We start from the raw sequence: 57549 nt of genomic DNA on the forward strand, positions 1-57549 counted from the left end.
GTCTGATAAATTGTTAAAGAGCAGTGCAACGCGGCTTTCGCTCACCGTTGCGAGGTGGCGCATATTACGCTTTCCCGCTTCAGAGTCAAGCGTTTATTTTGCTTTTCTCTGCTGACCCGGCGGCGTGTGTGCCGTTGTTCCGTGTCAGTGGATGCGCATTATAGGGAGTAATTCCGAAGCTGCAAGGATAAAGTGAAAATTATTTACTGACTGCTCACTTTCCAGGCAAAACGCATCCCAGACCTCAATTTTCGCCTGGTTTTTAAACAAAAACGAGCCGCAAGCGGCTCGTTTTTGCGTTTTGTGACTTACTGCACTGCCACAATACGATCGTCGTTGGCTTCCAGACGGATAACTTTGCCCGGAATCAGTTCTCCGGAGAGGATCTGCTGCGCCAGTGGGTTTTCGATCTGCTGCTGAATAGCACGTTTCAGTGGACGCGCACCATAAACCGGATCGTAACCATTCTCGCTCAGCAGCTTCAGCGCATCGTCGGAGATGTGAATTTCATATCCACGCTCTTCCAGACGTTTGTACAGACGCTGCAGCTGGATCTGCGCAATCGACGCTATGTGTTTCTCACCCAAAGGATGGAATACCACCACTTCGTCAATACGGTTAATGAACTCCGGACGGAAGTTATGGCTCACCACACCGAGCACCAGATCCTTCATATGGCTGTAGTCCAGCTCACCGAAACGTTCCTGAATCAAATCGGAACCCAGGTTCGAGGTCATGATGACGACCGTATTACGGAAATCGACCGTTCTCCCCTGCCCGTCCGTCAGACGACCATCATCCAGCACCTGAAGCAGGATGTTGAACACATCCGGATGCGCTTTTTCCACCTCATCCAGCAGGATGACGGAATAAGGACGCCGGCGCACCGCTTCGGTCAGGTAGCCGCCCTCTTCATAACCAACATATCCCGGAGGCGCACCGACCAGACGCGAGACGGAGTGTTTCTCCATGAACTCGGACATGTCGATACGCACCATCGCATCGTCGCTGTCGAACATAAAGTTTGCCAGCGCTTTACACAGTTCGGTTTTACCGACACCGGTCGGCCCCAGGAACAGGAACGAACCGATCGGGCGATTTGGATCGGAAAGCCCAGCACGGCTACGGCGAATAGCGTTGGAGACCGCTTCAACCGCCTCGTCCTGACCAATCACCCGCTGATGCAGATCCTGCTCCATACGCAGCAGCTTATCGCGTTCGCTTTCCATCATGCGCGCCACCGGAATACCGGTCCAGCGAGCGAGCACTTCGGCAATTTCGGCATCCGTCACTTTATTACGTAACAGACGCATGGTTTTGCCTTCAGACTGCGTGGCGATCTCAAGCTGTTTCTCCAGCTCAGGGATTTTGCCGTACTGCAGTTCAGACATACGTGCCAGGTCACCCACACGGCGAGCCTGCTCAATGGCAATTTTGGCCTGTTCGAGTTCCGCTTTAATGGTCTGCGTGCCAGAGAGGGAGGCTTTCTCGGCTTTCCACTCTTCTTCCAGCTCTGAATACTGGCGCTCTTTATCGTCCAGCTCTTCATTGAGCATATCCAGGCGTTTCTTACTGGCTTCATCAGACTCTTTTTTCAGCGCCTGCTGTTCCAGCTTGAGCTGAATGATGCGGCGGTCGAGTCGGTCCAGTTCTTCCGGCTTCGAGTCAATCTGCATACGAATGCTCGACGCCGCTTCATCGATCAGGTCGATTGCTTTATCAGGCAACTGACGATCGGCGATATACCGATGCGAAAGCGTCGCCGCCGCAACGATGGCCGGGTCAGTAATCTGCACATGGTGGTGCAGTTCATAACGCTCTTTCAGACCACGCAGGATCGCGATGGTATCTTCAACGCTTGGCTCAGCAACAAACACTTTCTGGAAGCGACGTTCCAGAGCGGCATCTTTCTCAATGTACTGACGATACTCATCAAGCGTAGTGGCACCGACACAGTGAAGTTCCCCACGCGCCAGCGCAGGTTTCAGCATGTTCCCGGCATCCATCGCACCGTCGGCCTTACCAGCCCCCACCATGGTGTGCAGTTCGTCGATAAACAGAATGACGTTGCCTTCCTGTTTCGCCAGGTCGTTCAGCACGCCTTTCAAACGCTCTTCAAACTCACCGCGGTATTTCGCCCCGGCCACCAGCGCGCCCATATCCAGCGCCAATACGCGGCGGCCTTTCAACCCTTCCGGCACTTCACCGTTTACGATACGCTGCGCAAGCCCTTCAACGATGGCGGTTTTACCGACCCCCGGCTCACCAATCAGTACCGGGTTGTTTTTGGTACGACGCTGCAGTACCTGAATCGTACGGCGGATCTCTTCGTCACGGCCGATAACCGGGTCAAGTTTGCCCTGCTCGGCACGTTCGGTCAGATCGACCGTAAATTTCTTCAAAGCCTGACGTTGGTCTTCGGCTCCCTGATCGTTCACGCTTTCACCTCCGCGCATTTTCTCAATCGCCTGAGTCACATTGGCGGTGGTTGCACCAGCAGATTTCAGCAGGTCGGTCAAGGTACCGCGTGATTCAAGCGCCGCCAGAACAAACAGCTCCGACGAAATAAAGTTGTCCCCACGTTTTTGCGCCAGCTTGTCGCAAAGGTTCAGCACGCGCACCAGATCCTGCGACGGTTGAACGTCGCCGCCGGTACCTTCTACCTGCGGTAAACGGCTCAGCGCCTGATCGATAGCGGTGCGTAACTGGCCAGCATTAATGCCAGCAGACGTTAATAAAGGACGTACCGATCCCCCTTCCTGATTCAGCAAGGCGCTCATTAAATGAAGAGGTTCGATGAATTGGTTGTCGTGCCCCAGTGCAAGGGACTGGGCATCGGCGAGAGCAAGCTGGAATTTATTAGTAAGACGATCCAGACGCATAACTCCTCCCATAACAGGTCAAATTTGCTACTGGAGATTAAATGAGGTCATCCCTCAATTATTCAAGGTTAATGACCTGAATTATGTGAAAAGAAAACGGCACGTGCCGGATCGTCTTGATTCTTTAGGTTATATCAGCCAAATGAAACTTGCCATACGACCCGTCGTCTTGTCGCGGCGATAGGAGAAAAAATCACCCTTTTCGGTGAACGTACAGCGATCGCCGCCGAAGATCTGCGATACGCCAATATTATTCAGACGCTGGCGGGCAAGCTGGTAAATATCCGCCAGATATTTTTCCCCGACAGGCTGGAAGGCCTCAATGGCTTGCGGATCTTTTTCCATGAATGCTTCGCGAACCTCCGGCCCCACTTCAAAAGCACGAGGGCCAATCGCCGGACCTAGCCAGGCCATGATATTGGCGGGATCATCATTGAAGCAGGCGACGGTCTCTTCCAGCACGCCCTCGCATAAGCCACGCCAGCCCGCGTGCGCTGCTGCTACCTCCGTACCGGCACGGTTACAAAACAGAACCGGCAGACAATCGGCGGTCATTACGGCACAAACCGTGCCCGGCGTATTACTGTAAGAAGCATCGGCGCGTTTGGAAGCGTAAGGTTCTCCCGTCAGCTTCAGTACCGCTTTGCCGTGAACCTGCTCCAGCCAAACCGGTTTCGACGGCAGATTTCCCGCAGCAAACAGACGCGTGCGGTTCTCTTCAACGTGTTCCAGGCTGTCGCCGCAGTGCGCGCCGAGGTTTAAAGACTCCCACGCGCCCTGGCTCACGCCGCCAATACGGGTCGAACTACAGGCGGCCACGCCTGCAGGCAGCGGCCACTCCGGGACAATCAGTTTGGTCATAACCAGTCCACTTGATCCTTATGTTCTTCGAAATCGGCACGCATGGCATCAATGAGTTCCACCATATCCTGCGGGATAGGCGCATGCCATTCCATCTGGATACCACTGATCGGGTGATAAAGACGCAGCATGGTCGCGTGCAGCGCCTGACGATCGAATTTACGCAGTACGCTGATGAACTCATCCGACGCGCCTTTTGGCGGACGCGGACGACCGCCGTACACCTGATCCCCCACCAGCGGATGGGTAATGTGCGCCATGTGAACGCGGATCTGGTGAGTACGACCGGTTTCCAGGCGCAGGCGCAGGCGGGTATGAATACGGAAGTGCTCCATAATGCGATAGTGCGTCACCGCCGGTTTACCCATCGGATGCACCGACATATGGGTACGTTTCGTCGGGTGACGGCTGATCGGCTCTTCTACCGTGCCGCCAGCGGTCATGTGTCCAATCGCCACCGCTTCATATTCGCGAGTAATCTCACGCAGCTGCAGCGACTCCACCAGACGGGTCTGAGCGGGAACGGTCTTCGCCACCACCATCAGGCCGGTGGTGTCTTTATCCAGACGGTGAACGATACCTGCACGTGGGACATCCGCAATCGGCGGATAATAATGAAGAAGTGCGTTAAGTACCGTACCGTCTGGATTCCCTGCGCCCGGATGAACAACCAGGTCGCGCGGCTTGTTGATCACCAGAATGTCATCATCTTCATAGACGATGTCCAGTGGGATATCCTGCGGCTCGAAGCGGATTTCCTCTTCGATTTCAGCATTGATGGCAACAGCTTCCCCACCAAACACTTTCTCTTTTGGTTTGTCCCAGATCTTGCCGTTTACCAGCACGCGCTGGTCAAGGATCCATTCTTTTATGCGTGAACGCGAATAATCAGGGAACAATTCGGCCAAAGCCTGATCTAAGCGTTGACCGAGCTGATTTTCGGAGACTGTTGCGGTGAGTTCTACTCGTTGTGCCATAAACTGCTTCTTTGTTTAACGTTGGGTTTTACGGCTTTGCCGTTTAATATAGTGTGCTATTGTAGCTGGTCTTAATCGGGAGCAGGAACAGAGTTTCTCCCGGACAAACATTTGAGGAAAGTCAAAACGTCATGACGCGCATGAAATATCTGGTGGCAGCGGCCACGTTGAGCCTGGCTTTGGTGGGCTGCTCCGGTTCGAATGAACAGGTCCCTGACAATCCGCCGAATGAAATCTATGCGACTGCACAACAAAAGTTGCAGGACGGTAACTGGAAACAGGCGATAACGCAACTGGAAGCGTTGGATAATCGCTATCCATTTGGCCCGTATTCGCAGCAGGTACAGTTAGATCTTATCTACGCCTACTACAAAAATGCCGATCTGCCGCTGGCTCAGGCAACTATCGATCGTTTCATGCGTCTGAACCCGACTCATCCTAACATCGACTACGTCATGTACATGCGCGGCCTTACCAACATGGCGCTGGACGACAGCGCCCTGCAGGGCTTCTTCGGCGTAGATCGCTCCGACCGTGACCCGCAGCATGCGCGCGACGCCTTCAATGACTTCTCCAAGCTGGTGCGCGGCTATCCGAACAGTCAGTACGTCACCGACGCGACCAAACGTCTGGTGTTCCTGAAAGATCGTCTGGCGAAATATGAATACTCCGTTGCGGAATACTATACCCGCCGTGGCGCATGGGTTGCTGTGGTTAACCGCGTAGAAGGTATGCTGCGTGATTACCCGGATACTCAGGCAACGCGTGACGGCCTGAAGCTGATGGAAAATGCTTACCGTCAGATGCAGATGACCGCTCAGGCTGAAAAAGTGGCGAAAATCATCGCCGCGAACAGCAGCAACACGTGATAGCGTTTCAATGCAAAACGGCAGCCCGAAGGCTGCCGTTTTTTTATTCAATTCAGACATCCGCTGAAGCGCTTTAGCCTCAACACATCCCGTCAACTATGACCGCAATTCGTACCTTCCACAAGGTAAATCTCATCTCTTCCTGCCCTGCCTCACAAAAAAGATTCCCTGACAAAAACCGACAAAATAACGTGATCTAAATCACACATTTTGACATTAGGTCGGGTATGCTGGAATCACCAAGACGGAAAGACAAGAGGTAAAATTTATGACAATGAACATTACCAGTAAACAAATGGAAATTACTCCGGCAATTCGCCAGCACGTCGCAGACCGTCTCGCCAAACTGGATAAATGGCAAACACATTTGATTAATCCACATATCATCCTGTCCAAGGAGCCCCAGGGTTTCATCGCTGACGCAACTATCAATACTCCAAACGGCCATCTGGTCGCCAGCGCAAAACATGAGGATATGTACACCGCAATCAACGATTTGATCAACAAGCTGGAACGGCAGCTCAATAAAGTGCAACACAAAGGTGAAGCCCGTCGCGCCGCAACGTCGGTGAAAGACGCCAGCTTCGCGGAAGAAGTTGAAGAAGAGTAATCCTTTAAATTGAGTGTACCGCCAACGCGCCTTCGGGCGCGTTTTTTATTGACAGGGTGAAAACAGTACGGGTACTTTAACGGTATCAATCACAGGATGACTTTATGAAACTTACGCCGTTCTTCTTCGCATTCTTTTTTACCTTCCCCTGAACGGGAGGCGTTTCGTCGTGTGATAAAGAATGCGAAGACGAACAACAAGGCCTCCCACACCGGGGGGCCTTTTTTATTGATAACGATAAAATGAGACAGGCAACACTATGACACCGGAAAACCCGTTACTGGATCTGCGAGTAAAAATCAGCGCGCTGGATGAAAAATTACTGGCGCTGCTGGCCGAACGTCGCGCCCTCGCCGTTGAAGTGGGCAAAGCCAAGCTGGACTCCCATCGTCCGGTCCGTGACATCGACCGCGAGCGGGATCTGCTGGAACGTCTCATCCAGCTCGGCAAAGCGCATCACCTCGATGCCCACTACATCACCCGGCTGTTCCAGCTCATCATCGAAGATTCCGTTCTGACCCAGCAAGCGCTACTCCAGCAGCATCTCAATAAAACCAACCCGCACTCGGCGCGCATCGCCTTCCTTGGGCCTAAAGGCTCCTACTCTCATCTGGCCGCACGCCAGTATGCCGCACGTCATTTTGAAGAGTTTATTGAAAGCGGCTGCGCAAAATTCGCCGATATTTTTAACCAGGTTGAGACCGGCCAGGCGGATTACGCCGTGGTGCCGATTGAAAACACCAGTTCCGGTGCCATCAACGACGTCTACGATCTGCTGCAGCATACCAGCCTGTCGCTGGTCGGCGAGCTGACGATCCCTATCGATCACTGCGTGCTGGTCTCCGGTTCAACGGACCTGAACACGATCGAAACGGTCTACAGCCATCCGCAGCCTTTCCAGCAGTGTAGCCAGTTCCTGAACCGCTATCCGAACTGGAAAATTGAGTACACCGAAAGCACCTCGGCGGCAATGGAAAAAGTAGCGCAAGCCAACTCCCCAACCGTTGCTGCGCTCGGCAGCGAAGCGGGCGGCGCGCTGTATGGCTTACAGGTTCTGGAACGCAATCTTGCTAACCAGACGCAAAACATTACCCGCTTCGTGGTGCTGGCCCGCAAGGCAATCAACGTGTCAGACCAGGTGCCGGCGAAAACCACGCTGCTGATGGCGACCGGCCAGCAGGCGGGCGCGCTGGTAGAAGCCCTGCTGGTGCTGCGCAACCACAATTTGATCATGACCAGGCTGGAATCACGCCCAATCCACGGTAATCCATGGGAAGAGATGTTTTACCTCGATATCCAGGCCAACCTGGAATCTGCATCCATGCAGAAAGCCCTGCGCGAACTGGGTGAAATTACCCGTTCAATGAAAGTGCTGGGCTGCTATCCGAGCGAAAACGTCGTCCCGGTCGATCCAAGCTAGCATTCGATAAAACGGCTTTTCTTCATCCCTGCCACATTAACCGGCAGGGTGAAGACGGCTCCGGAAAGCGGATACTTCGCCACCTCCTCCGCATCCATATTTTCCCGCGTTGTGGTAATGAACAGCGTTTTCATATCATCGCCGCCAAAGCAGACCATCGTCGGGCAACGCACCGGCATGCGGTATTCTTCCAGTTGCTCCCCTTGTGGAGAAAAGCGCGCGATACGCCAGCCGTCAAACAGCGCGCTCCAGTAGCAGCCTTCCACATCCATCGCCGCACCGTCCGGTATCCCCTCGCCCTCTTTAAACTGACGAAACACCTCACGCCTGCCGGGTTCACCCTGTTCATCAAGCGGGGTATGGAAGATCACACCGTTGGGCGTGTCTGAGGTAAACATCCACTGCTTATCCGGGCTAAACGCCAGGCCGTTGTGCCCGTGGATATCGCACTGGATCACCTTCGGCGTCAGGTCGTTGTCGATGCGCATCAGCAGGGCGCCGTTGTAATCTCCCGGCCCCCAGAACGTGCCCGCATAGAAGCGGCCCTGGTGGTCGGTGCCCCCATCATTAAAACGTGCGAGCTGCGGGTTAGAGGGGTTATCACACACCTTGCGGCGCAGCAGTCCGTGTTTATCGGTCAGCCAGATGCCCGTGCGCATCGCAACGATAAAACCACCCTGCTCGCGCAGCGCGAAACAGCCCACCTCTTCATGGAAGGAAAGCACGGTATGTTCCGCCGTCGGCAGGTGGTAGCGGTGGATCTCCCCTTCCAGAATATCCGCCCAGTAAAGCGCATATTCTTCTGCGCTCCACGTCGGGCATTCGGGCAGATGCCCGGTGTAGTTCAACAGCAGCTGCGGTTCAGCCATGACAGTTCCCCAAAATGAAAAAAGCCAGCATTGCTGGCTTTCAGTATATACATCATTGGATTACTGGCGACTGTCATTTGCCTGGCGCAACAGCGTGCGGCTTTCACTCTGGAAACGCGTGGCGTAATCGCCGAACCAGTGCTCCACTTTGCGGAAGCTGTCGATAAACGCCTGCTTGTCTCCGTGCTCCAGCAGCGTAATGGCTTCGCCAAAGCGCTGATAGTAGCGCTTGATGAGCGCCAGGTTATTTTCAGACGACATGATGATGTCGGCGTAAAGCTGGGGATCCTGCGCAAACAGACGCCCGACCATCGCCAGCTCAAGACGATAGATCGGTGAAGAGAGCGCCAGCAGCTGTTCAAGCTGCACGTTCTCTTCAGCCAGATGCAGGCCGTAGGCAAAGGTCGCAAAGTGGCGCAGCGCCTGAATGAACGCCATGTTCTGATCGTGCTCGACCGCGCTGATGCGGTGCAGCCTCGCGCCCCAGACCTGAATCTGTTCCAGGAACCATTGATAGGCTTCCGGCTGACGGCCGTCGCAGTAAACCACCACCTGCTTTGCCAGGCTGCCGCTGTCCGGGCCAAACATCGGGTGCAGCCCGAGCACCGGGCCCGTATGCGCAGCCAGCATCGCCTGCAGAGGACCGTTTTTAACGGAAGCCAGATCCACCAGAATGCAGTCTTTTGGTAAAGGAGGAAGCTTCCCGATGATCTGCTCCGTCACGTGGATCGGCACGCTGACGATAACCATTCCGGCATCTTTCATCAGTTCCGGTGCTTGTGCCCAATCCTCTTTTTCCAGAATGCGCACCTGATAGCCAGAAAGCGTCAGCATTTTCTCGAACAGACGCCCCATCTGCCCTGCTCCGCCAACAATCACCACCGGACGCAGGGACGGACAGAGGGTTTTGAAGCCCTTGTCGTTTTCGCTGGAATAGGATTCCCGCATCACGCGACGCAGAACATCTTCAATCAAATCCGGCGAAACGCCCAGCGCCTGCGCCTCTTTACGACGGGAGGCCAGCATTGAGGCTTCGCGCTCCGGGACGTAAATCGGCAGGCCGTATTTGCTTTTCACCTCACCGACTTCGGCAACAAGCGCCATACGGCGCGCCAGCAGGTCCAGCAGCGCCTTATCCACTTCATCAATTTGATCGCGCAGTGCGGTCAATTCAGCAACCATAACTACCCTCTTAAGCCAGACGCGTCGCCAGCTGGCCGCTTAAATCTTTATGGATCTCACGCAGCAGCGCATCGGTGGTTTCCCAGCTGATGCAGGCATCCGTCACGGAGACGCCGTGCTTCATCGCGCTGCGCGGCTGTTCTGATGACTGATTACCTTCATGAAGGTTGCTCTCAATCATCAGGCCGATAATCGAACGGTTTCCGTCTTTGATCTGTGCGACCACGGATTCCGCAACCGCTGGCTGGCGACGGTAATCTTTATTCGAATTACCATGACTGCAATCTACCATCAGTGCCGGACGCAGTCCCGCCTGTTCCATCTCTTTTTCACACTGCGCCACGTCCGCCGGGCTGTAGTTTGGCGCTTTACCGCCGCGCAGGATCACATGACCGTCCGGGTTGCCCTGCGTTTGCAGCAGGCACACCTGGCCCGCCTGGTTGATACCGACAAAGCGGTGCGGCATGGCGGCGGCGCGCATGGCGTTGATCGCCGTCGCCAGGCTGCCATCGGTACCGTTTTTAAAGCCAACCGGCATCGACAGGCCAGACGCCATCTCACGGTGGGTTTGCGATTCAGTCGTACGCGCACCAATTGCGGACCAGCTAAACAGATCGCCCAGGTATTGCGGGCTGTTTGGATCCAGCGCTTCGGTTGCCAGCGGCAGCCCCATGCTGACCAGTTCCACCAGCAGGCGACGCGCAATCTTCAGGCCTGCTTCCACATCAAACGAGCCATCCATGTGCGGATCGTTGATCAATCCTTTCCAGCCAACCGTCGTGCGTGGCTTTTCAAAATAGACGCGCATCACCAGATAGAGGCTATCGCTGACCTCCTCCGCTAATGCTTTAAATCGACGCGCATACTCAATGGCGGTTTCAGGATCGTGAATAGAGCAAGGACCACAAACCACCAGCAGGCGCGGATCGCGGCCAGCGATAATGTCAGAAATGGTCTGGCGAGAGTGCTCGATCTGAGCCTCCTGCGCGGCGCTCAGCGGAAACTCCGCTTTCAGTTGATCCGGGGTAATCAAAACCTGTTCGTCAGTGATATGTACGTTGTTCAGCGCGTCTTTTTGCATGATAGCGATCCTGTAAAGCTCGTTTGCGATAGTTGTTTTCCTCAGTGAGGTGAAACCACGATACCATAAAAAGTAAACATTTCAATCCAAAATACGTACACATTAGTTTACATTGGCACAATTAAGGCAAAAATAAGCCGCTAAAATCGTAAAGTTTAAATTACAGTCTAAATTTCTCCCTCCAGGCTATGCTGAAGAAAAAGGAGAAGGGTTATGCGATCGATTGCTTTCGTCCTGCTGTCGCTGTTTTTATCGGGCTGTCAGATTAATCCTTACACTTTCCAGCCCAACTGGACGAGCCCGGACTGGTTCAGCGCGGGTAAAGAAGACGCCATAAATGGCCTGCCGGTTAAAGATAACCAGACCCTGGCCGATAGTTTTAACGACCCCCACGTCGATCGTAATGAATATCTTCGCGGCTATGCTGATGGTCAGAAGAAAGTGTGTGAAGAAGGCTTTATTCATGCATGGGGATTAGCGGGCAAATCTTATCCAGCCAGTTGTGATACTGTTGAAAATGCAGCGAAACTGCATGCGTCATGGCAAAAAGGAATGGATGAAAGTATGCGTTCCAGCAGGCTTAATTAAGTCTGCTTTTATTCTTTGGAAAATAAACAACTGTAGGATTTAGCTTAGGTCAGCCATGGGCTATTTCTGACATAATGACGGTTCTGATAAACAATGGTATTCTGCCCGCAACTCTTAAGGACATCTATTTCCGGAGCGGTACGGCGGATTCTGGTGAGAAATTTATACTTGAACTCTTTGTTCCGACTCACTCTGGTGCTAATGCTGTTCCTTATGGTGGGCCCGGCGATGGCAGGCGCGCTCTCGGAGACAGATAAATCGGTACGTTCTATTGTCTCAGGCATAGTGAGCTATACGCGATGGCCGTCGCTTTCCGGTCAGCCTAAACTCTGCATCTATGCCACTTCTCACTATACGCACGCGCTCAGCGAAAACCAGGGGCATAACGAGTTACCTTATACCCCCGTTATTGTACGTAACGATCGGGAAGCCCTGGCCGCGACATGCGATGCTGTTTATTTCGGGACTGAACCACCTGCGAAACAACTTGAATTAATAAGTCAATATCAGGGCAGAGCATTGCTATTAATCTCAGAGCAAAATCCGGAATGTGTTATTGGCAGCGCCTTTTGCCTGATAATCGATCGTGGCCAGGTGCGATTTTCCGTCAATCTGGATGCGTTGACACGCAGTGGCGTCAGGGTTAACCCGGATGTATTGATGCTTGCACGGAATAAGCAGCATGGATAAAGATTTCATCTCGACGCAGCGTCCGACCTTTAAAAGAACGCTGAGGCGAAACAGCATGATAAGCGTCATCATCACAATGACGTTAATATGGCTGTTGCTCTGTTTTGCCTCGGTCGTAACATTAAAACAATACGCGCAAAAAAATCTCGAATTAACCGGCGCCACAATGAGCCACAGCCTTGAAGCCTCTCTGGTTTTCAACGATTCACTGGCGGCCAACGAAACGCTCGCTGCGCTGGGTAAGCAGGGGCAGTTTGCCGTAGCAGAAGTCATCAACGGGCATAAAAAGCGCTTTGCCTACTGGTCCTGGAACCCGAAGGATAATAACGACACGCTGGGGGCGCTGGTCAGCCGCTGGCTTTTCCCCGTTCCGGTTGCGCAGCCCATCCTGCACAACGGCGCGAAGATAGGTGAAATACGTCTTACCGCGCGTGACAGCCTTATCAGCCATTTCATCTGGATGTCGTTTGCCGTCCTCACCGGCTGTATTCTTTTTGCAACCGTCGTCGCGCTCACCATTACCCAGTCTCTGCACCGCGGCATGGTCACTGCGCTGCAAAATATCACCGACGTTGTGCATGACGTCCGCACCAATCGCAACTTTTCCCGTCGGGTGAAAGATGGGCGCATTGAAGAATTCCATCAGTTTGGAGAAGACTTCAACAGCCTGCTGGACGAGATGGAGGAGTGGCAGCTTAAGCTACAGGCGAAAAACGCTCAGCTACTTCGTACCGCCATGCACGACCCGCTCACCGGTCTTGCTAACCGCGCTGCGTTTCGTAACAGTATTGCGGCATTAATGAATGACCCCTCGGCAAAAACAAACTCGGCCCTGCTCTTCCTCGACGGTGATAATTTTAAGTTTATTAACGACACCTGGGGACACGCGGCAGGAGACTGCGTGCTGATTGAAGTCGCCAGCAGGATGGTGGAATTTGGCGATAAACGCCACCAGTCCTACCGCCTTGGCGGTGACGAATTTGCCATGGTGCTGTACGGGGTGCATTCTGAACCAGAGGTTCAACACATTTGTGCTGCGCTAGCGCAGCAGTTTATCCGTCCGTTTGATCTGCATAACGGACAAAAAGCATCGATGTCACTCAGCATTGGCTTTGCTCTGGCGTGGGAAAATGCTTCCGTGGAAGCATTACTGGAGAGGGCTGACCGCAACATGTACCAGGTTAAAAACCAGCGTACGAAAACAATAAGTTAGAAAGGATACACTATGTTAAAACGTTACTTCGCGCCGTTAGTTATGGCCTCACTGGTTCTGGCAGGCTGTCAATCGCCGCCCCAGGGCAAATTTACTCCTGAGCAAATCGCGGCGATGAAGTCATACGGTTTTAACGAACTGAACGGCGACTGGTCGCTTGGTATGTCGGACACCATCCTCTTTGATAAGAATGACGCCAGACTGCGTCCGGAAAGTGAAACACAGATCCAGTCCATGGCCTCTCGTCTGGCGAAAACTGGCCTGAATCACGCGCGAATGGACGGTCATACCGATAATTACGGTGAAGCAAGCTACAACGAAGCCCTGTCGTTAAAACGCGCCAATGCCGTGGCCGACGCCTGGGCGAAAGGCGCGAATATCCCGCGCAGCAATCTCTCCACCCGGGGATTAGGCCAAAAATATCCGATTGCGAGCAACAGCACTGCACAAGGGCGCGCTGAAAACCGCCGGGTGTCAGTGGTTATCAGCGCGCCATAGGATTATTTAGCGGATGATTCGGTGAGCGACACGCCTGTTGCCGCTCGCCAGCGCAGCCAGTCAATCAGAACAAACAGCGCCAGACTCACGCCCATCACCGGCAAAGCCAGCCCCAGCAGTGCGCTGATGACCACGGTAACACCTCTTCCCCACCCTGACAGCGCCAGCCAGCTCTGAGTAAGCGTCTGCACCGGATTCATTGCCGACTGTGCCGGACGACGCATCCACCACATCCGGTATCCCCAGATGATAAGCACGCACAGGGCAAGGCCGAAAGCAACGAGCAGCAGCTGATTCACCAGCCCGAATAAGATCCCCATATGGAAATCCACGCCCCAGCGGGTCAGTTTTGCCATGAGCGGGAAATCCTCGAATCGGGTTCTGTCGAGGATCTGCATCGTACCGGGATCAACCGCAACGGCGTCCACCTGAGTCGGCCAGCTGCGGTCGATCTCCGTCACTGTCCATGCGCGATCCATTGTTTTCGCCGGGCGGATCTCCAGCCTGTTGGCATCAATCCCCGCTTTACGCGCCGCGCTCAACACGCCGTCAAACCGCGTCAGATCCATCGCCATTTCCGGCATCACCATTCCGCCGTGATGGCCACGGTGTTCGGCATGTTCATCCACGACCTCATGTTGGCCGGATAGCGTCGTGTTCACCTGCGGGGTGAGCCAGTTCATCTCTGCACGCAGCTTATCCACGTTCCCGCCCGCCCACTGGGACCAGGTCAGGCCGGTTGCAGAGAAGAGCAGTATGCCCCCCAGTAATATCCATCCGAGCGTCACATGCACCCGACGGCGGTTCTGGAAGCGATTGTTAATCCGGCGTTTTGGTCGGGTATAAAACCACAGGGCAATCCCTCCCAGTGCGGCCACCCACATCCAGGAAGCGGCCAGTTCGCTATAGAGCCGCCCAATATCGCCCAGCATCAGAGAGGTATGCAGATAATCAATGGTCTGACGCAGCGGTAAAATCCCGCTGGTGCCGTACACCGTCATATCCCCCAGCACCGCCAGGCTTACCGGATCGATAAAGATCGCCCGGTTTTCCGAGGGCCCCAGCGTCGGGTCAGCAAACATCACGCGGGTGGTTTCACCTTCAACCAGCCCCGGGCGAACGGCGTGCAAACGCAAATCTGAGCCAACGGCCTTTTCCGCCGTGGCGATTTGTTCCGCCAGCGGCTTCGGTTCGCCCACGGAATTCGTGTGGAGAGCGTCCCGGTAGAGCGCATTCTCGAGCTGCGGGGTCGCCACGTACAGCGTACCGGTCAGCGCGGCGAAGAAGATAAACGGGCCGACAAATAGCCCGACGTAGAAATGGAGGCGACGCAGCAGGTTTCCCCATGCCGCGCGCGGAGTGCAGGTAGTCATACTTTTCCTTTTTAAGGCAAAAAGTTATCGATTGAGTTTTTAAAGGGAAAAAGCAGACTGCCGCGGCGGCGCGCGGGTATCGGGGTAAAGCCAGGGGAAAAAGTGCCAGTGGCTGACCGCCTGACGCGGCGGCTTAACGCGAAGCCTCTGCAGCACGATACTGAGCAGCACTATCAGCGCGAGCATCACGCCAGGGACATGCGCTAACAGCACGCAGTAGCCGCACGCCTCCGCATGGTCAACCGGCATCGTGTGCGGCATATCGCCGTGATGCTCGTCCATCGACATCATGCTCATGTCATGATGCATGCCCGGCATGGCGCTCATGGGGTCTTTCTGCAACGAGACGGAGATAAGGGGTGCCACCACGATCAGCAGGATCGCAAACAGCGCGGTCAATGCCGCTGCGCGTTTCCGGTTAGGCTGATGCAGTACGTTATCCACGTCCCCTCCATTCAAGAGGCAAGCATTGTAAATGATTTATGACGAAAGGGTTAATGCGAGAGGTGCGATGGGATAAAAAAAGGGCCAGCCTTTCGGCCAGCCCTTTCTAACAGGATGTCGCTTAAGCGAATCTTAGTTCAGACGCTCTTTAATACGAGCAGACTTACCAGTACGCTCACGCAGGTAGTACAGTTTAGCTTTACGTACAGCACCACGACGTTTAACAGCAATGCTGTCAACTACCGGAGAGTGAGTCTGGAAGACACGCTCAACGCCTTCGCCGTTGGAAATTTTACGAACAGTGAATGCAGAGTGCAGACCGCGGTTACGAATAGCGATAACCACGCCCTCGAATGCCTGCAGACGTTTTTTGGAACCTTCAACAACCCATACTTTCACTTCCACGGTGTCACCTGGACGGAAGGAAGGTACGTCCTGCTTCATCTGCTCTTGTTCAAGTTGCTTAATAATGTTGCTCATAATTTAATCTCTTATCCTGGGTAAACTGATATTCGGGAGCGTATTACGCCTTCCCATCATGTTCATGCTGCTGGTGCGCGTGTTCAGTTTTGAACTCGGCCAGCAACTTTGCTTGCTCTTCAGTCAGAGCCAGGTTTTCCAGAAGTTCAGGTCTTCTAAGCCAGGTTCGGCCCAGCGACTGCTTCAAACGCCAGCGACGTATCTCGGCATGGTTTCCAGACAGTAACACTGCCGGTACTTCCATCCCTTCTAACACTTCAGGACGAGTATAGTGTGGACAGTCCAGCAATCCATCGGCAAAGGAATCTTCCGTTGCCGAAGCTTCATGGCCCAGTACCCCCGGAATAAACCGGGCGACGGAGTCAATCAGCGTCATTGCCGGTAACTCACCACCGCTGAGAACGTAATCGCCGATAGACCATTCTTCGTCAATCTCGGTTTGAATTACGCGCTCATCTATCCCTTCGTAACGACCACAGACCAGAATCAGCTTTTGATTCGTCGCCAGTTCGCTCACGCCCGCTTGATCAAGCTTGCGTCCCTGAGGTGACAGATAAATCACCTTTGCGCCTTCACCTGCCGCGGCTTTTGCTGTGTGAATGGCGTCCCGTAAGGGTTGCACCATCATTAACATCCCCGGTCCGCCGCCGTAAGGACGATCGTCCACGGTACGGTGCCGGTCATGAGTAAAGTCACGCGGACTCCAGCTCTGGATGCTCAGCAGGCCATTCTTTACTGCCCGGCCAGTTACCCCGTAATCGGTAATCGCGCGGAACATTTCAGGAAACAGGCTAATTATGCCAATCCACATAGCGCCGTCTTTTACCGTTTATCCGGAGAATTTAAAAACCAGGATCCCAATCTACTTCAATGGTTTGAGTAGCGAGATCGACTTTCTTGATAACCTGTCCATCGAGGAACGGGACCAGCCGCTCCTTGATGCCAAATGCATCTTTCAGGTTTGCCTTAATGACGAGAACGTCATTTGACCCGGTTTCCATCATATCGATGACTTTCCCCAGGCTGTAACCTTCAGTGGTGACTACCTGGCAACCCATAAGGTCTTTCCAGTAGTAGTCGCCCTCTTCCAGCTGTGGCAACTGCGACGAATCCACGACAATTTCACAATTAGTCAGCGCATTCGCGGCATCACGATCGTCAATGCCTTTCAGCTTGATGATGATGTCCTGATTGTGGTGACGCCAGCTTTCCAGCTCGACCTCTTCCCACTTACCGGCTTTCTGGATGAACCAGGGCTGGTAATCAAAAATGCTATCAGCGTCTTCAGTGGAGGAAAACACTCTGAGCCAACCACGGATACCGTAGCAAGAACCCATTTTTCCCAATACGATCGGTTCAACAGGTGCTTTATTGCTCATCATGACCACCGTGACAGATTAAGCTGCTTTGTTTGCTGCTTTGATCAGCGTAGCAACGCGATCGGAAACAGTAGCGCCCTGGCCAACCCAGTGAGCGATACGATCCAGATCCAGACGGGTTTCTTCTTCTGCGCCAGAGGCCAGTGGGTTGAAGAAACCAACGCGCTCGATAAAGCGACCGTTGCGTGCATTACGGCTGTCAGTCACAACAACCTGGTAGAACGGACGCTTTTTAGCGCCGTGACGTGCTAAACGAATAGTTACCATAACATCCTCTTGTGTGAATAAAACAACCGGGCCCCATCGAGGAACGGAGCCCGGGTGTCATATTAAAAGCCCGAAAATTTTACTCATTTTCGGGCAAAAAGCAATCTCAAAAGCGATTAACGCCCTGGAAAACCGGGAGGCATCATGCCTTTCATGCCACGCATCATCTTCGCCATGCCGCCTTTCTTCATTTTCTTCATCATGCGCTGCATGTCGTCGAACTGTTTCAGAAGGCGGTTAACGTCCTGCACCTGCATGCCGCAACCGGCAGCGATACGGCGCTTACGGGAACCTTTGATGATTTCTGGCTTGGCTCGTTCTTTCAGCGTCATGGAATTAATGATCGCCTCCATACGCACCAGCACTTTGTCATCCATCTGGGATTTAACGTTGTCAGGGATCTGGCCCATGCCCGGCAGTTTGCCCATCAGGCTTGCCATGCCGCCCATGTTTTTCATCTGACGCAGCTGCTCAAGGAAGTCGGTCAGATCGAAACCGTCGCCTTTTTTCAGCTTGCTGGCGAGCTTTTCAGCCTGCGCGCGGTCGACCTTGCTCTCGATATCTTCGATCAGCGACAGCACGTCGCCCATGCCGAGGATACGGGAGGCGATACGGTCCGGGTGGAACGGCTCCAGCGCTTCGGTTTTCTCGCCCACGCCGAGGAACTTGATCGGCTTACCGGTGATATGACGAATAGAAAGCGCCGCACCGCCGCGGGCGTCGCCGTCGACTTTGGTCAGCACCACGCCGGTTAACGGCAGCGCTTCGTTAAACGCTTTCGCGGTATTCGCCGCATCCTGACCGGTCATGGCGTCAACGACAAACAGGGTCTCTACCGGGTTGATAGAAGCGTGCACCTGCTTGATTTCGTCCATCATCGCTTCGTCAACGTGCAGACGACCGGCGGTATCCACCAGCAGCACGTCGTAGAATTTCAGCTTCGCTTCTTTCAGCGCGGCGTTAACGATGTCGACAGGCTTCTGGGCAACGTCGGACGGGAAGAAGTCCACGCCGACCTGCTCGGCCAGCGTTTCCAGCTGCTTGATCGCCGCCGGGCGATAGACGTCCGCAGAGACCACCAGCACTTTCTTCTTGTGCTTTTCGCGCAGGAATTTACCCAGCTTACCGACGCTGGTGGTTTTACCCGCACCCTGCAGGCCCGCCATCAGCACCACGGCCGGCGGCTGAGCCGCCAGGTTAAGCACCTGGTTCTCTTCGCCCATCGCCGAAACCAATTCGTTACGAACGATTTTGACGAACTCCTGACCCGGGGTCAGGCTCTTGTTAACTTCATGACCAACCGCCTTCTCTTTTACGCGGTTGATAAAATCACGAACAACCGGCAACGCCACGTCTGCTTCCAGCAGCGCCATGCGCACTTCGCGCAGCGTTTCCTTGATGTTCTCTTCAGTAAGGCGTCCGCGGCCGCTGATGTTGCGCAGCGTGCGCGACAAACGATCGGTTAAATTATCAAACATTGTCTCTCGCCTGAGTAGAAACGTTGGGCCGCATTGAGCGACACATACACAGAATTTTGCCGGAGTATAACATGAAGGCGCCTTTGTTGTTATGCAACGGTTGGAGCAGGCGTCACGTAACGTTATACTGCTTCTCTTTCTTATTAAGACAACTGTCGATGCCTATATGCCTGTTTTCGCACTGATCGCCCTTGTTGCCTACTCTGTCAGCCTCGCGCTGATTATTCCCGGACTGCTGCAAAAAAACAGCGGCTGGCGGCGCATGGCTATTCTTTCGGCGGTCATCGCACTGATAAGCCACGCGTTTGCGCTGGAATCACGCATTATTCCCGGCGACGGCAGCGTGCAAAACCTGAGCGTCCTCAACGTCGGCTCGCTGGTCAGCCTGATGATCTGTACGGTAATGACCATCGTCGCGTCTAAAAATCGCGGCTGGCTGCTGCTGCCGATTGTCTATACCTTCGCGCTGATCAATCTGGCTTTAGCCACCTTTATGCCTAATGAATTCATTACGCATCTGGAGGCGACACCGGGGATGCTGGTGCACATCGGCCTGTCACTGTTCGCCTATGCGACGCTGATCATCGCCGCGCTTTACGCCATGCAGCTCGCCTGGATTGATTACCAGTTGAAAAACAAAAAGCTGGCGTTCAACCATGAAATGCCGCCGCTGATGGTCATTGAGCGTAAGATGTTCCACATCACCCAGATAGGCGTGGTGCTGCTGACGCTCACGCTCTGCACCGGCCTGTTTTACATGAAGAACCTGTTCAGCGTGGAGAATATCGATAAAGCAGTGCTCTCCATCATCGCGTGGTTTGTCTATATTGTCCTGTTGTGGGGCCATTATCATGAAGGCTGGCGCGGACGTCGCGTCGTCTGGTTCAACGTCGCGGGTGCGGGCATTCTCACCCTTGCCTATTTTGGCAGCCGCTTCATACAGCAATTTGCTGGCTAAGTTATAAAAGGAGTTCCCCCTGGAACACATCTCTACCACCACGCTGATCGTTATCCTGATCGTCATGGTGGTCATTTCCGCCTATTTCTCCGGCTCGGAAACCGGCATGATGACCTTAAACCGTTACCGGTTGCGTCATCGTGCTAAACAGGGTAACCGTGCCGCCCGCCGCGTTGAAAAACTGCTCCGCAAGCCGGATCGGCTGATCAGCCTGGTACTTATCGGCAACAACCTTGTCAATATTCTGGCCTCAGCCCTCGGCACCATCGTTGGGATGCGCCTGTACGGCAATGCCGGGGTCGCGATTGCCACCGGCGTGCTGACGTTTGTGGTGCTGGTGTTTGCCGAAGTACTGCCAAAAACCATCGCCGCGCTTTACCCGGAAAAGGTGGCCTACCCGAGCAGCTTCCTGCTGGCGCCGCTGCAGATCCTGATGATGCCGCTGGTCTGGCTGCTGAACATGGTCACGCGCGTTTTAATGCGGATGGTGGGGATCAAAGCCGACGTCACTATCAGCAGCGCGCTCAGCAAAGAAGAGCTGCGCACCATCGTGAACGAATCCCGCTCGCAGATCTCCCGGCGCAATCAGGATATGCTCCTGTCGGTGCTGGATCTGGAAAAAGTGAGCGTGAACGACATCATGGTGCCGCGCAACGAGATCGTCGGTATCGACATCAACGACGACTGGAAAGCCATTGTCCGCCAGCTGACGCACTCTCCGCATGGGCGCATCGTGCTCTATCGCGATTCGCTGGATGACGCCATCAGCATGCTGCGCGTGCGCGAAGCCTACCGTCTGATGACCGAGAAAAAAGAGTTCACCAAAGAGGTGATGCTGCGCGCCGCGGACGAGATTTACTACGTGCCGGAAGGTACGCCGCTCAGCACGCAGCTGGTTAAATTCCAGCGCAACAAGAAAAAAGTCGGCCTGGTGGTCAACGAGTACGGCGATATTCAGGGCCTGGTGACGGTCGAAGATATTCTGGAAGAGATTGTCGGAGACTTTACCACCTCAATGTCGCCTTCCCTCGCGGAGGAAGTGACTCCGCAGAACGACGGTTCGGTGCTGATTGACGGTAGCGCGAACATCCGTGAACTCAACAAAGCCTTTAACTGGCATTTGCCGGAAGATGAAGCTCGTACCATGAACGGGATGATTCTGGAAGCGCTTGAAGAGATCCCAGCGGCGGGCACGCGGGTGCGCATTGAGCAGTACGATATTGATATCCTGGACGTGCAGGACAATATGATAAAGCAGGTGAAGGTGCTGCCCGTTACGCCACTTCGGGAAAGTATTGCCGAATAAAACGTAGGCCGGGTAAGGCGAATGCCGCCACCCGGTACTACAGGTAGCAAATTACGCTTTCGCTTTCGCCACGGTCACCATCGCAGCGCGAATGGTACGGCCGTTCAGGGTGTAACCTTTCTGCATCACGCCCAGCACTTTACCGGCTTCAATCTCTTCAGATTCCACCATCGCAATGGCCTGGTGAACGTTTGGATCCAGCGGCACATCGGTATCCGCAATCACTTCCACGCCAAACTTACGCACGACGTCGAGCATGGATTTCAGCGTCAGTTCGATACCTTCGATCATCGCCGCGTTGTCCGGATTCGCTTTGTCAGCCACTTCCAGCGCGCGGTCGAGGCTATCGATCACCGGCAGCAGTTCGTTGACGAATTTCTCCAGCGCAAATTTATGCGCCTTCTCAACGTCCTGCTCGGTGCGACGACGCAGGTTTTCCATTTCCGCCTTGATGCGCAGAACGGTGTCGCGTTCGCGATTCTGTGCTTCTACCAGTTGGGCTTCCAGATTCGCAATTTTTTCATCGCGCGGGTCCACCTGCTCAGCAGATGCGTCTGGCTCTACAGCCTCAACTTCATCGTGCTGTTCCGTGATAATTTCTTCAGGGGCTTGCCCCTCAGGCGTTTTCTGTTCTTTACTACTCATGAATTTCTCCGCGTTTTTCTGCATTCATCTCGCTAACTTCGCTTATTATGGGGATCAGTTTCCTGGATTCAAGGGAACAAGAGAGATTGTCATCATTCATCAGGCACAAGGACCTCCAGAAAATGAATAATCATTTCAGGTGTATTGGGATCGTCGGGCATCCGCGTCACCCTACCGCATTGACGACACATGAAATGTTGTATCGCTGGTTGTGTAGCAAAGGCTATGAAGTGATGGTCGAGCAGCAAATTGCGCAGGAACTGCAGTTGAAGAGCGTCAAAACCGGCACGCTGGCGGAAATTGGCCAACAGGCCGATCTCGCCGTGGTGGTGGGCGGCGATGGCAACATGCTCGGCGCGGCACGCACGCTGGCGCGTTATGACATCAAGGTCATCGGTATCAACCGCGGCAATCTCGGCTTTTTAACCGACCTCGACCCGGACAACGCGCAGCAACAGCTGGCCGACGTGCTGGAAGGTCATTATATCAGCGAAAAACGCTTTTTACTGGAAGCGCAGGTGTGCCAACAGGACTGTCAGAAGCGCATCAGCACCGCGATTAACGAGGTGGTGCTTCATCCAGGCAAAGTGGCACACATGATTGAGTTCGAAGTTTATATCGACGAAATCTTTGCCTTCTCCCAGCGTTCTGACGGGTTGATTATCTCCACTCCGACCGGCTCAACCGCCTACTCGCTTTCTGCGGGCGGCCCGATCCTGACGCCCTCTCTGGATGCTATTACGCTAGTGCCGATGTTCCCGCACACGCTCTCCGCGCGCCCGCTGGTGATTAACGGCGACAGCACGATACGTCTGCGCTTCTCGCACCGCCGTAACGACCTGGAGATCAGCTGCGACAGCCAGATCGCGCTGCCAATCCAGGAAGGTGAAGATGTTCTTATTCGCCGGTGTGATTACCACCTGAACTTGATTCACCCGAAAGATTACAGCTATTTCAACACATTAAGCTCGAAGCTTGGCTGGTCAAAAAAATTGTTCTGATTTTGCATCCAGTACTTTACTGTATAAAAAACCAGTTTATACTGTATGGAAACACAGTTATGGTTTTTCATACAGGAAAACATTTATGCTGGCACAACTGACCATCAGCAACTTTGCCATTGTTCGTGAGCTTGAGATCGATTTCCACAGCGGCATGACGGCGATCACCGGCGAAACCGGTGCGGGTAAATCCATTGCCATTGATGCCCTCGGCTTGTGCCTTGGCGGCCGTGCAGAGGGCGACATGGTGCGCATGGGCGCAAACCGTGCCGATCTTTGCGCACGTTTCTCCCTGAAAGATACCCCTGCTGCCCTGCGCTGGCTGGAACAAAATCAGCTCGAAGATGGACGTGAGTGTTTACTTCGCCGCGTGATCAGCAGCGACGGGCGCTCCCGTGGCTTTATCAACGGCACGGCAGTCCCGCTCTCCCAGCTCCGCGAACTCGGCCAGCTGCTTATCCAGATCCACGGTCAGCACGCGCATCAGCAACTCGTCAAACCAGAACAGCAGAAAGCCCTGCTTGATGGCTATGCGGGTGAGTACGCGCTTACTCAACTTATGGCGGAGCACTACCGCCAGTGGCATCAGAGCTGCCGCGAGCTCGCCCAGCACCAGCAGCAAAGCCAGGAGCGCGCCGCGCGTGCGGAGCTGCTGGCGTACCAGCTTAAAGAGCTGAACGAATTCAACCCGCAGGCGGGTGAGTTTGAACAAATTGACGAAGAGTACAAGCGCCTCGCCAACAGCGGCCACCTGCTCTCAACCAGCCAGAATGCCCTCAACATGCTGGCAGATGGCGAAGACGTTAACCTGCAGAGCCAGCTGTACAATGTCCGTCAACTGGTCACCGAACTGGCCGGCATGGACAGTAAACTTTCTGGCGTACTGGATATGCTGGAAGAGGCCGCGATTCAAATCTCAGAAGCCAGTGACGAACTGCGTCATTATTGTGAACGGCTGGACCTCGACCCGAACCGCCTGTTTGAGCTGGAGCAGCGCCTTTCTCGTCAGATTTCACTGGCGCGCAAGCACCATGTCACGCCGGAAGAACTACCAGGCTATTATCAGTCTCTGCTCGAAGAACAGCAGCAGCTTGACGATCAGGCGGATTCGCAGGAAACCCTCTCTCTGGCCGTGAACCTGCATCATCAGCAGGCGCTGACCACGGCGAAAAAACTGCATGAGATCCGTCAACATTACGCTCAGGAGCTAAGCCAGCACATCACCGACAGCATGCACACGCTGGCGATGCCGCACGGTGTATTCACCATTGATGTCCGTTTTGAAGAGAACCACCTGACGGCAGAAGGGGCGGATCGCATCGAGTTCCGCGTCACCACCAACCCGGGGCAGCCGCTGCAGGCAATCTCCAAAGTGGCATCAGGCGGTGAACTGTCGCGTATTGCACTGGCGATTCAGGTGATTACCGCGCGTAAAATGGAAACCCCGGCGCTGATTTTCGATGAAGTGGATGTCGGCATCAGCGGCCCAACGGCGGCAGTGGTGGGTAAACTGCTGCGCCAGCTAGGTGAATCAACGCAGGTGATGTGTGTCACCCACCTGCCGCAGGTCGCGGGATGTGGTCATCATCACTTTATTGTCAGTAAAGAAACCGACGGCGAAATGACCGAAACGCACATGAAGCCGCTGGATAAACGCGCGCGTCTGCAGGAGCTGGCACGACTGCTCGGCGGCAGTGAAGTCACGCGTAATACGCTCGCGAACGCGAAAGAACTGCTGGCGGCATAAACTTTTTCGGGATCTCAGGGTCATACAGAACAACAAAAACGCCGCCAGACCGGTTTCAAAGTGGGGCAAGGTCTATTATCATCGGCATATTACATATGAGCCGCGTTCTGCTCGGGCCCGAAAAGGAATCAAATCACTATGCGTTGTAAAATGCTGACCGCTGCCGCAGCGGTTCTTCTGATGTTGACCGCAGGCTGTTCCACTCTGGAGAAAGTGGTTTACCGTCCTGACATCAACCAGGGGAACTACCTTACCCCTAACGATGTGTCCAAAATCCGCGTGGGGATGACACAACAGCAGGTCGCTTATGCACTGGGAACCCCGATGATGACCGATCCGTTCGGCACTAACACCTGGTTCTATGTATTCCGTCAGCAGCCAGGCCACGAAAGCGTGACCCAGCAGACCCTGACGTTGACCTTCAGCAGCGCCGGTGTGTTGACCAACATCGACAACAAACCTGCCCTGACAAAATAATCAGAAGCCAGAAATGCAAAAAGGTGCTCAACGAGCACCTTTTTTGTTTTTCTTTATCCCTTCCCCCCTTTGGGAAGAGAGACAGGGTGAGGGGGAAACACGCTACTTAGCAGACTTCTCCGCGCGCTGGCGACGCAGCTCTTTCGGGTCGGCAATCAGAGGACGATAAATCTCCACCCGATCGCCCTCTTTCAACACGTCGCCCAGCTTCACCGGACGGCTGTAAATCCCGACCTTGTTCTTCGCCAGGTCGATATCTCTGCGAAGCTCAAGGATGCCGGACGCGCGGATAGCCGCCTCAACGGTCGCCCCCTCTTCCAGCGTCACGCGCTGTAAGTACTGCTTCTCCGGCAGCGCGTAGACCACCTCTACAGCAATCTTATGCGACACTGTAAACCTCTTTGGCGCGGGTGGTAAACGCCTGAACCATATTTGACGCCAGCTCTTTAAAGATGCGGCCAAACGCCAGCTCAATTAGCTTATTGGTGAACTCAAAGTCCAGATGGAACTCAATGCGGCAGGCGTCAGCGCTCAGTGGCGTAAACTTCCAGCCACCCATCAGGGTTTTAAATGGACCATCCACCAGATGCATCAAAATACTCTGATTGTTAGTCAGCGTATTGCGGGTGGTGAACGTCTTGCTGATCCCCGCTTTGGAGACATCCACCGCCGCAGTCATCTGCGTCGGGCCAGACTCCAGAACGCGGCTCCCGGTACATCCCGGGATAAACTCTGGATAAGACTGAACATCGTTCACTAACTGGTACATTTGTTCCGCGCTGTAAGGAACGAGCGCAGTACGGCTAATCTGAGGCATAGCATTTTCCATGGTCACACAACGGATAAATAATAACATTTATCACCTGTTAAAAAAACGCTAAGCCTCATCTCGTGCTAAGATAGCGCGTTAGACCTCACAGGACGCAATGAGGTGACTTTTTGAAATCAGATTACCGACGGCTTTACGACACTTATGACGAAGAAAAAAGCACATAAACCAGGCTCGGCGACCATTGCGCTCAACAAGCGTGCTCGCCACGAGTATTTCATTGAAGAAGAATTCGAAGCTGGCCTTGCGTTGCAGGGCTGGGAAGTAAAATCGCTGCGCGCCGGGAAAGCTAACATCGGCGACAGCTACGTGATCCTTAAAGATGGCGAAGCCTTCCTGTTCGGCGCGAACTTTACGCCGCTGACCGTCGCCTCGTCGCACTACGTATGTGACCCAACGCGCACCCGTAAGCTGCTGCTGAACAAGCGTGAGCTGGAATCCCTCTACGGACGCATCAACCGTGAAGGTTTCACCGTGGTCGCTCTGTCGTTGTACTGGAAAAATGCCTGGTGCAAAGTGAAAGTTGGTGTCGCGAAAGGTAAAAAACAGCACGACAAACGTACTGACCTGAAAGAACGCGAGTGGCAGTTGGATAAAGCGCGCATCATGAAAAACGCAGGACGTTGATTCTGCACACTTATTGTACTATTCAATAAGTTAGCGTTCCGGGCTGGTATCCAGGAAGTGAAATCTGGTATACTTAGTTCAACACTATTGGGGCTGATTCTGGATTCGACGGGATTTGCGAAACCCAAGGTGCATGCCGAGGGGCGGTTTGCCTCGTTAAAAGCCGCAAAAAAATAGTCGCAAACGACGAAAACTACGCTTTAGCAGCTTAATAACCTGCTCTGAGCCCTCTCTCCCTAGCTTCCGCTCTTAAGACGGGGATCAAAGAGAGGTCAAACCCAAAAGAGATCGCGTGGAAGCCCTGCCTGGGGTTGAAGCGTTAAAACTAATCAGGCTAGTTCGTTAGTGGCGTGTCTGTCCGCAGCTGGCGTGCGAATGTAAAGACAAACTAAGCATGTAGTACCGAGGATGTAGAAATTTCGGACGCGGGTTCAACTCCCGCCAGCTCCACCAAAATTCTCCATCGGTGATTACCAGAGTCATCCGATGAAGTCCTAAGAGCCCGCACGGCGCAAGCCCTGCGGGCTTTTTTGTTTCTGCATTTTATCCCGCGAAGTTCTTAAAATATTCCGGCAACAATGGAACATTACGCCATCAAACATTGTTTCGCTCATGCTCAATGAGCCATTCTTTGCGCGAAATACCGCCGCCGTAACCCGTCATCTTTCCATCTTTGCCAATTATCCTGTGACAAGGGATCACAATCGCAATCCGGTTTGCACCATTAGCTGCAGCGACGGCGCGCACAGCATTGGGCTTATTCATCCCTAGCGAAATGGCCTGATAGTGCGAAGTCTGTCCATAGGGAACTGCACGCAACTCATGCCAGACGGATTGCTGAAAATCGCTGCCCGGGGCATCCACAGAGAGCTCAAACTGTCGGCGAGTTCCGGCAAAATACTCGCTGATTTCTTTTACTGTCTGCCGGGTATGGCTGTTTTCTCCGGTGACAATTCTGGCGTTAAATAAACGCTGGATATCGCGGAATTCCGTTTCTAACATCCGGCGATCGGTAAACTCCAGCAGACAGACTCCCCGCTCAGTCGCGCAGACAAACATAGGCCCAAGCGTAGTGGTAAACCGATGAATGACAATCACCTCGGTTGCCTGAGTCGGCGCTGCGCCAGTAAGCCGCTTGTAGATGTAACCAAACCCGCTCAGGGATTCATAGCCATTGTCCAGCGCAACGTCAGTAGCCGCTCGTCCGCTTTTAAGCTCCTGCAGGGCAACGTTCACCCGCTGCATTCGCTGGAAAGCCTGAAAAGTGATGCCGTGATGTTGCAGGAACCAGCGTCGTACCCGCTCCGGACTGATTCCGTGCTGGCGAAGCTGCGCGTCAGCCACACGGGATTTAATATCGCGCCTGACAAGCGCAAGCGCTTGTTCAACATATAATGGCGCACTGTGCGCATTTTCAGCGGGTCTGCAGACCTTACAGGGACGAAAGCCATCCGCCAGGGCGGATTTGGCATCTTTATAAAATTCAACATTTTCGCGCCTGGGCTTTCGCGCCCGGCATACCGAAATGCAGAATACGCCAGTAGTTTTGACGCCAACAAAAAATACGCCGGTATATTCTGAATCTCGTTCGAGTAATGCCTGATACCAAATATCACACAAATTCTTATCGGTTATTTTCATCGCTAAAAAGTCCTGCAAAGGTCTGACGAGCTCGAATCGCATGCATTACATCACTCAGCGTTGACTGCATGGCTGAATGAACAAAATTGCCCATTGAAATGCGGTTTACCCCGGCCCGTTTCAGCCTGTCGAACGACGGAAGATCGGGCATACACATGACGTTCAGAGGCAGGCCCGTTGCCTCTGCAATGAGGCTGATGTCTTTCTCTGACGTCAGACAGGGAACAAAAAGGCCATCAGCACCTGCAGCTTTATAGCTCTGACCCCGTAATATCGTCTCCTGCAATGCGTCATCATGCCCGAGCAGGTAAGTGTCAGTCCGAATGTTCAGAAACAGGCTACAGTTTTCGCTTCTCAGCGCATTGCATACTGTTCTCAGATTACGGGAAAAATCAGAGATATCGTCAAGTTGACGCTTACCATTAATGACTCTGCTGTCTTCAAGGTTAACGCCTGCTACGCCTGTCTGAGCAAGGCGCCTGAGATTAGCGACTATCTCTTCGGCTGAATCACCATATCCTGCTTCCATGTCAACGCTCAATGGCAGGCTGCTGACAGCCCGGATACGGGTAACCACATAAAATAACGCATCAAACGGCATTCCCTGCCCGTCTTCATATCCCAGCATGGACGCTATTGCTGCACTGGACGTTCCCAGTGCCTGATAGCCTGCTTCTTGCGCTGCGACAGCACTGGCGGCGTCCCAAACGTTAGCGATAAGCAGGGGCTGATCCTGGTTGTGGAGTTCTGCAAAATTCATATTCATTTCCTCTCAATAGATTGAAAATGAATCTAAGCATTCAGTATGAACGTCACAACCGAAATTCAGACGACCATTTTTTAGCAAACGTAGTCTGGATTCGCAGACCAGTCAGATCTGTTGTCAACCAGCTGCGCTAACCTGCATTTTTTCATCCGCAAGTTAGTTCGCAGATGCCGTCGGTCTGATCGTAATTTCTGTTGTATCGACACTCTCAGGCGCCTCGATGATGTGGCGCACAGCGCGGGCGATATCAGCAGGTTTGAGGGCAATAGCACGGTACGCGTCCATCGCCGCCATGGTTTCCGGGTGCGTAATGGTCGAGGCCAGTTCGCTTTCCACTACCCCAGGGTTAACGCAGGTCACGCGGATGTTCGAACTTTCCTGACGTAAACCATCCGAAATCGCCCGTACGGCGAATTTGGTCGCACAGTAGACGGCAGCCGTGGGCACCACGGACAAGGCACCAATCGAGCCGATATTAATGATTTGTCCCGAGCCCTGGGCTTCCATAATCGGCAGAACGGCGCCTATCCCCCACAGCACGCCCTTGATATTCACGTCAATGGTGCGCTCCCACTCATCCTGCTTGCCTGCCGAAAGCGGAGAAAGAGGCATGATGCCTGCGTTGTTAATCAGCACGTCAATGCGGCCCCACTTTTCACGCGCTGCCTGTACGAAGTCAGCCATCGACTGGCGGCGGGTAACGTCTAAGACTGCGGCCTCTGCTTCCCCCCCTGCACTGCGGATTTCAGCAGCCAGGGCGTTGATGCGATCCAGCCTGCGAGCGCCCAGGAAAACGTTCGCGCCTGCCTTGCCTAACTCTCTGGCAATACCTTCTCCGATACCGCTTGATGCACCGGTAATTAAGATAACTTTGTTCATGTTTTGCTCCTTACGTTGAGTTCAACGTGATAATAGATACTCACCATTGTTTCTTGTATCCTGCATTTACTGGACTCACTGATTAGCAATGTTAAACAATGAAAATCGATCTCAATCTGTTACCTGTTTTTCTGGCGGTCGCCGAGGAGCGCAGCTTTAGCGCTGCCGCCGCGCGGCTGGGCATAACCCGCTCCGCTGTCAGTCAGGGGATTAGGCGTCTTGAAGATGGTTTTCAAACCCTGTTGGTGATGCGCACCACGCGCTCGGTAAGCCTCACTGAAGCAGGGGAACGGCTGCGTAAATCGTTGCAGGCTCCCATCGCCAATATTGAAGCGGCATTTGAAGACGTCGCGTCGGACAGCACACCGCGCGGTCAGCTCAGAATCGCGGTCACCTCAATCGCGGAAGCGTTTCTCTCTGGCCCGCTGCTCGCTTCGTTTGCGGCTGCACATCCTGCGGTATCGCTTGATATCTTCGTGTCGGACGAGGAGTTCGATATCGTGGCGGCGGGCTATGACGCCGGGGTAAGGCTGGGTGAAGTTATTGAAAAAGACATGATCGCCGTTCCCCTTACGGGTCAGCAGCGTGAGAGGGTGGTGGCTTCACCGTCCTATCTGGCGACTCACGGCGTACCTGAGCACCCCCGCGAGCTGGTGGCTCACCGGTGTATCGGCTGGCGCCCAGCCCCGGACGTTGCCCCCTATCGCTGGGAATTTGAGGAGGCGGGCGTTCCTTTCGATGTGGCGATTGAACCGCAGATCACCACAAACGATCTGCGCCTTATGCTCAGCCTGGCACTGGCCGGCGGCGGCATAACCTTAGCCACGGAGGATACATTCACTCCGTATATTGAAACGGGGCAGCTTGTTGCCCTGCTGGATGCGTTTCTTCCGTCTTTTCCAGGCTTTTATCTCTATTTCCCCCAGCGTCACAATATGGCGCCCAAGCTAAGAGCCCTGATCGAGCACGTCCGCCAGTGGCGAGAGCCAGCGGCAACGTAAAGCGTTCAACGCTAACAAGGCCAGTAACTTTCATGCAGATTTTCCTTACCCTGCCGCTGCCCTTTGATAAACATCAACGACACCGCCCTCCCCCCATGGAAAAGTAAAAACGGACACAATTCACTCAGGGGATATGTCGTGCCGGGGATGGCTTAACGATGTATCTCGTACGCTGGACAAGACATCACACAAGGATGGAGCCTTAAAATGTACAGACCCATGGTCGTTATTTTCTTTATTCTGCTGACCCTTGCAGCCCTCATAGAAATAGGTTTTTTATCCTTCGGGTGATCCTCAAGCAAGGGGGCGCTTACCTGGGTACTTTGATCTCATTACAGTTTTTTCCTAAAGCCACCCCGCTTCGTCTGTGCCATGCTGAATCACGCTCATAACCGATAACGTTAAATGAGGATATTATGAAAAAAACAATTATCGCATTATCTGCCGTTCTGCTGGCTTCCCCAGTATTTGCTGCGACCACACATGCAACTGACGATACCGTCGCTGCGGCGAACGCAAACGCCAACGAAGCGAAGCAAAAACTGCACGAAGAGCAGAACAAAGGCGAAGAGCTGAAGCTGAAACAGCAGCATGCTGCGGAAGGTAAAAGCGAAAGCTTTGGCAGCAAAGTCAGCGAAGATTCCCAGAAAGCCTGGCATAAAACCAAAGAAGGCACCGAGAAGGGGTGGGATGCCACTAAAGAAGGCGCAGAGAAAGGCTGGAACAAAACTAAAGAAGGTGCCAGCGAGCTGGAAAAGAAAGTCACTGAATAACCGACACAGTCACCTCAGGGCCGCGTTAGCGGCCTTTTTTATTGCTTCGAATAAAAGCGATACGTCGTGTATATCTGCCCCTTTTTGTTCGCCGCCTTATGACGACAGATAGGATTGATGCAAATGTCCGGATGCACATCCCTGCGGTCATTTTTTTCGCCCTCAGTATCAGGTAAATGAATGACCGTATTGAAAATACAGCAGGTTATTATATTTCCTGCTCGCAGTAGCATAATTCCAATACCACATAAGAATATATTTTAAATCCCTATTAATATAATATATCCTACATCAAAAATGTTATCCTAACTTAAACCATGATTAAGCAGCTTTAAATAATAACATTTTTAATTGCATTCAAAAACGTCACTACCAATTATTAAACTACATCTAAAACATAAATAAAAAAGCATGCTGCAATCAGAAAAAATCCAAAAAAACAACCAATTAATAAAACAAATACATAAACCCCATTAATAAATTAATGACATCTTTACGACCTACCTCTTTATTTACGAAAGCTTAATTTGCACATTCACCGTTTTCTGGCTATATCATTTTTATATCCTCAAAACCAAATCCTCTATTAATTACAGGGTTTTATAAGGCACAAAATACGCATAGCAAACATTCTGACTCGTAAGTAATTACATTCGCTCTGATGTTGCCACTCTGAATCCTGGCGGGCATCGTTCGCTCTAAAAAAGACGGTGAGTGCTGTTTAAAAAACAGTAACTCCGCCGGGGGCGCCCTTTACCTTCTCCAGAGATGGCTCGTCTTGCTCGTCGTTCACGATAACTCTGCTGGAGTAATACCTAAATGAGCCAAATCTCTGTTATATCAAAACTCACTGGCGTGGAAACGACTACGGAAGGCACACAGGTTACGCTGAGCCATTCCTCTATCGTTGAGCTTCATGTAGAGCGAGCCGATGTCTCCCACTTCGCGCGAAGTGGTAACGATCTGGTGGTGACACTGCACTCAGGGGAAGTGATCACCCTTAAAAATTTCTATGTCACCGACGCGCAGGGCGTGAGCCAGCTGGTGCTCCAGGAGAGTGACGGTGCGTTATGGTGGATTGAAGATCCAACCGGAGCCGCCACGTACGAATCCATCGCGTCCACGGACGCCTTGCTGGCCGCATCCGGGAGTGATGCAGGTGGTGCCGCCATCTGGCCGTGGGCGCTGGGCGGCATTGTCGCGGCTGGCGCCATCGCGGCGGTGGCAAGCTCCAGCGGCGGCGGCGGCGGCGGGGATGACGATGATGGGAATAACAACAATCCTAACCCTAACCCCAGTACGCCAGTCGATCCCACCAACCCGGATACAACACCGCCGAATGCACCCTCCGGCCTTCAGTTCTCGTCGGACGGTAAAAGCGTCACCGGTACCGCCGAGCCCGGCAGTACCATCACGCTGAAAGACGCGAACGGCAACGTCCTTGGCACCGGAAAAACCGGCAGTGACGGAAACTTTACCGTGTCTCTCGGTACTCCGCTGACCAACGGCGAACAGGTGACCGCCACCGCGACGGATGCGGCCGGGAATACCAGCCAGGGCACAACGATTACGGCGCCGGATCTCACCGCACCCGATGCCCCAACGATCGGCAGCGTGACGGACGATATTGATCCTCAAACGGGGTCGGTCACTAACGGCGGCAGCACCAACGATCCACGCCCGCAGCTCAGCGGCACCGCGGAGGCGGGCTCCACCGTAACCATCTATGATGGCGGAGTCGCCATTGGCACGGCGCTCGTCGCCAGCAACGGCACCTGGACATTTACCCCGTCAACCGATTTGACTGAAAGCACCCACCAGATTACCGTGCGGGCAACCGATGCCGCCGGCAACCTCGGACCGGCCTCACCGGTATTTACCCTCACCGTGGATCTTACCCCGCCGACCGCGCCAACCGCGATTGTGCTGACCGACGACACGGGTGCGATCAGAGGGACCATAACCGCAGGCACGCCTACCGATGCGTCAAAGCCGATCCTGGCGGGAACGGGCGAGCCCGGTGGCACAATCACTATCTACGATAACGGCGTCGCGGTTGGAACCACAACGGTGCTGCCGAACGGCACCTGGAGCGTCACGCCAGACGGCCCGCTCCCGGACGGAACGCACACGATAACCGTCGTTGAAACCGATGCAGCCGGAAACCAGAGTGCGGCCTCAGAGCCAATCATCTTCACCGTGGACACCACGCCGCCGCTGGCCCCCGGCGACCTCGTCGTATCGAATGATGGCGGCACCATCACCGGCACCGCGGAGCCTGGCAGCACGGTAACCATCCGTGAAGGCGACGCTATCCTTGGCACCCCTGTGGCCGACAGCGAGGGCAACTTTAGCCTGACGCTGACCCCGCCTAAGCTCAACGGCGAAATCCTGACCGCAGACGCCACCGACGCTGCGGGCAACACGGGGCCAGCAACCTCCGCAGCAGCGCCGGATATCACCCCACCGCAGGCCCCGGTTATCGTGTCGGTGATTGACGACGTGCTGAACACAACCGGTCCCGTGGACCAGAATGGGCTGACCAACGACCGGGCACCGACCCTGAACGGCACGGGCGAACCCGGTTCGACCATCACGATTTTCAACGGCAGCGATATCATCGGCACGGTGGTCGTCCCCTCATCCGGCCTGTGGAACTTTACGCCGCCCTCACCGCTGGCCGATGGCACATACGTGCTGACGGCAACGGCGACGGATGCCGCCGGTAACCCGAGCGGACAATCGAACGCGTGGACCATTATCGTCGACGGGACGGCACCGGCCGCCCCGGTGATTACGCAGGTCGTTGACGATGTGCCTGAACGTACTGGCTCGCTCGACCTCAATGAGACCACCAATGATTCAACCCCGACGCTCAGCGGTACCGCCGAGGCCAACGCCACGGTCACCATCCGCGTGGATGGGGTTGATATTGGAACCACCGTCGCCGATGGCCTCGGCGCGTGGAGCATTACTCCGGACACCCCGATCGCTGAGGGTCAACATACCCTGACCGCCGTCGCAACTGACGCGGCGGGCAACATTAGCGGCGTTTCCAACAGCTGGGGCATCATCATTGACAGCGTTGCCCCGGATGCGCCGGTCATTACCCAGGTGGTGGATGACGTGCCAGAGCGCCTCGGCGCGCTCAACTCTGGCGACAGCACCAATGACACCACGCCGACGCTCAACGGCACCGCGGAGCCGGGCTCAACCGTCACCATCCGCCAGGACGGCGTCGATCTCACTACCATTGTTATCGACAGCAGCGGCACGTGGACCTATACCCCAACCACACCGCTTGTTAACGGCACCTATACCTTTACCGCCGTCACCACCGATGGAGCGGGTAATACCAGCCAGCCGTCAGGCGGCTTCACCCTGACCGTCGATACCACACCGCCAGCGGCGGCCACCATCGCCACCGTAACCGATGACGTCGGCGGCGTTAACGGGCCGCTTACCAGCGGCGACACCACCGACGACACCACGCCGACCCTGAGCGGCACCGCGCCGGCAGATGCGGTGATTACCGTCTATGACGGTACCACCCTGCTCGGCACCGCGACCCTCGACGGCAGCGGCGGCTGGAGCTTTACCCCCGTTATCCCGCTCACCGACGGCCCGCATACGCTGACGGTGCATGCCACGGATGCCGCGGGCAATACCACCATCTCAACGCCGTTTGAACTGACGGTAGATACCGTTCCGCCAGCCACGCCGGAGATCCCAGCAATCACCGTCAATCCTGACGGCACAGAAATGCCGCTGAACCCGGGAGAAACCACCCGCGACACCACGCCGACCCTGAGCGGCACCGGCAATCCGGGCGATACCGTGACCATCTACAACGGTGGGGTCAAGCTTGATGATGTGCTCGTGGACGGCACCGGCAACTGGACCTGGACGCCAGCAACCCCGCTGCCTAACGGCACCTATGACATTACCCTGACCGTCACCAATGTGGACGGCACGGGCAACGAAAGCGCCCCGTCGCAGCCGGTCACCATCACCATTGATACCGATGCGCCAACAGCACCAGCAGCACCGGTGATTACCGACAGCGTCAGCCAGATAACCGGCCCCGTTCCCGATGGCGGAACCACCAACGATCCGCGCCCGGTCCTGAGCGGCACCGGTACGGCGAATGACGTTATCAACATCACTGATACCGTTAACGGCACACCGACCATCGTGGGCACCGTGACGGTTGACAGTAACGGCAACTGGAGCTGGCGTCCTGACAGTAATATTGGGGAAGGCAGCCACGTCTATACCGCCACCGCCACCGATGAGGCGGGCAACGTCTCTGACCCGTCGCCAGCGATTACGATTACCGTGGATACCGTAGCACCGGATGTTCCGGTATTTGACGCCGTTGGGGGCCAGCCGAATGGGGGCTTAATCACCGATGCGACGCCAACCGTCGGAGGTACCGGCACGACTGGCGACACGGTCATCGTTTACAACAACGGCGTTGAGGTAGGACGTGTCGATGTCGTTAACGGAGAATGGAGCTTTGTCCTGCCACCACAGCAGGACGGCCTGCTGAACATCACCGTTGCGGGAGTCGATGCCGCGGGTAACGTCAGCGCGCCGAGCCAGGTCGTTTCCGTCACGCTTGATACCCTTGCGCCGGAAATCCCCGTCATTAGCGCCGTTGCTGACAGCCAGCTCTCCAACAACCAGCTGTATACGCAGGACGGCACGCCAACCCTTACCGGGACCGGTGAGCCGGGAACTACCGTGATCGTTTCCGTAGACGGCACGCCATCTGCCGTGACGGTAACGGTGCAGCCGGATGGCACCTGGAGCTGGACTGCCGACGCGACGCTGCCGGATGCTACATATGCCTTCACCGTCTCTTCCAGCGACCCGGCGGGCAATATTTCAGGGAATTCCGCGCCGGTGAGCGTGACGGTCGATACCGTCGCCCCGGCCGATCCGGGCAACATGCTCCTGGCTGATGAAGGGACACCGCTGACCGGTACCGGCGAAGAGGGAAGCACCATTACCGTGAAAGACAGCGGTGGCACGGTCATTGGTACCGGCGTTGTCGGCAGCGACGGCAGCTTCTCCATTGCGCTGAGCCCGGCGCAGCTGGATCCAACCACGCTGACCGTGACCGCCACGGACGCAGCAGGAAATGCCAGCGCTGACGTGCCTTTTATCGTCACCGACTCGCCGCTTGAGCTGCCGCAGGTTCCCATTATTACGGCCATCGTCGATGACGTGGACCCGGTCACCGGCGATGTGAAAGGCAAAACCACCAACGACACCACGCCAACGCTTACCGGTACGGCCGAAGCGGGCAGCGTGATAACTATCTATCAGGACGGTAGCACGACGCCATTAACAACGGTGACCGCCGACGGCAGCGGCAACTGGAGCTATACGCCGGCCGCGCTTGGCGAGGGGCTGCACACCTTTGAGGTGACTGCGACCCTCAACGGTGCCACCAGCGGCCGCTCTCCGGCGGCCAGCGTAACCGTCGATCTGACCGCGCCGGGCACGCCAACCATTGGCTCGGTCATTGACGACGTGGGTCCTGTCACCGGTCCGCTGACCAGCGGCCAGACCACCAACGACAGCCAGCCGACCCTCACCGGCACCGGCGTGGTGGGTGATACCATCTCCATCTACAACAACGGCGTGCTGCTGGACAGCGTGGTGGTTGGTAATACCGGCACCTGGAGCTACACCACGCCCGACCTGCCAGAAGGCAGTAACGTTCTGACCATCCGCGAGACCGATACGGCGGGAAATCAGAGCGGTCCTTCGGCGGACTTCACCATCGTGGTGGATTCCATTTCCACCACGCCGGTCATCACCAGCGTAACGGATAATGTGGGCAATACCGCCACCCCGGTAGCCAGCGGCAGCGAAACGAACGACGCCACGCCAACCCTTTCGGGGACAGCGGACGCAAACAGCATCGTGACCATTTTCGATGGCGCTACCCAGATTGCCGTGGTTACGGCTGATGGCACCGGCGCGTGGAGCTTTACGCCAGAGACCGCGCTTGTCGAAGGGCCACACGCGTTCACGGTTCAGGCAACCGATCCGCAGGGTAACCTGAGCCTGGTCTCCGACCCGTGGAGCGTGGTGGTTGACCTCACGGCGCCGACGGTTCCAACGCTTGATACGGTAAGTGATAACGTCCCTGGCGGCGTCACGGGCAACCTCACCAGCGGGCAGGCGACCAACGACAACACCCCAACGATTAGCGGCACCGGACAGGCAGGCAGCACCATCTACATCATGAATAACGGTACGCAGTTGGGTACGACGACCGTCGACGTAAACGGTAACTGGTCCTTCACTCCGACCACGCCGCTGGACGACGGCAGCTACTCTCTGCGCGCGTACGCAACGGATGCCGCGGGCAACGCCTCGGCGAACTCGTCGGTCTTCGCCTTCACCGTCGATACCGCAGGCCCTGGCGTGCCGGTGGTGACCAGCGTGATTGACGATGTCGCACCGACCACGGGGACGCTCACGTCGGGTAACAGCACTAACGACGCGCGTCCGACCTTCAACGGTACGGGCGACGTGGGTTCTACGGTGCACGTGATTGTTGATGGCAACGAAATTGGCACCGCTGTGGTCAATGCCCAGGGCAGCTGGACCTTCACACCGGGTACCGATCTGCTCGACGGACCGCATGCCATAACTTTCAACGCCACCGACGCGGCGGGCAACGTGGGTACTGCAACGGCACCGTTTAACCTGACGGTGGATACGGGCGTGCCGTCTGCGCCGGTCATTTCAGCCGCGGCAGATAACGTGGGCAGTATTCAAACCCCGCTCACTTCCGGGCAAAGCACCGACGACACCACGCCAACGCTGAGCGGCACCGCGACGGCCAACGCCACGGTCACCATCTATGAAAACGGGCAGCCTGTCGGCACCGCGCTGGCAGACGGTACCGGTGCATGGAGCTTTACGCCATCCACGCCACTGGCGGCTGGCAGCCACACCTGGACCGCCACGGTCACCGATGCCGCAGGGAACATCAGCCCCGCCTCGCCAGGCTTTACGCTGGTTGTCGATAGCACGGCACCCACCGCGCCGGTTATCAGCCAGGCGATTGACGATGTGGGGAGCATTACCGGGCCAATCACGTCCGGGCAGACAACCGACGACACCGTACCGCGGCTGGTCGGAACCAGCGAACCGTTTGCCACCGTGAATATCTATGAGGGAACCACGCTGGTCGGGACGGGCACCGCAGACGGCAGCGGCAGCTGGAGCATCTTACTCAATACCACGCTGACAGAGGGAGCGCACAGCTTCACCGCGCAGGCTACGGATGCCGCAGGCAACACCAGCGCGTCGTCCGCAAGCTTCAGTCTGACGATTGACACCACGCCGCCAGCGCTGCCGGTGCTCACCAGCATTCTGGATGACGTCGGCAATGCGGCAACGCCAGTCGCGAACGGAGGAATAACCAACGACGCGCAGCCAACCCTCAGCGGTACGGCGGAAGCGGGTTCTACGGTGAAAATCTTCGATAACGGCGTGCAGATCGGCAGCGTGATCGCCACCGGCGGGGCGTGGAGCTATACGCCTTCTCCGGCGCTGGGCAACGGCCCGCACACGTTGACCTTTACCGCCACCGATGCGACGGGCAATGCCAGCGCGCCAACCGCCGGGTACACGATTAACGTCGATACCCTTGCTCCGGCAGCGCCGGTCATCAGCTCGGTAATTGATGATGTCGGCAGCGTCATCGGACCGGTAACCGGCACCAACCCGACCAACGACACGCGTCCGGCGCTGAGCGGGATCGCCGAAGCGAATGCAACGGTACGGATCTACGATGGCATCACGCTGGTGGGCACCGTCACCGCCGACGGCAATGGCAACTGGACGCTGCCGGAAACCACCACGCTGACGCAGGGCACCCACAACTTCACCGCCACGGCCACCGATGCCGCAGGCAACACCAGCCCGGCATCGGCCGTGACGACGATTATCGTCGATCTGACCGCGCCAACGGCCCCAACCGGAACCTTCAACGCCGACGGTAGCGTATTAACCGGGAATGCTGAAGCAGGCAGTACCGTCACCATCCGACTCACGGACGGCTCGACGGTCACGACCACAGCGGGCAGCAACGGCACGTACAGCTACACCTTCGTTAACAAACAGACTGAAGGCCAGACGCTGCAAATCACCGCCACCGACGCGGCGGGCAATATCTCGCAGCCCGGCTCGGCGCTCGCGCCGGTGGTGCCACTCTCCGCCAGCAATAATGTCGAAGAGCTGGATCTCAGCACCACGGCCACCGTCACCAACAGCCAGTACAGCGACTACGGCTTCCTGCTGGTCGGCGCCGTGGGCAACGTCCTGACGCTGCTCGGTAATGACACCGCTCAGGTCAACTTCACCGTGGGCAGCGGCGGCAGCGCGGATATCGTCGTGAACGCCAACGCCACGGGGGCCGTGCTCTCTCTGCTCAACACCCTTGAGCTGGTGGTTCAGCGCTTTGACACCGTTAACAACACCTGGACTACCGTAGTCGATACCGGACAGCCGCAGTTTGCTGACCTGCTGACCCTCGGCGCAACCGGCGTATCGCTGAACCTGACCGGGCTGGCAGACGGCAACTACCGCGTGCTGAGCTATAACACCAACCTGCTGGCAACCGGCTCCTACACCAGCCTCGACGTGGCGGTGAAAGAGACCGGGCCGGGCACCGTTACGGGCGACACCAGCCTCGGCGGTAACGTGATCACCGACGTTGACCCAACCGCAGGCAGCGACAACGCTCCGGCAGGGGCAACGGTCACGGCCGTCACTAACGCCCAGGGTGTCACCACCAGCGTCACTGCCGACGGCACGGTGATCCAGGGCCAGTACGGTACGCTGACCATTAACCGCGACGGCAGTTACACCTACGATCTGACCAACACCAGCGCATCGGTGATTGGCCGGACGGAGAGCTTCAGCTACACCATCACGCATAACGGCGTCAGCGCGTCGGCGAATCTGGTGCTGTCGCTGGGCACCGGTACCGCCACCAGCGGTATTGTCGCGGTTGACGATACGAACTCGCTGACCTTCGATACCACCGTCAACGCGATTGACAACGGTACGTCGTCCCAGGGCGGCTTTACCCTGGTGGGAATCAATCTCGGCAACACGCTGGGGCTGAACCTGCTGGACGATATGACCAATCCCATCATCTATAACGTGGAGGAAGGCACTACCCGCACCATGACCATCCAGGCCTCCGTGGGCGGCGTGGCGCTGGCGTCGGTGTTTGATCTGTACGTCTATAAGTTCAACAACGCGACCCAGACCTTCGAGCAGATGCGCGTTGAACCAGGCTGGCTGCGCGCGCCGCTGTTGGGCGGCACCTCGCCTCAGCTGACGCTGCAGCTGCCGGCCGGTGAGTACCTGTTCCTGCTGAATACGGCTGCGGGGATCACCGCCCTGACGGCCTACACGCTGGACGTGCTGCAGGATCATGTCTACAGCGTGGCGAGCGTCAGCGCGAGCACTACCGGGGACGTTCTGTCGGATGATATTGCGCCAGTCGGCACGCTGGTGACGGAAGTTAACGGCGTAGCGGTGAACAGCAGCGGTCTGACGAACATTACCGGCGAGTACGGTACGCTGAGCATCAACGCGGCCGGGGAGTACACCTACACCCTGAATAGCGGCGTCGGCGTTGACCACATCAGCACCCCGGATACCTTCGTCTACACCATTACCGCACCGGACGGCACAAAAGACACGGCTTCGCTCAACATCACCCCAACCGCGCAGCCGATGAATGCGGTGAATGATGTCAGCACCGCGATGGACGTGACGTCGGTACACCACACCGCCGCGTACTCGGATACAACCGTCGGGTCGGCGAGCTGGAACGCCGCGCTGCTCGCTTCAACCCAGGGCTCCGGCTCCGGCACCTTCGTGGTGGATGCCAATACCGCGCTGCACAACGTGGTGCTGTCGTTTAACGTCGCCTCGTTGCTGACGCTTACAGGATTGACGGTTGACTGGACGCTGACCAACGGCGCCACCACCGTCAGAACCGGCTCGTTCAACGGCGGGCTGCTGCTGGGCGGCACGGCAACGGTCAACCTGACGGGTCTCGACCTGGAGGCGGGGACCTACACCCTGAGCTATACCGGCAGAATGGGGCCGCTGGGAGTAGGAAATATCACCATCACCCCAAGCGTCACCGGCACAAGCTACTCGCTGTCGCAGTTCGACGCCACGGGCACCCACACCGTTGACGGCAACATTTTCGACGGCACCGGTTCCGCAGGGACGATGGACCAGCTGCACTCGGTGGATACCCGCGTGAGCATTACCGGCTACGACGGCGTTACCACTACGCTGGATCCCTACACCGGCAGCACGCAGTCGAGCATCACGGGTCACTACGGCACGCTGGCGATTGCCGCAGACGGCAGTTACACCTATACGCTCAACCCGGGGATATCGCTCTCTACCATTACCACGAAGGAGGTCTTTAACTACACCCTGACCGATGCCAACGGCACCACGGACACCGCGTCGCTGACCATCAACATGGCGCCGAAATTTATCAGTTCGGAGCATAACGATGTGATTAGCGGTACGGCCTACGGCGACACGCTGATTTATCAGGTGCTGAACAGCACAGCGGGCAACGCGACGGGGGGCAACATCACCAGCGCCGGCGGCGACCACTGGACGAACTTCTCCCTGGCGCAGGGAGACAAGATCGACATTGGCGATCTGCTTGTGGGCTGGGACGGTAATACCGCCTCGCTGGGGAATTATATCAATGTCACGCAAAGCGGTAGCAACACTGTGATCTCCATCGACCGTGACGGCGCAGGGAGCACCTACACTAATACTGCACTCGTTACGCTTGATAACGTGCAGACCACGTACGACGAGCTTGTGAACCAGCAACACATCATTACCTGATAACACCTGCAGGACATGACCCGGGCGCATAGCGCCCGGGCATAAATAATAAAGCTGTACTTTTTTATTAGGGACAAGACATGGGAATAAAGATGCCTTACTGGTGGCTCTCGTGCTGCCTGATATCTGTACCCGCCATCGCGGCAAACCCGGCGGCAACCATCAATACCGGACAGCTCCGCGAAACGCAGGAACTCCCCTCACTGAATGGCCGCGTCGCCCCGGTGGCAGGCAAAGCCGCTCCCGGTTCACTACAGCTTGGCGAGGCCGTTAATCGCGCCGTCACCTGGCACCCGGCGATCGCTGAAGCCGTGGGCAAACTCTACGAACAGAACGAAGAGGTCGACGTCGCCAAATCGAAATACTATCCGCAAATCAACGCCGGCATGGACAACGGGTATTCCCACGACGGCGACCAGAACGGCTTTACGCCGTCGCTGGTGCTCTCTCTTTCACAGATGCTCTACGACTTCGGCAAAGTGGCAAGCCAGGTGCGGGCCGAAAACGCCGGGGTCGCCCAGCAGCAGGCCAACGTGCTGGTCAGTATCGACACCATCGCCCACGATACCGCTATCGCCATGGTGCAGGTGCAAACCTGGCAGCAGATGGTCGACACCGCCAAAGAGCAGCTTGACGCCCTCTCATCAATAGGCACCCTGACCCGCCAGCGTAACGACGAAGGGGCCACTTCCCTGTCTGACGTGGTGCAGACCGACGCGCGCATTGAAGGGGCACGCGCCCAGCTGATGCAGTATCAGGCCAGCCTCGACAGCGCCCGCGCCACGCTGATGAGCTTTCTCGGCTGGAACAGCCTGAACGATATCAGCAATGACTTTCCGCAGAAGCTGGCCCGCAGCTGCGATATCGCCGAGCCGGACGATCGTCTGGTGCCTGCGGTCCTCGCCGCCTGGGCACAGGCGAACGTCGCTCAGGCTAACCTTGACTACGCCGACGCGCAGATGACGCCAACCGTCTCGCTGGAGCCGGAAGTCCGTCACTACCTGAACGATCGCTACGCGGGTAACGAAACGCGGGACCGCACCCAATATTCCGCCTGGGTGAAAGTCCAGATGCCGCTCTATCAGGGCGGCGGACTCACCGCCCGACGCAACGCCGCCGGTCACGCGGTGGAAGCGGCGCAGTCGACCATTCAGCGCACGCGCCTCGATGTCCGCCAGAAGCTGCTGGAGGCCCGCAGCCAGGTCATGAGCCTGCAAAGCACGCTGCAAATTCAGGGCCGCCAGGAGGCGCTCAGCGCCCGCACCCGCGAGCTCTACCAGCAGCAGTATCTCGATCTCGGCTCGCGCCCGCTGCTGGACGTGCTCAACGCCGAGCAGGAGGTCTATCAGGCGCGCTTTACCCAGCAGCAGACCCTCGGTCAGCTGCATCAGCTGCAGCTCAACTGCCTCTATAACACCGGGCAATTGCGTCATGCGTTCGATCTTGATAACCGCACCATCCAGACCGTGGAGATCCAGCCATGAAGCAACGCGACATCCCGCAGGGGGAAACGATGACGGATGAGGCGCTGGAGCAGTGGGCTCAGGCGTTTGGCTTTGTCGCCACGCGCTACCGCGTTGCCTGTTCGCCAGGCTCGCTCGTCGCGGGCGCGCCGTGGCTGAAAGGCAAACCGATGGTGCCCGCGCTGACTCAGCTTGCCCGTGAAGCCGGGCTGACGTTCCAGCTGCTGACGGCCGATCAGCAGTCGATCAACAGCTGGCGTCTGCCGGTGGTGGTGGCGCTGAACGACGGAAAAATCGGCGTGATCGAGAATTTCGACGGAGAAGATACGCTCGAGGTCAGCTTTTTCGACGACAAGACATACACCAACCGCCTGTCGATGAGCGCAATGTTGCCCGCCATCCGCCACGTTATCGCCCTGCGTCCGCTGGCCGCGCTTAAGGACAGCCGCGTGGACGCCTACATCTCAAAGTACCGTCCGGACTGGCTCTACCGGCTGGTGATGCGCGACCTGCGCCCCTACAGCTGGGTGATGCTGGCGGCGCTGTTTATCAATGTGCTCTCCCTCTCCGGCATTGTCTTTTCCATGCAGGTGTATGACCGGGTGATCCCCGCCCAGTCCTACCCGACGCTCTACGTGCTGACCATCGGGGTGCTGATCGCCACCCTGTTTGGCTTTGTGCTGCGCGTTGCGCGCGGGCACATTATGGATCTGCTGGGCAAACGCTCGGATCTGCGCGTCTCGGATCGCGTGTTCGGCCACGCGTTACGGCTGCGCCACAGCGCCATTCCGCGCTCCACCGGCAGCTTTATCTCCCAATTGCGCGAGCTGGAGCAGATCCGCGAGATGGTCACCTCCTCCACCATCTCGACGATTGTCGATCTGCCCTTCTTCTTCCTGTTTGTGGTGGTGCTGGCGATCATCGCGCCGCAGCTGGCGTGGATCGCCCCGGTAGCGGCGGTAATCATGGTCCTGCCCGGCCTGCTGTTGCAAAAGAAGCTGGCGGAGCTGGCTAAGCAGTCGGCGCATGAATCCACCCTGCGCAACGCGGTGCTGGTGGAGAGCGTGCAGGGGCTGGAGGACATCAAGCTGATGCAGGCGGAGAACCGCTTTTTGCAGCAGTGGAACAGCTATATCCAGATAACCGCGGAATCCGGCCTACGCACCCGCGAGCTGACCCAGAACCTGATCAGCTGGGGGATGACCGTCCAGAGCCTGGTTTACGCCGCCGTGATCGTGGTTGGCGCGCCGATGGTGATTGACGGCACGCTGACCACCGGCTCGGTGGTGGCCGCCTCAATGCTGGCCTCGCGGATGATCGCCCCGATGGCGACGCTGTGCGGCGTGCTCGCCCGCTGGCAGCAGGTTAAGGCCGCCAAAGAGGGGCTGGACAGCATTATGCAGCTTCCTACTGAAAATCAGCGTGAAGAGACGCCGATCCGCCAGGACGTACTGCGCGGACACTATCTTTTCGAGCAGGCGCAGTTCCGCTATCAGCCGGAAGATCCGCGCATGGCGCTGCGCATTAACCGTCTGGAGATCAGGCCGGGCGAGAAAGTGGCGATCCTCGGGCGTAACGGCGCGGGCAAATCCACTCTCCTGCAGGCGATGGCGGGCGGCATGGATCTGGCGGCCGGCGAGTTGCGGCTCGACAACCTCAGCCTGCCGCATCTGGACGTGGCCGACGTGCGGCGAAACGTCGGCTTTATGACCCAGAACGCGCGGCTGTTTTACGGCACCCTGCGCGAAAACATCACGCTCGGCATGCCGCGCGCCACCGACGAAGAGATCTTCGAGGTGCTGGAGATGTGCGGCGCGGCCAGCTTTGTGCAGAAGCTGCCGAAGGGGCTGGACTACCCGATTATGGAGAACGGCGTGGGATTGTCCGGCGGGCAGCGGCAGTCAATTCTGCTGGCGCGGATGCTGCTGCGCGATCCGAATATCGTGCTGATGGACGAGCCGACCGCTTCCCTTGACGAGCACACCGAGCGGGAATTTATCCAGCGCCTGGGGGCGTGGCTCGGCAACCGGACTCTGGTTGTCGCCACCCACCGCGTGCCGGTGCTGGAGCTGGTGGAGCGCGTGGTCGTGCTGAAAGATGGGATGCTGGTCATGGACGCGCCAAAAGCGCAGGCGCTGAACAACAGCCGAATGCAGCAACAGCAGCAGGCAGCAACCGGACGGGAGTGGAAAAATGAAAATCAGTCAGCGTGACGTAGCCGCGATGGACGATCTGGATAATGCGCTCGACTCAGAAAGCGGCTATACCGGCGCGCGGCGGATTGTGATCTTTTCGCTGCTGATGTTTGTGGCGCTGGGCGTCTGGGCGTGGTTTGGGATGCTGGATGAAGTCTCAACGGGAACCGGAAAAGTGATCCCCAGCTCGCGCGAGCAGGTGCTGCAGTCGCTGGACGGGGGGATCCTCACCGAGCTGAACGTTCACGAGGGCGATCAGGTGCAGGCCGGACAGGTGCTGGCGCGGCTGGATCCTACCCGCTCCGAATCGAACGTCGGCGAAAGCGCGGCGCGCTACCGCGCGTCGCTTGCCTCCAGCGCCCGTCTGTACGCCGAGGTGAACGATCTGCCGCTGAAGTTCCCGCCTTCGCTGGAGAAATGGACCGAACTGACCGCCGCCGAAACGCGGCTCTACAATTCGCGCCGCGCGCAGCTGGAGGACACGCAGCGTGAACTGCGTTCAGCGTTAGATCTCGCAAACAAAGAGCTGGCGATCACCCAGCGGCTGGTAAAAACCGGCGCCGCCAGCCACGTGGAAGTGCTCCGCCTGCAGCGACAGAAAAGCGACCTGGAACTGAAGCTCACCGACGTGCGTTCCCAGTACTACGTTCAGGCGCGCGAGGCGCTATCCAAGGCCAACGCCGAGGTGGATATGGTCTCGGCGATCCTCAAAGGCCGCGAGGATTCCGTCACCCGCCTGACGGTAAAATCCCCGGTGCGCGGGATCGTAAAAAACATCAAAGTCACCACCATCGGCGGCGTGATCCCGCCCAACGGCGAGCTGATGGAGATTGTGCCGGTGGACGATCATCTGCTGATTGAAACCCGCCTCTCGCCGCGCGATATCGCCTTTATCCACCCGAACCAGGAGGCGCTGGTGAAGATCACCGCCTACGATTACGCCATCTACGGCGGGCTGCACGGGGTGGTGGAGACCATATCACCGGACACTATCCAGGACGAGGCCAAGCCGGAGGTGTTTTACTACCGCGTGTTTATCCGCACCAGTCAGGATTACCTGGTGAATAAGGCGGGCAGGCATTTCTCGATCGTGCCGGGGATGATTGCCACAGTGGACATCAAGACCGGAGAGAAAACGGTACTGGATTATCTGATCAAGCCGTTTAACCGGGCGAAGGAGGCGCTGAGGGAGCGATAGTCTTCGCCGGGCAGCGGCTACGATCTTCCCCTTCACCCTCTCCCCAAAGGGGCGAGGGGATGATTCGCTGCTCGCAGTAATTTGTGGGGATTCTTCAGCCCTGTGGGAGAGGGCTGGAGTGAGGGCATCATGCCGCACCCACACCACAATCCCCCTTTTCTGGAATCCGCCTCGAAGAAACCGCTTTTAATGACGCCTTCCGCTTTCCTTCAGCCTGCATCAGGGTAACATAGCCGCCAATCGAAACGCACTTGCGCACTGTGCAAGAGTGCATTACTATCCACATAGCTTCATGGAGTGGAGCTCATAAGCGCTATGATTAATCATTTTCGTGATCACTGGCTTAAGGATTTTTTTCTGTACGGGAAATCAAGCAATGTGATCCCTTCAAGCCTTGAATCAGCCTTAGCGAGGAAGCTGGATATGATCAACGCTGCCACCTCGCACCGGGAGCTGAGATCCCCGCCAGGCAATATGTATGAATCGCTGAATCCCCCGCTTGCAGGGTACTCTGCGATTCGCGTTAACAGGCAATACAGGTTGGTATTCAGGTGGTCAGAGGGCAAAGCAGACGATCTCTACCTCTCTCCGCACAAGTACACGCCATACAAATGAGGCATTACCTATGACTCTTCAACAGGCTCTACGCAAACCCACTACGCCGGGCGATGTGTTGCAGTATGAATATCTTGAGCCGCTCAATCTGAAAATTAGCGATCTCGCGGAAATGCTTAACGTGCACCGTAACACCATCAGTGCTCTCGTTAATAATAATCGTAAACTGACGGCCGATATGGCAATCAGACTGGCCAAGGCATTCGATACCACCATTGAATTCTGGTTGAACCTGCAGCTAAACGTCGACGTCTGGGAAGCGCAAACCAATTCACGGACTCAGGAGGAGTTGAGCCGTATAAAAACGATTGCAGAAATCATGGCAAAAAGGAAATCAGGCCAGCCGGATGTGGCCTGAATCAAACCGGCTCTACAGCGCCACCTTTAATCCCCCACTGCCCCGGCGTTTTACCGGTCCACATTCTGAAAACCTCAATAAATGCGCTGACGCTGCTGTAGCCGCAGGACAGCGCAATCCATCCCACCGGCTTCCCCGCCGCCAGCCACTCCATTGCCTGCATGACGCGCGCCAGCTGCCGCCAGTTGACGAAGTTCATTCCCGTCTGGGCGCTAAATCGACGGTTAAACGTACGCACGCTCATCCCGACATGGCTGGCATGGCTCTTGACCGTTTGATTATCATCGACACACTGCAGCAAGTGGCTGACCACGTTCTTCAGACGCGGATCCGTCGGTACGGGCAGATAAAAGCGCACCTGAGACGTCAGGGCAAGCTCATCCAGCAGCAGGGTGAGCTTTCGCGGATCGTACTCGTTTTCTGCAACGCTTAAGCGGGAAAACAGTACATGAGTGAGATCGTCGGGCTCGAACAGCGCGGGGGCATCGGGAAGCATTGCACAGCACGGAGGGTCAAGATAGATAGCGCAGCCTTCTATCGCGCTTTCAGAAAAGGCGGCATGCTGCTGGCCCGGGGGGATCCAGCCAATATGGTTTGCCGGTACAACCGAACGCCCCTGTTGGGTCTCAATCACCAGCAGCCCCGTTGCAATACGCCAGAGCTGTCCGGTGGGATGGCTGTGCCACGCGGTGCGGTAACCGCCGGGATGGCGGAGCGTCTCTGTACCGATCATTTTATCCTGGCCGAAAATCGTTATTCATCGACGTATTACAGAAACTGCGCCGTCGACTGTCAAGGATAATGATGGCTCAACTACACAAGGAGCCAACATGAGCATCATCACAACCCTGATAGCCCAGCCTGACAATACCCTACAGCGCGAAAAAATGGCGTGCCTGTTAAGCCGCTTGTTCAAAGGCGAATTAGATCCCGCAGAGGTGTTCACGCCCGATTACCAGCAGTACACGGATGGTCACGCGCTTGATTATCGGGGTTTTGTGCAGCACCTGAACCACGTCCGCTCGCAGGTCCGCGCGATCGCATTCAGGGTAGAAGAGCTGGCCTGTCACGAGAATCTTTTAGCAGACCGGCACTGGGCTACGGTGACGTATCCAGATGGTCGCCAGGCGGAATTAGAGGTGTATATGTTTGCCGCACTGCGCGAGGGGAAAATCTGTCGTATCCATGAAGTGACGCAGACGATCGGCGGCGATGCTTCAGACCGCGCGCTCGCCCACGCCACGCAATAAGCTCACCCTGCGCGCACAACGGCAACTGCCGTTATGCGCGCTCTGTTACAGGGAGATCTTCAGGCGTCGAACCGCTTCTTTAAGCTGCTCATCCGTTGGGGTGACGAATGACATGCGCAGCGTTGTCGGGTCCGGTTCGTTGCAGAAGAAGAACTCGCCCGGTACAAACACCACGCCGTTGCTTAAGGTTTTTTCCAGCCATTTCGTCGTATTCATGCCGTTGTTCATTTTTGCCCACAGGAACATCCCGCCCTTCGGCTTGTGGAACGACATCACATCGCCCAGCTCGGCTTCCAGTTCCGTTGCAAACGTCAGGTATTTCTGGCGATAGGCCTCGCGGATCATTTTAATCTGGTTCGCCAGACGCCCGGTTTTCAGGTACTCGTAGGTCATCAGCTGGGACAGCGTGCTGGTGTGCAGATCGGTGGTTTGCTTGAGGTTCACCACCGCGCGCTTCAGCCATTCCGGCACCAGCACCCAGCCCACGCGGGTGCCCGGCGCGAGGATTTTGGAGAAGGTAGAGGTGTACACCACGTTATCCTCATTGCCGATATCTTTCGCATGGGCAATCAGCGGGCGGAACACGTCGTCGGTGTAGTTAATTTCGCTGTACGGATCGTCTTCGATAATCACGAAATCATAGCGCTTTGATAATTCCACCAGCTGTTTACGGCGCGCTTCGGAAAGCGTTACGCCGCCAGGGTTACCAAAGGTTGGAACGATATAAACCGCCTTGATGGTTTTCTTCGCCACCAACGCCTCAAGTTCATCGACCTTCATGCCGTCGCCGTCGGTGCCGACGGATTCAAAATTCGCCTGTGCCAGGCCAAAGACCTGCAGCGCGGCGAGATAGGTAGGACGTTCAACGACAACCGTATCGCCCGGATTAATTAACGCACGCGCCAGCACGTCCAGAGATTGTTGAGAGCCGGAAGTAATGACCACGTCATCGGCCTTACAGGCGATGCCGCGCCCCTCGCAGATGCGTTTAATTTCTTCGCGCAGCCCCGGTACGCCTTCCGTCAGGCCATACTGGAACGCCTCGCCAAAATTCTGTGACAACACGGCATCGGCGGCAATTTTAAGCCCTTCGCGATCGAACAGGTCCGGATTGGGAATACCGCCGCCCAGCGAAATCACGCCCGCCATTTTGCTATGTTTTAATAATTCACGGATGGCAGATGATTGCAGGCCCTGCGCGCTGCTGGCGAGTTTGTTTGCAGACATTCTTTGATTACCTTCTTTTTTTATATTGTGCCCAATCTTAGCAGAATATGAGCAATAAATTCCGTTAGCTTAGGGAGGGGACGCAAATCCTGACGCCACAGTAAATGCACCGGCCTCGGCGCGGGCGTGAACGGCTCCAGCACACGCACCAGCCTGCCGCTTGCCAGCTCTTCCGCCACCAGCACTTCCGGTTGCAGCAGCAGCCCTGCCCCGGCTCGCGCAGCCATGCGTAAGCCGTAGCCGTCGTTGCATCTTAAGATCGCATCCCGCTTCCAGCGCACCTCCCCTTCCGCACCCGGCAGCCGCCACTCGTTGCGCGCGGTCCACACCGTGTGCGACAGGCACAGATGCTCCACCAGATCGGCGGGCGTCTGCGGCGTGCCGTGTTGCGCCAGATAATCCGGCGCGGCGCAGATCACCATGTTGTAGGGACACAGATATTTCGCCACCAGATCGTCATTGCGGATATCGCCAATGCGAATGGCCAGATCGACCCCCTCTTCCACCAGATCGACCATCCGGTTGGTGAGATCCAGTTCGATACGCACTTCCGGGTAGCGCTGCAAAAATGTAGCCGTCAGAGGGGCGATCGCGCAGCCGCCAAACGACGTGGGGGCGGTGACGCGCAGGGTGCCGGCGGGCGTCGCGCGCAGCCGTTCAACCGCGCTTTCGGCAATCGAGACCTGCTCCAGCACGCGCCTGGCCTCTTCGAAATAAACGCGTCCGGCGTCGGTCAGGCTCTGGCGACGGGTATTGCGCTCCAGCAGCCGCGTGCCGAGCTGAGATTCGAGCAGCGCAATATATTTCCCGACCATCACCGCCGACATCTCCAGCCGCGCCGCCGCGCCGGTGAAGCTGCCGCTCTCTACCACCGCGATAAACGTCTCCATGCCGCGAAGCTTATCCATATTCCAAACCCCTGGTTAGTAATCATCTAACTTTATCCCAGTTTATCTGACTTTTTATTTATTAAAGAATGAGGGCTCACAACAGAGGAGTCGGATATGAAAATCGTCATTATTGGTGCCAGCGGTACGGTCGGTCGTGCCGTAACCGAAGAGTTAAGCCGTCGTCACGAGGTCATCCGCGTGGGTCGCACGCGGGGCGACTACCAGGTGGATATCACTTCGCAGGCGAGCGTGCAGGCGCTGTTTGAGAAAATCGGCCCGGTGGATGCGATTGTCTCCGCCAGCGGTGGTCTCTACTTTGGCCCGCTCGCGACCATGAAGGACAGCGACTTCAACCAGGGCCTGCAGGACAAGCTGCTCGGGCAGGTGCGTCTGGCGCTGACCGGCCAGCATTATCTGAACGAAGGCGGCTCGATTACGCTGATAAGCGGGATTGTGGCCCACGAGCCGATTGCGCAGGGCGTAAATGCCACCACGGTCAATGTGGCGCTGGAAGGGTTTGTCCGCGCCGCAGCCTGCGAACTGCCGCGCGGGATCCGCATTAACCTGATTAGCCCAACGGTACTGACGGAATCCGCCGAAGCGTATGACGGGTTCTTCCCTGGCTTTGAAAGCGTTCCCGCCGCGACCGTTGCTCAGGCCTACCGCCGCAGCGTGGAAGGGGTGCAGAGCGGGCGGGTGTACAAGGTAGGTTACTGAGCCTTACGGGCGGAAATCAGCACCAGCATCGGGCGCTCCGCCTCTTCGGACAATGCAGGCCAGGCGTCAATCTGCGCCTGCGTTGGTCCCCACTCATTGACTTCACTTATCGTTAATCCCGCCTTGACCAGCGCGTTAAGCGTGGTGCCCAGCGTGCGGTGGTATTTAATCACTCCATCCGCCAGCCAGTTGCTGACGCGCTGGCTTTCGTCCTGATAATGGTTCACGCCCCAGAACCGCTCGCCGCTGTCGTCGGTCAGCCAGCCCTGACGGGTGGCGCAGGTGTAAATCGGGTGCTCCATCGAGAAGACCAGGCTGCCACCCGGTTTTAGCGCACGCTGAACGTTGGCGAATAGCGTGTCCAGCTCCGGCAGGTAGTGTAGCGCCAGCGAGCTGTAGACCAGATCGAGACTGTTTTCGCGAAGCTGAAGAGATTCCAGATCGCTACGCTGATAGTGAATCTGTACGTCATCCGTCAGTTCAGCCGCGCGGGCAAGCATTTTTTCTGAGATATCGACGCCCGTAACGTCAGACGCGCCCAGCTCGCGCGCCGCGCGGCAGAACCAGCCGTAACCGCAGCCGAGATCGATAACCGCTTTGCCGGTTAAATCGGGCAGCATTGCCTTGAGCGCAGGCCACTCAGGCGCACCGTCCAGCCCCTGCACCGAACGCGGAAGCTGAGCGTAGCCTTCAAAAAACGCCGGGTTGTCGTAGATGTTTTGTGCCATGGCAGCTCCCTCTTTAAAAATGTGCATAGCAGTATACTGCATTGTCGGGTGGCGGTTTCACCTTACCCGACCTACGATCCCATGTTGACCCGGTAAGCGCAGCGCCACCCGGATCGCTTTTAGCCAACAACACCCCAGACGAGATTCCCCTTGTGGAACGTCGCGGTGCGCGGAGAAATGCGCGCCACCGCCTCGGCGGAACAGGAGGCGTCCACCAGCACAAAGCTGGCGTCGTCCTGCGCTTTCGGCCATACGCGTTCACCTTTATCGCTCAGCGGCAGCACGTCGCCGGTGGCGATGCCGAGCGCGCGGGAGAGCGTCTGCTCGTTCGGGCGAATATAGAGCTGGGCGTACAGATTGGCTTTCTCCAGCATGTCCCCCAGACCGTACGGCGACCAGTGGTCGATCACGCTGTCGGTGCCGGTCATAACAAACACTCCCTTCTCCCGCAGCTGCTTCAGCGGCATGTGCAGGGTGCCAATCGGCACGGTGGAGGCGATGGTCACCTGCTGCGCCGCCATGCGGGTGGCAATCTCATCCACCTGCTGCTCGTTGAGCGTCGCCAGCGCGAAGGCGTGGCTGATGGTCAGCTTCCCCTTCAGCTCCGGCGTTTTCTCCACGGTTTCCACCATGTAGTTCACCGCCGCCACGCCCGCCGGGCTGGTTTCATGGAGGTGAATATCCACCCCTTTGTCGTAATCCAGCGCAATCTGGAACATAGTATCGAGCGATTTCTCCATCGCGCCGTCAACGCTGGTTGGGTCCAGCCCGCCCACATAGTGCGCCCCCGCCTGCATCGCCTCGCGCATCAGCTTTTCAGCGTTGGAGAGCAGCAGGCCGTGCTGCGGGAAGGCAACGATTTCGCAGTCAAAACCTGCGCTGCGGCGCGCCAGCACCGCCTGCAAATTTTCCAGGTTTTTCAGGCCGGAAACCGGCTCAATATTGCAGTGGCTGCGGGCGATGGTGGACCCTTTGGACTGGATCAGGTCGATCAGCTTTTCGGCGCGTTCTTGCGTGTAGGGCTGTAACTCCGGCAGCAGCTTCTGCTCCAGGCGGATCATGTCCTGAATGGTGGTGCCAGCCGGACGGTTCAGGGAGCGCCACGGGCCGCCGTAGAAGGTTTTATCCAGGTGAATGTGCATGTCGCGCATCGCCGGAAGCATCAGCTTTTTACCCGCGTCGTAGTGCGGCAGCGCGGCGTCGGCGTGGCTGCCGTTATCGCGCAGGGCGACAATTTTCCCGTCTTTGATCTCCAGCGTTTTCAGCTCGGTGCGGGTGCTCGTCGCCACGCTGCCGTCGACGTTGAACCCGGCCTCCAGCAGCACGTTGTCCAGATAGTAATGTTTCGCGATGATCTTCATCGGTTTCCCCGTCTCGCAGGTTGCCTTTGCAGTGTCGGCAGCATACGCGACGGAGCCGGTTGCGCCAAACAGCGCGCAGGCGGTGACCATTTTGCCGCTCTGGCTGATAAACTCGCGGCGGCTTTTGTTTTCACTCATCTTATCTTCCTTCATTAACAATGTGGGTACCCGTTTCACCGCGCAGCGCCGCGGGCAGGCAGTCCGGCGAGGTGATGATCACGCGCCTGCCGCCGTGGCGTAAAAATGCCAGCGAGGCGACGATTTTGGGCAGCATGCTGCCCGCCGGAAAGTGTCCTTCGTCCATGTAGCGCGTCATCTGTGCCACGCTGACGGTGTCCAGCGCCTGCTGGTCTGGCTTGCCGAAGTTAACGCAGACTTTCTCCACGCCGGTGGTTATCACCAGCACGTCGGCGCAAATCTCACGGGCCAGCAGCGCGGTGGAGAGATCTTTATCGATAACCGCATCGACGCTCTGATAATCCCCCTGCTCGCTGCGCACCACGGGAATGCCTCCGCCGCCCGCGCCGATGACCACAAAACCTTTCTGCGTTAGCGCCTTAATCGCATCCGCCTCGACGATGCTCAGCGGCTGGGGCGAGGCCACCACGCGGCGATAGCCCCGGCCTGAATCCTCGACAAAATGCCAGTCCGGGTGCGCGAGCTGTAGCTCGTCGCGCTGCGCCTCGCTGAAGAACGCGCCGATCGGTTTTGTCGGGTGCTTAAAGCCGGGATCGTTTTTATCCACCTCCACCTGAGTGACGACCGTGACCGCCTTTTGCTCCCCGCGCGCCGCCAGGCGGTTGTTGAGCGCCTGCTGGATCAGATAGCCGATACCGCCCTGGGTATCCGCCACGCAGTTTGCCAGCGGGGTCAGCGGCAGCCCTTCCCGCTCGTGGGCGATCTCGGCGCGGCGCAGATCCAGCCCCACCTGCGGGCCGTTGCCGTGGGTGAGGACGATGTCATAGTCGGAGGCCAGCATTTCGAGCACCGACTCGGCCACCGCTTTGACCGCCTGCGCCTGATGTTCCACCGACTGGCTGGTGTTGTCTTTGATAATGCTGTTGCCGCCGATGGCGACGACCATAAGCTCTTTCATACGTTTTCCTTCGCAACAGTAACTTCAGCGCTCGCAACTTCGCGGCTGTCGAGGAAATGCTTCACCACAAACATGCCGCCCATCATCAGGTAGGCCGTGACGAACATCAGGGAACTGCCCTCGGCAAATCCCACCACTGGCGCGTGGATCACGCCAAACAGCGCCAGCAGCGCGCCTCCTGCGGCGGCGACGGCCCCGCGCAGCGGTTTGTTAATGATGGCGAAGATAGCGATACAGCCCCAGAGCATGCTGGCGAGCGGCGCACCGTTGCCGAGGTGCATCAGCCCCTCGTAGTAGATCCCTTTGCTGTGCAGCACGTCGGTGCCAATTTTCGCCGCGCTGGTTCCCGCCGCGCTCATCACGCTGTTCATCATGGTCAGCGCCCAGTTAGCGATCCACGGGAACAGGCAGATAAAGATGACGGGCACCTCCACTTTCGGCGTTTCCCGCACCACCTGGTTGGCGGTGACAACGCCGATAAACACCAGAATCGGCACGATAGCGGTCATCGGTATGATGGCGAGCATAAAGGCCCCCAGCCCGAACAGCGGCACGATGAACATGGTCACGCCGGACGCCAGCGTGTAGCCGATGCTCGCTCCCATCGCCTTCCAGCCGGGATGGCCCACGTAGACCGTGACCGGGAACGGGTTGCCCATCAGGCAGCCGAGCATGGAAGCCAGGCCGTTCGCCAGCATCACCTTGCGGGTCGGGTACTCATCCCCCGCCGCGTGGGCGCTTTCGATGTTCTCCAGGTCAAAGATGTAGTTCGCCAGCCCCAGCGGTACGGCGGACGCCAGATACGGCAGCGCGTGCGGCAGGCCCTGCATAAAGCTGTCCACGTGCACCTCCGGCGGGTTAAAGCCGAAGGATGACATGGACGCCTTAATGGCATCCGGGCTTTGCAGTCCGGAAATCCACGCCAGCGCCGTTCCGGCAATCAGCAGCAGCAGGCCGGTCGGGATTTTGGCGAAAATCGGCTTTTTACCGAACCAGTTAATGAAGATCAGCAGCAGAACGATGAACGACACGGTGGGCGCTTCGAACGCCTGCAACATTGGGTTCATCGCCAGCAGCAGCAGGCCAAGACCGGACAGGCACGACAGCAGCACGGTACGCGGGATCATCTTGCGGATGGTCTCACCCAGGAACGAGCCGCCCGCGAGGATCATCGCTTCCACGAAGCACCACACCAGGCCAATCTGAATCGCGAAATCCGCATCGCCGGTTTGCTGGTAGACGGGCATCAGGACCAGGAAGGTCACGGTAAAAATCGAGGGTGCGCTCGGGCCGGACGGCAGCGCGGTGACGTCCGTACGTCCGGTGGCGCGCGCCATTTGCAGACCAAACCATGTGTAGCATAAGCTCGCTACCAGCACCGCCAGCCCGAAGGCCGGCGCGATGCGTCCATAAACAATCTCCTTCGGGATGCCGACGACAAAAATGAGCAACCCCATCATGGTCAGCAAATTAGTCAGGTTGTTGGTCATCAACCCGAAATAGGCCGCCCAGTCACCTCTTTTCCACTCCAGTTTCATGTTTTTCATGGATGCATACCTTATAGAACGTAGCGATCGCGGAAGGTCAACAGCGCCTTTTCAAAACAGCTAAACGGCGGGTGAACGATGCCCGCCCCAATCATGCCGATACCCGCGTCTTTGTGGGCAATGGCAGTGTTGATCACCGGCAGAATGCCGCTGCCCGCCAC

General features: G+C 56.7%; 51 protein-coding genes, 1 other RNA gene and 1 other annotated feature (1 of these 53 only partly in view). Of the genes, 25 read left to right on the top strand and 27 right to left on the bottom strand.

Features of this window, described 5'->3' with window-relative positions; all coding sequences use genetic code 11:
- Positions 1 to 308 precede the first annotated feature (308 nt).
- From clpB to rluD, 3 genes are all read right to left on the bottom strand, one after another.
- Complete coding sequence (gene clpB / locus IM271_RS02510) at positions 309 to 2882, bottom strand: ATP-dependent chaperone ClpB (RefSeq protein WP_041908644.1); 2574 nt, start codon at positions 2880 to 2882, stop codon at positions 309 to 311.
- Positions 2883 to 3011: 129 nt separating this feature from the next.
- Entirely contained in the window at positions 3012 to 3743 is a 732-nt protein-coding gene (yfiH, locus tag IM271_RS02515; protein WP_193052124.1) for a purine nucleoside phosphorylase YfiH, read from the bottom strand.
- Entirely contained in the window at positions 3740 to 4720 is a 981-nt protein-coding gene (gene rluD / locus IM271_RS02520) for a 23S rRNA pseudouridine(1911/1915/1917) synthase RluD (protein WP_028014116.1), read from the bottom strand. The genes yfiH and rluD overlap by 4 nt, the downstream gene beginning before the upstream one ends.
- A 131-nt stretch (positions 4721 to 4851) precedes the next feature.
- Here rluD and bamD point away from each other — a divergent pair, with 131 nt between their 5' ends.
- The 4 genes from bamD to pheA all read left to right on the top strand — a co-directional run bounded on the left by bamD (position 4852) and on the right by pheA (position 7619).
- Positions 4852 to 5589, top strand: coding sequence for an outer membrane protein assembly factor BamD (bamD, locus tag IM271_RS02525; protein WP_023308867.1), 738 nt, complete (start codon positions 4852 to 4854; stop codon positions 5587 to 5589).
- Between the two features lie 268 nt (positions 5590 to 5857).
- On the top strand, positions 5858 to 6199 hold the full coding sequence (gene raiA, locus IM271_RS02530) for a ribosome-associated translation inhibitor RaiA (protein ID WP_003863162.1): 342 nt from the start codon (positions 5858 to 5860) through the stop codon (positions 6197 to 6199).
- Between the two features lie 103 nt (positions 6200 to 6302).
- Positions 6303 to 6428 (top strand) — a sequence feature (Phe leader region).
- Positions 6304 to 6351 carry a pheA operon leader peptide PheL gene (gene pheL / locus IM271_RS02535; protein ID WP_100249759.1) on the top strand — a complete coding sequence of 16 codons (48 nt, stop codon included), beginning with the start codon at positions 6304 to 6306 and terminating at the stop codon, positions 6349 to 6351. It overlaps the preceding feature by 48 nt.
- A gap of 30 nt (positions 6429 to 6458) precedes the next feature.
- On the top strand, positions 6459 to 7619 hold the full coding sequence (pheA, locus tag IM271_RS02540) for a bifunctional chorismate mutase/prephenate dehydratase (RefSeq protein ID WP_028014117.1): 1161 nt from the start codon (positions 6459 to 6461) through the stop codon (positions 7617 to 7619).
- Here the strand turns inward: pheA and IM271_RS02545 are convergent.
- The 3 genes from IM271_RS02545 to aroF are packed head-to-tail and all read right to left on the bottom strand — an operon-like array spanning position 7616 to position 10751.
- Positions 7616 to 8488, bottom strand: coding sequence for an SMP-30/gluconolactonase/LRE family protein (locus IM271_RS02545; RefSeq protein WP_193052125.1), 873 nt, complete (start codon positions 8486 to 8488; stop codon positions 7616 to 7618). The genes pheA and IM271_RS02545 overlap by 4 nt on opposite strands.
- 60 nt (positions 8489 to 8548) lie before the next feature.
- The gene (gene tyrA, locus IM271_RS02550) at positions 8549 to 9670 is read right to left on the bottom strand and encodes a bifunctional chorismate mutase/prephenate dehydrogenase (protein ID WP_028014119.1); all 1122 of its coding nucleotides are present in this window, start codon (positions 9668 to 9670) and stop codon (positions 8549 to 8551) included.
- A 10-nt stretch (positions 9671 to 9680) separates the two neighbouring features.
- Positions 9681 to 10751: a 3-deoxy-7-phosphoheptulonate synthase AroF gene (aroF, locus tag IM271_RS02555; RefSeq protein ID WP_193052126.1), complete on the bottom strand. Its 1071-nt coding sequence runs from the start codon at positions 10749 to 10751 to the stop codon at positions 9681 to 9683.
- 213 nt (positions 10752 to 10964) lie between these two features.
- On the opposite strand from aroF, the gene IM271_RS02560 reads away from it, so the two are divergent.
- From IM271_RS02560 to IM271_RS02575, 4 genes are all read left to right on the top strand, one after another.
- Positions 10965 to 11339, top strand: coding sequence for a DUF2799 domain-containing protein (locus IM271_RS02560; protein WP_041908636.1), 375 nt, complete (start codon positions 10965 to 10967; stop codon positions 11337 to 11339).
- A 228-nt stretch (positions 11340 to 11567) separates the two neighbouring features.
- Positions 11568 to 12029 (top strand): YfiR family protein, encoded by a 462-nt coding sequence (locus IM271_RS02565; protein WP_370528543.1) that lies wholly within the window; start codon positions 11568 to 11570, stop codon positions 12027 to 12029.
- Entirely contained in the window at positions 12022 to 13242 is a 1221-nt protein-coding gene (gene dgcN, locus IM271_RS02570) for a diguanylate cyclase DgcN (protein ID WP_045260861.1), read from the top strand. The genes IM271_RS02565 and dgcN overlap by 8 nt, the downstream gene beginning before the upstream one ends.
- Before the next feature lie 12 nt (positions 13243 to 13254).
- Positions 13255 to 13740 (top strand): OmpA family protein, encoded by a 486-nt coding sequence (locus tag IM271_RS02575; RefSeq protein WP_045260862.1) that lies wholly within the window; start codon positions 13255 to 13257, stop codon positions 13738 to 13740.
- 2 nt (positions 13741 to 13742) lie between these two features.
- Here the strand turns inward: IM271_RS02575 and IM271_RS02580 are convergent, their stop codons facing one another.
- From IM271_RS02580 to ffh, 7 genes are all read right to left on the bottom strand, one after another.
- Entirely contained in the window at positions 13743 to 15113 is a 1371-nt protein-coding gene (locus IM271_RS02580; RefSeq protein WP_192971724.1) for a PepSY domain-containing protein, read from the bottom strand.
- A gap of 39 nt (positions 15114 to 15152) precedes the next feature.
- On the bottom strand, positions 15153 to 15557 hold the full coding sequence (locus IM271_RS02585) for a DUF2946 domain-containing protein (protein ID WP_045260864.1): 405 nt from the start codon (positions 15555 to 15557) through the stop codon (positions 15153 to 15155).
- Positions 15558 to 15689: 132 nt separating this feature from the next.
- Positions 15690 to 16037, bottom strand: coding sequence for a 50S ribosomal protein L19 (rplS, locus tag IM271_RS02590; RefSeq protein WP_002914145.1), 348 nt, complete (start codon positions 16035 to 16037; stop codon positions 15690 to 15692).
- A gap of 43 nt (positions 16038 to 16080) precedes the next feature.
- A complete protein-coding gene (trmD, locus tag IM271_RS02595; protein WP_003863138.1) occupies positions 16081 to 16848 on the bottom strand; it encodes a tRNA (guanosine(37)-N1)-methyltransferase TrmD in 768 nt (255 codons plus the stop codon).
- A gap of 31 nt (positions 16849 to 16879) precedes the next feature.
- Positions 16880 to 17419, bottom strand: a complete 540-nt coding sequence (gene rimM, locus IM271_RS02600) for a ribosome maturation factor RimM (RefSeq protein WP_028014127.1) — start codon at positions 17417 to 17419, stop codon at positions 16880 to 16882.
- Positions 17420 to 17434: 15 nt separating this feature from the next.
- Positions 17435 to 17683, bottom strand: coding sequence for a 30S ribosomal protein S16 (gene rpsP, locus IM271_RS02605; protein ID WP_022649067.1), 249 nt, complete (start codon positions 17681 to 17683; stop codon positions 17435 to 17437).
- 116 nt (positions 17684 to 17799) lie between these two features.
- Positions 17800 to 19161, bottom strand: a complete 1362-nt coding sequence (gene ffh / locus IM271_RS02610) for a signal recognition particle protein (protein WP_003863132.1) — start codon at positions 19159 to 19161, stop codon at positions 17800 to 17802.
- Positions 19162 to 19327: 166 nt separating this feature from the next.
- On the opposite strand from ffh, the gene IM271_RS02615 reads away from it, so the two are divergent.
- On the top strand, positions 19328 to 20119 hold the full coding sequence (locus tag IM271_RS02615) for an inner membrane protein YpjD (protein WP_032645009.1): 792 nt from the start codon (positions 19328 to 19330) through the stop codon (positions 20117 to 20119).
- 19 nt (positions 20120 to 20138) lie between these two features.
- Positions 20139 to 21425 carry an HlyC/CorC family transporter gene (locus IM271_RS02620; protein ID WP_032644905.1) on the top strand — a complete coding sequence of 429 codons (1287 nt, stop codon included), beginning with the start codon at positions 20139 to 20141 and terminating at the stop codon, positions 21423 to 21425.
- 51 nt (positions 21426 to 21476) lie between these two features.
- On the opposite strand, the gene grpE is transcribed toward IM271_RS02620, so the two are convergent.
- Positions 21477 to 22070, bottom strand: coding sequence for a nucleotide exchange factor GrpE (grpE, locus tag IM271_RS02625; RefSeq protein WP_032644906.1), 594 nt, complete (start codon positions 22068 to 22070; stop codon positions 21477 to 21479).
- Between the two features lie 122 nt (positions 22071 to 22192).
- Here grpE and nadK point away from each other — a divergent pair, with 122 nt between their 5' ends.
- From nadK to bamE, 3 genes are all read left to right on the top strand, one after another.
- Positions 22193 to 23071, top strand: coding sequence for an NAD(+) kinase (gene nadK, locus IM271_RS02630; RefSeq protein ID WP_008502500.1), 879 nt, complete (start codon positions 22193 to 22195; stop codon positions 23069 to 23071).
- An 85-nt stretch (positions 23072 to 23156) separates the two neighbouring features.
- Positions 23157 to 24818: a DNA repair protein RecN gene (gene recN / locus IM271_RS02635; RefSeq protein WP_048957964.1), complete on the top strand. Its 1662-nt coding sequence runs from the start codon at positions 23157 to 23159 to the stop codon at positions 24816 to 24818.
- Between the two features lie 138 nt (positions 24819 to 24956).
- Positions 24957 to 25295, top strand: coding sequence for an outer membrane protein assembly factor BamE (bamE, locus tag IM271_RS02640; RefSeq protein WP_028014132.1), 339 nt, complete (start codon positions 24957 to 24959; stop codon positions 25293 to 25295).
- Between the two features lie 102 nt (positions 25296 to 25397).
- Here the strand turns inward: bamE and IM271_RS02645 are convergent, their stop codons facing one another.
- Both IM271_RS02645 and IM271_RS02650 read right to left on the bottom strand, forming a co-directional pair.
- Positions 25398 to 25685, bottom strand: coding sequence for an RnfH family protein (locus tag IM271_RS02645; RefSeq protein WP_028028154.1), 288 nt, complete (start codon positions 25683 to 25685; stop codon positions 25398 to 25400).
- Positions 25675 to 26112 carry a type II toxin-antitoxin system RatA family toxin gene (locus IM271_RS02650; protein WP_008502504.1) on the bottom strand — a complete coding sequence of 146 codons (438 nt, stop codon included), beginning with the start codon at positions 26110 to 26112 and terminating at the stop codon, positions 25675 to 25677. The genes IM271_RS02645 and IM271_RS02650 overlap by 11 nt, the downstream gene beginning before the upstream one ends.
- 156 nt (positions 26113 to 26268) lie before the next feature.
- Between IM271_RS02650 and smpB the strand changes: the two genes are divergently transcribed.
- Together smpB and ssrA are read left to right on the top strand one after the other, a co-directional pair.
- Positions 26269 to 26751, top strand: a complete 483-nt coding sequence (smpB, locus tag IM271_RS02655; protein ID WP_008502505.1) for an SsrA-binding protein SmpB — start codon at positions 26269 to 26271, stop codon at positions 26749 to 26751.
- A gap of 89 nt (positions 26752 to 26840) precedes the next feature.
- Positions 26841 to 27204: a transfer-messenger RNA gene (gene ssrA, locus IM271_RS02660) on the top strand.
- Positions 27205 to 27345: 141 nt separating this feature from the next.
- On the opposite strand, the gene IM271_RS02665 is transcribed toward ssrA, so the two are convergent.
- The 3 genes from IM271_RS02665 to IM271_RS02675 all read right to left on the bottom strand — a co-directional run bounded on the left by IM271_RS02665 (position 27346) and on the right by IM271_RS02675 (position 30037).
- Positions 27346 to 28392 (bottom strand): bifunctional transcriptional activator/DNA repair enzyme AdaA, encoded by a 1047-nt coding sequence (locus tag IM271_RS02665; RefSeq protein WP_193052127.1) that lies wholly within the window; start codon positions 28390 to 28392, stop codon positions 27346 to 27348.
- Positions 28376 to 29152 (bottom strand): isocitrate lyase/phosphoenolpyruvate mutase family protein, encoded by a 777-nt coding sequence (locus tag IM271_RS02670; RefSeq protein WP_193052128.1) that lies wholly within the window; start codon positions 29150 to 29152, stop codon positions 28376 to 28378. Before IM271_RS02670 ends, IM271_RS02665 begins: the two co-directional genes overlap by 17 nt.
- A gap of 162 nt (positions 29153 to 29314) precedes the next feature.
- Positions 29315 to 30037 (bottom strand): SDR family oxidoreductase, encoded by a 723-nt coding sequence (locus tag IM271_RS02675; protein WP_028014143.1) that lies wholly within the window; start codon positions 30035 to 30037, stop codon positions 29315 to 29317.
- Between the two features lie 98 nt (positions 30038 to 30135).
- On the opposite strand from IM271_RS02675, the gene IM271_RS02680 reads away from it, so the two are divergent.
- From IM271_RS02680 to IM271_RS02715, 8 genes are all read left to right on the top strand, one after another.
- Complete coding sequence (locus tag IM271_RS02680) at positions 30136 to 31038, top strand: LysR family transcriptional regulator (RefSeq protein ID WP_028014144.1); 903 nt, start codon at positions 30136 to 30138, stop codon at positions 31036 to 31038.
- A 416-nt stretch (positions 31039 to 31454) separates the two neighbouring features.
- Positions 31455 to 31811 (top strand): hypothetical protein, encoded by a 357-nt coding sequence (locus tag IM271_RS02685; RefSeq protein WP_028014145.1) that lies wholly within the window; start codon positions 31455 to 31457, stop codon positions 31809 to 31811.
- An 819-nt stretch (positions 31812 to 32630) separates the two neighbouring features.
- Positions 32631 to 42743: a BapA/Bap/LapF family large adhesin gene (locus tag IM271_RS02690; RefSeq protein ID WP_193052129.1), complete on the top strand. Its 10113-nt coding sequence runs from the start codon at positions 32631 to 32633 to the stop codon at positions 42741 to 42743.
- 80 nt (positions 42744 to 42823) lie between these two features.
- Complete coding sequence (locus IM271_RS02695; RefSeq protein WP_041908566.1) at positions 42824 to 44227, top strand: TolC family outer membrane protein; 1404 nt, start codon at positions 42824 to 42826, stop codon at positions 44225 to 44227.
- A complete protein-coding gene (locus tag IM271_RS02700) occupies positions 44224 to 46419 on the top strand; it encodes a type I secretion system permease/ATPase (protein ID WP_028014148.1) in 2196 nt (731 codons plus the stop codon). Before IM271_RS02695 ends, IM271_RS02700 begins: the two co-directional genes overlap by 4 nt.
- Before the next feature lie 10 nt (positions 46420 to 46429).
- The gene (locus IM271_RS02705) at positions 46430 to 47599 is read left to right on the top strand and encodes an HlyD family efflux transporter periplasmic adaptor subunit (RefSeq protein WP_088204896.1); all 1170 of its coding nucleotides are present in this window, start codon (positions 46430 to 46432) and stop codon (positions 47597 to 47599) included.
- A gap of 315 nt (positions 47600 to 47914) precedes the next feature.
- Complete coding sequence (locus tag IM271_RS02710) at positions 47915 to 48214, top strand: type II toxin-antitoxin system RelE/ParE family toxin (protein ID WP_193052130.1); 300 nt, start codon at positions 47915 to 47917, stop codon at positions 48212 to 48214.
- A gap of 10 nt (positions 48215 to 48224) precedes the next feature.
- Complete coding sequence (locus IM271_RS02715) at positions 48225 to 48572, top strand: HigA family addiction module antitoxin (RefSeq protein ID WP_047367527.1); 348 nt, start codon at positions 48225 to 48227, stop codon at positions 48570 to 48572.
- A gap of 1 nt (position 48573) precedes the next feature.
- On the opposite strand, the gene IM271_RS02720 is transcribed toward IM271_RS02715, so the two are convergent.
- Positions 48574 to 49305 carry a helix-turn-helix domain-containing protein gene (locus IM271_RS02720; RefSeq protein WP_193052131.1) on the bottom strand — a complete coding sequence of 244 codons (732 nt, stop codon included), beginning with the start codon at positions 49303 to 49305 and terminating at the stop codon, positions 48574 to 48576.
- Positions 49306 to 49402: 97 nt separating this feature from the next.
- On the opposite strand from IM271_RS02720, the gene IM271_RS02725 reads away from it, so the two are divergent.
- On the top strand, positions 49403 to 49822 hold the full coding sequence (locus tag IM271_RS02725; protein ID WP_028014152.1) for a nuclear transport factor 2 family protein: 420 nt from the start codon (positions 49403 to 49405) through the stop codon (positions 49820 to 49822).
- A 45-nt stretch (positions 49823 to 49867) separates the two neighbouring features.
- On the opposite strand, the gene IM271_RS02730 is transcribed toward IM271_RS02725, so the two are convergent.
- Positions 49868 to 51049, bottom strand: a complete 1182-nt coding sequence (locus IM271_RS02730; protein ID WP_193052132.1) for a PLP-dependent aminotransferase family protein — start codon at positions 51047 to 51049, stop codon at positions 49868 to 49870.
- Positions 51050 to 51069: 20 nt separating this feature from the next.
- Positions 51070 to 51957 (bottom strand): LysR family transcriptional regulator, encoded by an 888-nt coding sequence (locus IM271_RS02735; protein ID WP_193052133.1) that lies wholly within the window; start codon positions 51955 to 51957, stop codon positions 51070 to 51072.
- A gap of 96 nt (positions 51958 to 52053) precedes the next feature.
- Here IM271_RS02735 and IM271_RS02740 point away from each other — a divergent pair, with 96 nt between their 5' ends.
- Positions 52054 to 52656 carry a short chain dehydrogenase gene (locus tag IM271_RS02740; protein WP_193052134.1) on the top strand — a complete coding sequence of 201 codons (603 nt, stop codon included), beginning with the start codon at positions 52054 to 52056 and terminating at the stop codon, positions 52654 to 52656.
- Here the strand turns inward: IM271_RS02740 and IM271_RS02745 are convergent.
- The 5 genes from IM271_RS02745 to IM271_RS02765 form a co-directional block, all read right to left on the bottom strand.
- Entirely contained in the window at positions 52650 to 53384 is a 735-nt protein-coding gene (locus IM271_RS02745; RefSeq protein ID WP_193052135.1) for a bifunctional 2-polyprenyl-6-hydroxyphenol methylase/3-demethylubiquinol 3-O-methyltransferase UbiG, read from the bottom strand. The two genes, IM271_RS02740 and IM271_RS02745, sit on opposite strands and share 7 nt — an antisense overlap.
- Positions 53385 to 53503: 119 nt before the next feature.
- Entirely contained in the window at positions 53504 to 54883 is a 1380-nt protein-coding gene (locus tag IM271_RS02750; protein WP_193052136.1) for an amidohydrolase family protein, read from the bottom strand.
- 1 nt (position 54884) lies between these two features.
- Positions 54885 to 55841 carry a carbamate kinase family protein gene (locus tag IM271_RS02755; RefSeq protein ID WP_193052137.1) on the bottom strand — a complete coding sequence of 319 codons (957 nt, stop codon included), beginning with the start codon at positions 55839 to 55841 and terminating at the stop codon, positions 54885 to 54887.
- The gene (locus tag IM271_RS02760; protein ID WP_045260886.1) at positions 55838 to 57388 is read right to left on the bottom strand and encodes a hypothetical protein; all 1551 of its coding nucleotides are present in this window, start codon (positions 57386 to 57388) and stop codon (positions 55838 to 55840) included. The genes IM271_RS02755 and IM271_RS02760 overlap by 4 nt, the downstream gene beginning before the upstream one ends.
- An 11-nt stretch (positions 57389 to 57399) precedes the next feature.
- Positions 57400 to 57549: the final stretch of a DUF1116 domain-containing protein gene (locus IM271_RS02765; RefSeq protein WP_193052138.1), read on the bottom strand. 1266 nt of this gene lie beyond the right edge of the window; only the last 150 of its 1416 coding nucleotides appear in the window; its start codon lies off the right edge, out of view; it ends in the stop codon at positions 57400 to 57402.

The sequence above is a fragment of the Enterobacter cloacae complex sp. I3 genome, assembly GCF_014896175.1.
Classification (GTDB): Bacteria; Pseudomonadota; Gammaproteobacteria; order Enterobacterales; family Enterobacteriaceae; genus Enterobacter; species Enterobacter bugandensis.

What these genes read in the sequence shown, in the direction of transcription:
- IM271_RS02670 (WP_193052128.1), bottom strand. Translation starts at nt 29,152, where the DNA reads ATGAATTTTGCAGAACTCCACAACCAGGATCAGCCCCTGCTTATCGCT.
- IM271_RS02545 (WP_193052125.1), bottom strand. Translation starts at nt 8,488, where the DNA reads ATGGCTGAACCGCAGCTGCTGTTGAACTACACCGGGCATCTGCCCGAA.
- ffh (WP_003863132.1), bottom strand. Translation starts at nt 19,161, where the DNA reads ATGTTTGATAATTTAACCGATCGTTTGTCGCGCACGCTGCGCAACATC.
- IM271_RS02560 (WP_041908636.1), top strand. Translation starts at nt 10,965, where the DNA reads ATGCGATCGATTGCTTTCGTCCTGCTGTCGCTGTTTTTATCGGGCTGT.
- rplS (WP_002914145.1), bottom strand. Translation starts at nt 16,037, where the DNA reads ATGAGCAACATTATTAAGCAACTTGAACAAGAGCAGATGAAGCAGGAC.
- IM271_RS02675 (WP_028014143.1), bottom strand. Translation starts at nt 30,037, where the DNA reads ATGAACAAAGTTATCTTAATTACCGGTGCATCAAGCGGTATCGGAGAA.
- IM271_RS02615 (WP_032645009.1), top strand. Translation starts at nt 19,328, where the DNA reads ATGCCTGTTTTCGCACTGATCGCCCTTGTTGCCTACTCTGTCAGCCTC.
- rluD (WP_028014116.1), bottom strand. Translation starts at nt 4,720, where the DNA reads ATGGCACAACGAGTAGAACTCACCGCAACAGTCTCCGAAAATCAGCTC.
- bamD (WP_023308867.1), top strand. Translation starts at nt 4,852, where the DNA reads ATGACGCGCATGAAATATCTGGTGGCAGCGGCCACGTTGAGCCTGGCT.
- IM271_RS02715 (WP_047367527.1), top strand. Translation starts at nt 48,225, where the DNA reads ATGACTCTTCAACAGGCTCTACGCAAACCCACTACGCCGGGCGATGTG.
- bamE (WP_028014132.1), top strand. Translation starts at nt 24,957, where the DNA reads ATGCGTTGTAAAATGCTGACCGCTGCCGCAGCGGTTCTTCTGATGTTG.
- IM271_RS02685 (WP_028014145.1), top strand. Translation starts at nt 31,455, where the DNA reads ATGAAAAAAACAATTATCGCATTATCTGCCGTTCTGCTGGCTTCCCCA.
- rpsP (WP_022649067.1), bottom strand. Translation starts at nt 17,683, where the DNA reads ATGGTAACTATTCGTTTAGCACGTCACGGCGCTAAAAAGCGTCCGTTC.
- IM271_RS02665 (WP_193052127.1), bottom strand. Translation starts at nt 28,392, where the DNA reads ATGAAAATAACCGATAAGAATTTGTGTGATATTTGGTATCAGGCATTA.
- IM271_RS02565 (WP_370528543.1), top strand. Translation starts at nt 11,568, where the DNA reads ATGGCAGGCGCGCTCTCGGAGACAGATAAATCGGTACGTTCTATTGTC.
- IM271_RS02750 (WP_193052136.1), bottom strand. Translation starts at nt 54,883, where the DNA reads ATGAGTGAAAACAAAAGCCGCCGCGAGTTTATCAGCCAGAGCGGCAAA.
- IM271_RS02745 (WP_193052135.1), bottom strand. Translation starts at nt 53,384, where the DNA reads ATGGCACAAAACATCTACGACAACCCGGCGTTTTTTGAAGGCTACGCT.
- yfiH (WP_193052124.1), bottom strand. Translation starts at nt 3,743, where the DNA reads ATGACCAAACTGATTGTCCCGGAGTGGCCGCTGCCTGCAGGCGTGGCC.
- IM271_RS02680 (WP_028014144.1), top strand. Translation starts at nt 30,136, where the DNA reads ATGAAAATCGATCTCAATCTGTTACCTGTTTTTCTGGCGGTCGCCGAG.
- IM271_RS02690 (WP_193052129.1), top strand. Translation starts at nt 32,631, where the DNA reads ATGAGCCAAATCTCTGTTATATCAAAACTCACTGGCGTGGAAACGACT.
- IM271_RS02725 (WP_028014152.1), top strand. Translation starts at nt 49,403, where the DNA reads ATGAGCATCATCACAACCCTGATAGCCCAGCCTGACAATACCCTACAG.
- dgcN (WP_045260861.1), top strand. Translation starts at nt 12,022, where the DNA reads ATGGATAAAGATTTCATCTCGACGCAGCGTCCGACCTTTAAAAGAACG.
- trmD (WP_003863138.1), bottom strand. Translation starts at nt 16,848, where the DNA reads ATGTGGATTGGCATAATTAGCCTGTTTCCTGAAATGTTCCGCGCGATT.
- grpE (WP_032644906.1), bottom strand. Translation starts at nt 22,070, where the DNA reads ATGAGTAGTAAAGAACAGAAAACGCCTGAGGGGCAAGCCCCTGAAGAA.
- recN (WP_048957964.1), top strand. Translation starts at nt 23,157, where the DNA reads ATGCTGGCACAACTGACCATCAGCAACTTTGCCATTGTTCGTGAGCTT.
- smpB (WP_008502505.1), top strand. Translation starts at nt 26,269, where the DNA reads ATGACGAAGAAAAAAGCACATAAACCAGGCTCGGCGACCATTGCGCTC.
- IM271_RS02650 (WP_008502504.1), bottom strand. Translation starts at nt 26,112, where the DNA reads ATGCCTCAGATTAGCCGTACTGCGCTCGTTCCTTACAGCGCGGAACAA.
- IM271_RS02575 (WP_045260862.1), top strand. Translation starts at nt 13,255, where the DNA reads ATGTTAAAACGTTACTTCGCGCCGTTAGTTATGGCCTCACTGGTTCTG.
- IM271_RS02755 (WP_193052137.1), bottom strand. Translation starts at nt 55,841, where the DNA reads ATGAAAGAGCTTATGGTCGTCGCCATCGGCGGCAACAGCATTATCAAA.
- IM271_RS02730 (WP_193052132.1), bottom strand. Translation starts at nt 51,049, where the DNA reads ATGTCTGCAAACAAACTCGCCAGCAGCGCGCAGGGCCTGCAATCATCT.
- raiA (WP_003863162.1), top strand. Translation starts at nt 5,858, where the DNA reads ATGACAATGAACATTACCAGTAAACAAATGGAAATTACTCCGGCAATT.
- pheA (WP_028014117.1), top strand. Translation starts at nt 6,459, where the DNA reads ATGACACCGGAAAACCCGTTACTGGATCTGCGAGTAAAAATCAGCGCG.
- IM271_RS02740 (WP_193052134.1), top strand. Translation starts at nt 52,054, where the DNA reads ATGAAAATCGTCATTATTGGTGCCAGCGGTACGGTCGGTCGTGCCGTA.
- nadK (WP_008502500.1), top strand. Translation starts at nt 22,193, where the DNA reads ATGAATAATCATTTCAGGTGTATTGGGATCGTCGGGCATCCGCGTCAC.
- IM271_RS02720 (WP_193052131.1), bottom strand. Translation starts at nt 49,305, where the DNA reads ATGATCGGTACAGAGACGCTCCGCCATCCCGGCGGTTACCGCACCGCG.
- IM271_RS02760 (WP_045260886.1), bottom strand. Translation starts at nt 57,388, where the DNA reads ATGAAAAACATGAAACTGGAGTGGAAAAGAGGTGACTGGGCGGCCTAT.
- IM271_RS02580 (WP_192971724.1), bottom strand. Translation starts at nt 15,113, where the DNA reads ATGACTACCTGCACTCCGCGCGCGGCATGGGGAAACCTGCTGCGTCGC.
- IM271_RS02710 (WP_193052130.1), top strand. Translation starts at nt 47,915, where the DNA reads ATGATTAATCATTTTCGTGATCACTGGCTTAAGGATTTTTTTCTGTAC.
- tyrA (WP_028014119.1), bottom strand. Translation starts at nt 9,670, where the DNA reads ATGGTTGCTGAATTGACCGCACTGCGCGATCAAATTGATGAAGTGGAT.
- clpB (WP_041908644.1), bottom strand. Translation starts at nt 2,882, where the DNA reads ATGCGTCTGGATCGTCTTACTAATAAATTCCAGCTTGCTCTCGCCGAT.
- IM271_RS02700 (WP_028014148.1), top strand. Translation starts at nt 44,224, where the DNA reads ATGAAGCAACGCGACATCCCGCAGGGGGAAACGATGACGGATGAGGCG.
- IM271_RS02695 (WP_041908566.1), top strand. Translation starts at nt 42,824, where the DNA reads ATGGGAATAAAGATGCCTTACTGGTGGCTCTCGTGCTGCCTGATATCT.
- IM271_RS02705 (WP_088204896.1), top strand. Translation starts at nt 46,430, where the DNA reads ATGGACGATCTGGATAATGCGCTCGACTCAGAAAGCGGCTATACCGGC.
- IM271_RS02735 (WP_193052133.1), bottom strand. Translation starts at nt 51,957, where the DNA reads ATGGATAAGCTTCGCGGCATGGAGACGTTTATCGCGGTGGTAGAGAGC.
- aroF (WP_193052126.1), bottom strand. Translation starts at nt 10,751, where the DNA reads ATGCAAAAAGACGCGCTGAACAACGTACATATCACTGACGAACAGGTT.
- rimM (WP_028014127.1), bottom strand. Translation starts at nt 17,419, where the DNA reads ATGATGAGCAATAAAGCACCTGTTGAACCGATCGTATTGGGAAAAATG.